The sequence below is a fragment of the Bilophila sp. T19-St14 genome, assembly GCF_059728385.1.
In genome coordinates this window covers 1,844,065-1,901,735 of the sequence record NZ_BAAGFT010000001.1, presented here as the reverse complement: position 1 = coordinate 1,901,735, position 57,671 = coordinate 1,844,065, and the positions used below count along the sequence as shown (strand labels likewise).

At 59.0% G+C, this 57,671-nt stretch carries 43 protein-coding genes; 19 read left to right on the top strand and 24 right to left on the bottom strand.

The genetic code is table 11. From position 1 onward, the window contains the following. Positions 1 to 40: 40 nt before the first annotated feature. Both ispH and AC6I1V_RS08135 read right to left on the bottom strand, forming a co-directional pair. Positions 41 to 898, bottom strand: a complete 858-nt coding sequence (gene ispH / locus AC6I1V_RS08140) for a 4-hydroxy-3-methylbut-2-enyl diphosphate reductase (protein WP_486853740.1) — start codon at positions 896 to 898, stop codon at positions 41 to 43. Between the two features lie 372 nt (positions 899 to 1,270). Next, positions 1,271 to 1,864 (bottom strand): hypothetical protein, encoded by a 594-nt coding sequence (locus tag AC6I1V_RS08135; protein WP_486853739.1) that lies wholly within the window; start codon positions 1,862 to 1,864, stop codon positions 1,271 to 1,273. A gap of 294 nt (positions 1,865 to 2,158) precedes the next feature. On the opposite strand from AC6I1V_RS08135, the gene metK reads away from it, so the two are divergent. The 5 genes from metK (at position 2,159) to AC6I1V_RS08110 (ending at position 8,462) form a co-directional block, all read left to right on the top strand. Continuing rightward, positions 2,159 to 3,334, top strand: coding sequence for a methionine adenosyltransferase (gene metK / locus AC6I1V_RS08130; RefSeq protein ID WP_302553002.1), 1,176 nt, complete (start codon positions 2,159 to 2,161; stop codon positions 3,332 to 3,334). Positions 3,335 to 3,505: 171 nt separating this feature from the next. Next, positions 3,506 to 4,030: a hypothetical protein gene (locus AC6I1V_RS08125; RefSeq protein WP_497736960.1), complete on the top strand. Its 525-nt coding sequence runs from the start codon at positions 3,506 to 3,508 to the stop codon at positions 4,028 to 4,030. Continuing rightward, on the top strand, positions 4,021 to 5,211 hold the full coding sequence (locus AC6I1V_RS08120) for a sulfatase-like hydrolase/transferase (protein ID WP_308770848.1): 1,191 nt from the start codon (positions 4,021 to 4,023) through the stop codon (positions 5,209 to 5,211). Before AC6I1V_RS08125 ends, AC6I1V_RS08120 begins: the two co-directional genes overlap by 10 nt. Before the next feature lie 112 nt (positions 5,212 to 5,323). Next, on the top strand, positions 5,324 to 6,142 hold the full coding sequence (locus AC6I1V_RS08115; RefSeq protein WP_302552999.1) for a histidinol-phosphatase: 819 nt from the start codon (positions 5,324 to 5,326) through the stop codon (positions 6,140 to 6,142). Between the two features lie 835 nt (positions 6,143 to 6,977). Beyond that, positions 6,978 to 8,462 carry an ATP-binding cassette domain-containing protein gene (locus AC6I1V_RS08110; RefSeq protein WP_486853737.1) on the top strand — a complete coding sequence of 495 codons (1,485 nt, stop codon included), beginning with the start codon at positions 6,978 to 6,980 and terminating at the stop codon, positions 8,460 to 8,462. 497 nt (positions 8,463 to 8,959) lie between these two features. Here the strand turns inward: AC6I1V_RS08110 and AC6I1V_RS08105 are convergent, their stop codons facing one another. The 6 genes from AC6I1V_RS08105 to AC6I1V_RS08080 are packed head-to-tail and all read right to left on the bottom strand — an operon-like array spanning position 8,960 to position 14,310. Next, positions 8,960 to 9,472 carry a 4Fe-4S binding protein gene (locus AC6I1V_RS08105; protein ID WP_302552996.1) on the bottom strand — a complete coding sequence of 171 codons (513 nt, stop codon included), beginning with the start codon at positions 9,470 to 9,472 and terminating at the stop codon, positions 8,960 to 8,962. Between the two features lie 12 nt (positions 9,473 to 9,484). Next, positions 9,485 to 10,561, bottom strand: a complete 1,077-nt coding sequence (locus AC6I1V_RS08100) for a hydrogenase large subunit (protein ID WP_302552995.1) — start codon at positions 10,559 to 10,561, stop codon at positions 9,485 to 9,487. A 10-nt stretch (positions 10,562 to 10,571) separates the two neighbouring features. Further along, entirely contained in the window at positions 10,572 to 10,964 is a 393-nt protein-coding gene (locus AC6I1V_RS08095) for an NADH-quinone oxidoreductase subunit C (protein ID WP_302552994.1), read from the bottom strand. Between the two features lie 41 nt (positions 10,965 to 11,005). Beyond that, on the bottom strand, positions 11,006 to 11,497 hold the full coding sequence (locus tag AC6I1V_RS08090) for an NADH-quinone oxidoreductase subunit B family protein (protein ID WP_302552993.1): 492 nt from the start codon (positions 11,495 to 11,497) through the stop codon (positions 11,006 to 11,008). Positions 11,498 to 11,527: 30 nt separating this feature from the next. Further along, a complete protein-coding gene (locus AC6I1V_RS08085; protein ID WP_486853736.1) occupies positions 11,528 to 12,376 on the bottom strand; it encodes a respiratory chain complex I subunit 1 family protein in 849 nt (282 codons plus the stop codon). Continuing rightward, the gene (locus AC6I1V_RS08080) at positions 12,376 to 14,310 is read right to left on the bottom strand and encodes an NADH-quinone oxidoreductase subunit 5 family protein (RefSeq protein WP_302552991.1); all 1,935 of its coding nucleotides are present in this window, start codon (positions 14,308 to 14,310) and stop codon (positions 12,376 to 12,378) included. Before AC6I1V_RS08080 ends, AC6I1V_RS08085 begins: the two co-directional genes overlap by 1 nt. A gap of 427 nt (positions 14,311 to 14,737) precedes the next feature. Here AC6I1V_RS08080 and lnt point away from each other — a divergent pair, with 427 nt between their 5' ends. The 4 genes from lnt to AC6I1V_RS08060 all read left to right on the top strand — a co-directional run bounded on the left by lnt (position 14,738) and on the right by AC6I1V_RS08060 (position 19,512). Next, positions 14,738 to 16,315, top strand: a complete 1,578-nt coding sequence (gene lnt / locus AC6I1V_RS08075; protein ID WP_486853735.1) for an apolipoprotein N-acyltransferase — start codon at positions 14,738 to 14,740, stop codon at positions 16,313 to 16,315. Between the two features lie 20 nt (positions 16,316 to 16,335). Then, positions 16,336 to 17,485, top strand: a protein-coding gene (gene prfB, locus AC6I1V_RS08070; RefSeq protein ID WP_486853734.1) for a peptide chain release factor 2 whose coding sequence is annotated in 2 segments (ribosomal slippage) — positions 16,336 to 16,410 and positions 16,412 to 17,485 — 1,149 coding nt in all. Because the reading frame shifts where the segments join, the coding sequence is not laid out codon by codon here. 731 nt (positions 17,486 to 18,216) lie between these two features. Beyond that, a complete protein-coding gene (locus tag AC6I1V_RS08065; protein WP_294624138.1) occupies positions 18,217 to 18,492 on the top strand; it encodes an HU family DNA-binding protein in 276 nt (91 codons plus the stop codon). 6 nt (positions 18,493 to 18,498) lie between these two features. Continuing rightward, a complete protein-coding gene (locus AC6I1V_RS08060) occupies positions 18,499 to 19,512 on the top strand; it encodes a UshA-like (seleno)protein family 2 (protein ID WP_486853733.1) in 1,014 nt (337 codons plus the stop codon). Positions 19,513 to 19,856: 344 nt separating this feature from the next. Here AC6I1V_RS08060 and AC6I1V_RS08055 read toward each other — a convergent pair whose 3' ends face one another. The 6 genes from AC6I1V_RS08055 to AC6I1V_RS08030 all read right to left on the bottom strand — a co-directional run bounded on the left by AC6I1V_RS08055 (position 19,857) and on the right by AC6I1V_RS08030 (position 28,526). Then, complete coding sequence (locus AC6I1V_RS08055; protein WP_302552986.1) at positions 19,857 to 20,738, bottom strand: succinate--CoA ligase subunit alpha; 882 nt, start codon at positions 20,736 to 20,738, stop codon at positions 19,857 to 19,859. Beyond that, positions 20,738 to 21,859: an ATP-grasp domain-containing protein gene (locus tag AC6I1V_RS08050; RefSeq protein ID WP_337430706.1), complete on the bottom strand. Its 1,122-nt coding sequence runs from the start codon at positions 21,857 to 21,859 to the stop codon at positions 20,738 to 20,740. The genes AC6I1V_RS08055 and AC6I1V_RS08050 overlap by 1 nt, the downstream gene beginning before the upstream one ends. Before the next feature lie 352 nt (positions 21,860 to 22,211). Beyond that, positions 22,212 to 23,606 carry an aldehyde dehydrogenase family protein gene (locus AC6I1V_RS08045; protein ID WP_486853732.1) on the bottom strand — a complete coding sequence of 465 codons (1,395 nt, stop codon included), beginning with the start codon at positions 23,604 to 23,606 and terminating at the stop codon, positions 22,212 to 22,214. 81 nt (positions 23,607 to 23,687) lie between these two features. Beyond that, positions 23,688 to 25,196: an SLC13 family permease gene (locus tag AC6I1V_RS08040; protein WP_302554013.1), complete on the bottom strand. Its 1,509-nt coding sequence runs from the start codon at positions 25,194 to 25,196 to the stop codon at positions 23,688 to 23,690. A gap of 306 nt (positions 25,197 to 25,502) precedes the next feature. Further along, positions 25,503 to 26,522 carry an ABC transporter substrate-binding protein gene (locus tag AC6I1V_RS08035; RefSeq protein WP_486849693.1) on the bottom strand — a complete coding sequence of 340 codons (1,020 nt, stop codon included), beginning with the start codon at positions 26,520 to 26,522 and terminating at the stop codon, positions 25,503 to 25,505. A 627-nt stretch (positions 26,523 to 27,149) separates the two neighbouring features. Further along, positions 27,150 to 28,526, bottom strand: a complete 1,377-nt coding sequence (locus tag AC6I1V_RS08030) for a sigma-54 interaction domain-containing protein (RefSeq protein ID WP_486853731.1) — start codon at positions 28,524 to 28,526, stop codon at positions 27,150 to 27,152. A gap of 449 nt (positions 28,527 to 28,975) precedes the next feature. Between AC6I1V_RS08030 and AC6I1V_RS08025 the strand changes: the two genes are divergently transcribed. The 4 genes from AC6I1V_RS08025 (at position 28,976) to AC6I1V_RS08010 (ending at position 33,348) form a co-directional block, all read left to right on the top strand. Next, positions 28,976 to 29,947, top strand: a complete 972-nt coding sequence (locus AC6I1V_RS08025) for a Dam family site-specific DNA-(adenine-N6)-methyltransferase (protein WP_486853730.1) — start codon at positions 28,976 to 28,978, stop codon at positions 29,945 to 29,947. After that, entirely contained in the window at positions 29,944 to 30,438 is a 495-nt protein-coding gene (locus AC6I1V_RS08020; protein WP_308770756.1) for a PD-(D/E)XK nuclease superfamily protein, read from the top strand. The genes AC6I1V_RS08025 and AC6I1V_RS08020 overlap by 4 nt, the downstream gene beginning before the upstream one ends. Positions 30,439 to 31,122: 684 nt before the next feature. Next, on the top strand, positions 31,123 to 32,646 hold the full coding sequence (locus AC6I1V_RS08015) for a sigma-54 interaction domain-containing protein (RefSeq protein ID WP_308770757.1): 1,524 nt from the start codon (positions 31,123 to 31,125) through the stop codon (positions 32,644 to 32,646). Between the two features lie 189 nt (positions 32,647 to 32,835). Next, a complete protein-coding gene (locus tag AC6I1V_RS08010; protein WP_486853729.1) occupies positions 32,836 to 33,348 on the top strand; it encodes a class I SAM-dependent methyltransferase in 513 nt (170 codons plus the stop codon). Between the two features lie 1,735 nt (positions 33,349 to 35,083). On the opposite strand, the gene AC6I1V_RS08005 is transcribed toward AC6I1V_RS08010, so the two are convergent. Together AC6I1V_RS08005 and AC6I1V_RS08000 are read right to left on the bottom strand one after the other, a co-directional pair. After that, the gene (locus AC6I1V_RS08005) at positions 35,084 to 35,614 is read right to left on the bottom strand and encodes a ferritin-like domain-containing protein (protein WP_479859457.1); all 531 of its coding nucleotides are present in this window, start codon (positions 35,612 to 35,614) and stop codon (positions 35,084 to 35,086) included. A 248-nt stretch (positions 35,615 to 35,862) separates the two neighbouring features. After that, positions 35,863 to 37,215, bottom strand: coding sequence for an alanine/glycine:cation symporter family protein (locus AC6I1V_RS08000; RefSeq protein ID WP_308771134.1), 1,353 nt, complete (start codon positions 37,213 to 37,215; stop codon positions 35,863 to 35,865). 720 nt (positions 37,216 to 37,935) lie between these two features. Between AC6I1V_RS08000 and AC6I1V_RS07995 the strand changes: the two genes are divergently transcribed. The 3 genes from AC6I1V_RS07995 (at position 37,936) to AC6I1V_RS07985 (ending at position 45,233) form a co-directional block, all read left to right on the top strand. Next, positions 37,936 to 38,100 carry a hypothetical protein gene (locus AC6I1V_RS07995; RefSeq protein WP_497736959.1) on the top strand — a complete coding sequence of 55 codons (165 nt, stop codon included), beginning with the start codon at positions 37,936 to 37,938 and terminating at the stop codon, positions 38,098 to 38,100. A 519-nt stretch (positions 38,101 to 38,619) separates the two neighbouring features. Continuing rightward, complete coding sequence (locus tag AC6I1V_RS07990; protein ID WP_497736958.1) at positions 38,620 to 40,791, top strand: autotransporter assembly complex protein TamA; 2,172 nt, start codon at positions 38,620 to 38,622, stop codon at positions 40,789 to 40,791. Further along, positions 40,791 to 45,233: a translocation/assembly module TamB domain-containing protein gene (locus AC6I1V_RS07985; protein WP_486854552.1), complete on the top strand. Its 4,443-nt coding sequence runs from the start codon at positions 40,791 to 40,793 to the stop codon at positions 45,231 to 45,233. The genes AC6I1V_RS07990 and AC6I1V_RS07985 overlap by 1 nt, the downstream gene beginning before the upstream one ends. Before the next feature lie 643 nt (positions 45,234 to 45,876). Here the strand turns inward: AC6I1V_RS07985 and AC6I1V_RS07980 are convergent. The 7 genes from AC6I1V_RS07980 to AC6I1V_RS07950 form a co-directional block, all read right to left on the bottom strand. Next, complete coding sequence (locus tag AC6I1V_RS07980; protein WP_302553723.1) at positions 45,877 to 47,985, bottom strand: heavy metal translocating P-type ATPase; 2,109 nt, start codon at positions 47,983 to 47,985, stop codon at positions 45,877 to 45,879. Continuing rightward, the gene (locus tag AC6I1V_RS07975) at positions 47,978 to 48,418 is read right to left on the bottom strand and encodes an ArsR/SmtB family transcription factor (protein WP_482332847.1); all 441 of its coding nucleotides are present in this window, start codon (positions 48,416 to 48,418) and stop codon (positions 47,978 to 47,980) included. Before AC6I1V_RS07975 ends, AC6I1V_RS07980 begins: the two co-directional genes overlap by 8 nt. A gap of 679 nt (positions 48,419 to 49,097) precedes the next feature. Next, positions 49,098 to 49,883 (bottom strand): DJ-1/PfpI family protein, encoded by a 786-nt coding sequence (locus AC6I1V_RS07970; protein ID WP_486854821.1) that lies wholly within the window; start codon positions 49,881 to 49,883, stop codon positions 49,098 to 49,100. An 839-nt stretch (positions 49,884 to 50,722) separates the two neighbouring features. Beyond that, positions 50,723 to 52,216, bottom strand: coding sequence for a sodium/pantothenate symporter (gene panF, locus AC6I1V_RS07965; RefSeq protein ID WP_486854822.1), 1,494 nt, complete (start codon positions 52,214 to 52,216; stop codon positions 50,723 to 50,725). Next, positions 52,216 to 52,542, bottom strand: a complete 327-nt coding sequence (locus tag AC6I1V_RS07960) for a YhdT family protein (protein WP_302552464.1) — start codon at positions 52,540 to 52,542, stop codon at positions 52,216 to 52,218. The genes panF and AC6I1V_RS07960 overlap by 1 nt, the downstream gene beginning before the upstream one ends. 183 nt (positions 52,543 to 52,725) lie before the next feature. Next, entirely contained in the window at positions 52,726 to 53,526 is an 801-nt protein-coding gene (locus AC6I1V_RS07955; protein WP_486854823.1) for a penicillin-binding transpeptidase domain-containing protein, read from the bottom strand. Positions 53,527 to 53,616: 90 nt separating this feature from the next. After that, entirely contained in the window at positions 53,617 to 53,964 is a 348-nt protein-coding gene (locus AC6I1V_RS07950; RefSeq protein ID WP_302552462.1) for a DsrE family protein, read from the bottom strand. A gap of 296 nt (positions 53,965 to 54,260) precedes the next feature. Here AC6I1V_RS07950 and AC6I1V_RS07945 point away from each other — a divergent pair, with 296 nt between their 5' ends. From AC6I1V_RS07945 to AC6I1V_RS07935, 3 genes are all read left to right on the top strand, one after another. Next, a complete protein-coding gene (locus AC6I1V_RS07945) occupies positions 54,261 to 55,565 on the top strand; it encodes a chloride channel protein (protein WP_486854824.1) in 1,305 nt (434 codons plus the stop codon). Positions 55,566 to 55,800: 235 nt separating this feature from the next. After that, positions 55,801 to 56,061 carry a hypothetical protein gene (locus AC6I1V_RS07940; protein WP_486854825.1) on the top strand — a complete coding sequence of 87 codons (261 nt, stop codon included), beginning with the start codon at positions 55,801 to 55,803 and terminating at the stop codon, positions 56,059 to 56,061. 50 nt (positions 56,062 to 56,111) lie between these two features. Further along, entirely contained in the window at positions 56,112 to 57,059 is a 948-nt protein-coding gene (locus AC6I1V_RS07935) for a M48 family metallopeptidase (protein ID WP_497736957.1), read from the top strand. A 34-nt stretch (positions 57,060 to 57,093) separates the two neighbouring features. On the opposite strand, the gene AC6I1V_RS07930 is transcribed toward AC6I1V_RS07935, so the two are convergent. Beyond that, positions 57,094 to 57,612, bottom strand: coding sequence for a hypothetical protein (locus AC6I1V_RS07930; protein ID WP_302552459.1), 519 nt, complete (start codon positions 57,610 to 57,612; stop codon positions 57,094 to 57,096). Positions 57,613 to 57,671: the final 59 nt, after the last annotated feature.

Sequence of the window (57,671 nt, the reverse complement as noted above, 5' to 3'; positions counted from 1 at the left end):
TAAATATAAAATAACAACACGGCCTGGAACACAGCAAAGTTTATAGGGAATTGAGCGATTCCTGAACGGCGTCGATGATGCTTCTGGGGGTTGAAGCCCCCGCCGTGAGGCCGATGGAAGCGTACCGCTTCAGCTCTTCGCGTGGAAGCTCTTCCGGCACTTCAATGTGCCACACAGGAATGCCGCAGCTTTCCGCCACATCGGCCAGACGGCGCGTGTTTCCGCTGGTTTTCCCCCCTACGACGATCATAGCCTCAGCCTGTTGCGAAATCATCAGCGCTTCCTGCTGCCGCTTCCGCGTCGCGTCGCAGATAGTTTCAAGCACGGTGAGGGCGTGCCTTTCCGCAAGCAATTTTTTGATGGCTTCAAATTCCTCGCGTTCCTGCGTGGTTTGGGCCGCCAGCACTACGGCGTGGGTATCTTTGAACGTCTGTTTTTCTTTCAGTTCCTTTAAGCTCCCAAACACGAGGCATGGGCCGTTGGCGTAGGAGACAAGCCCCTGCACTTCCGGGTGTTCGGCCTCGCCGAACAGGTAGAGGGAAGTCCCTCGCCGGGTGGCCTCGTCGATGGCGAGCTGCGCCTGTTTGACCTTAGGGCATGTCGCATCAAGGACATGCGCCCCGAGGCCGAGCAGGCGCGCCTCGTCTTTTCGCGGTATGCCGTGCGCCCGGATGATGACGGTGTCCCCCGGCTGTACGGCGTCAAGGGAGTGCGCGAGGATGACCCCCTGCCGCATGTACGTATCCATGACCTGCGGGTTGTGGATGATGGGGCCGAGCATGACCAGCCTGCCGGAACTGCGGGCCTTGTGTTCCTCGATGGCCTGATCGAGCTTGCGCAGGGCAAGCCCTACCCCCATGCAGAATCCCGCTGTTTTGGCGCGCAATACTATTGCCATTGTCTTCTCCTCGGTACTGCCGCTGGGTTAGCGGATTGGCTGTAATTAGGTCTAACGAGCTGGAAAGGGCATTTTTCTGAAAGCTCCGCCAAAGCTGACGGTTCTTTTTAATCTTGAAATTCCCGATAGATGGCCGACAAAATGCCTTAGGCGCGGCGTGCGCCAACGGAAAAATTGGAAAAAGCTGTATCTTCGCATGGGTAGAGATGGAACATCCACGTTCCATGACAGGGCCTTTCCGAAAAACCTTCTCTCCCTGAGCTTGTCGGCACAAAGCCCCTCCCTCATCCTTTGTTCTGATCGGCTCCCTGCCCTACAGCGTTCCCGAAGCTGGATTCCTTTGGAATGGCGGGCGTTGCAAGGCAACCCGCTCTACTGTCGTCTTTGCCCTCCCTGAAGCCGCGGCCTGAGGAACCGGATGGTGTACGGGACGATGAGGATTTTGCCGGGGCCGTCTTCCGCAGGATCGGAAATAAGGCTTTCACGGGGAAGCTGATGGAGGGCTCCGGGCTCGATACTGGAATCGAACAGCATGAGCGTATCGCCGGCCACATCATTGCAGCAAGTCCAATGCCGTATCACCGCCTCCGTGGGGTAGAGGCTCCGTACGAACTGAAGCAGTACGGCGTTGCGTTCGCCGCGCCGCAGCCAGTCGGCAATGGCGTCCCAGAGGGCGGCGGGGGAAGGCGCGCCCGGACCGGGGAAATGGGTCGGAAAGGGGCGGGCCGTCAGCAGCGAGCCCTGTTTTTCCAAGCGTGCCAGCATGGAATCCACCCAGTCCACATAATCCGTCCGCTGATCGAGGAGGGCACGGAACGATTCCTCGTCGCGTGCGGCGTCGAGCAAGGCTTCGTGCAGGATGGATCGGCAGGCGAGCAGCCGCGTGGCGTTGATGTGCCGCATGGCGTTGATGACCGCATAGGCGGCGCAAAAAACATCGAGTTGTCCCTGATAGGCCGGATTCATGGCAAATTCCTCACGGGGAGGAAGTGTGCCGGGAGCGGGGAGGGAGGTCAACCGGATTTTGGGCCATAAAGGGGCTTATGGGGCGATCCTCCGGGATGACGGCGGGTTCCGGGAAAGGAAATCATGCCGCAGGTACTGGACAACGGGAAAGCGTCATGGTAAAAAGGCAACTGTATGTGTATATCTGGATACCTTGATATAGATGCGCGGAGATTCCGCATCCGGCATATCAAGATGGAACAAGGTCAATTTACAGGCGGCGCACGTTGCACCGCCCGATGAAGGAGCTACCCCATGCAGCCCGAAAAAGGCAGATATTTCTTTACGTCCGAGTCCGTGACCGAAGGTCATCCCGATAAGGTCGCCGACCAGATTTCCGACGCCATCCTTGACACGCTGATTGAACAGGACCCCAATTCCCGTGTGGCGTGCGAAACCCTCGTGACGACCGGCATGGCCGTCATCGCCGGTGAAATCAGCACCAAGGGCTATGCCGACCTGCCGAAGGTCGTCCGCGAAACCATCAAGGAAATCGGCTACAGCAGCTCCGAAATGGGCTTTGACTGGCAGACGTGCGCCGTTATTTCCTCCATCGACCATCAGTCCGGCGACATTGCGCAGGGTGTGGATCGCGAGGACCCGGAAAATCAGGGCGCCGGCGATCAGGGCATGATGTTCGGCTTCGCGTGCAGCGAGACCCCCACCCTGATGCCCGCCCCCATCTACTGGGCGCACCAGCTTTCGCAGCAGCTCACCAAGGTTCGCAAGGACGGCCTGGTGGACTTTTTCCGTCCCGACGGCAAGACGCAGGTTTCTTTTGAATACGTCGACGGCAAGCCGATCCGCATCAACAACGTGGTGGTATCCACGCAGCATGCCGCGTCCGCTTCCCAGGCCGACATCATCGAAGCCGTGAAGCGCACCGTCATTCGTCCCGTGCTGGAACCCTCCGGCCTGTTCGATGAGAAGGATTGCGAAATCTTCATCAACACCACGGGCCGTTTCGTTGTCGGCGGCCCTATGGGTGACTGCGGCCTGACCGGGCGCAAGATCATTCAGGATACCTACGGCGGTTCCGGGCATCACGGCGGCGGCGCCTTCTCCGGCAAGGATCCCTCCAAGGTCGACCGTTCCGCCGCCTATATGGGCCGCTATGTGGCCAAGAACGTGGTCGCCGCCGGTTTGGCCCCGCGCTGCGAAGTGCAGATCGCGTATTGCATCGGCGTAGCCGAGCCCGTGTCCGTGCTGGTGTCCTCCCTCGGCACGAGCGAGATCCCGGACGAAGTGCTCACCAAGGCCGTGCGCGAAGTGTTCGACCTGCGCCCCTACCACATCACGAAGCGCCTCGATCTGCTCCGCCCCATCTACAAGAAAACGTCCTGCTACGGTCACTTTGGCCGTGAACTCCCCGAATTTGCGTGGGAACGCACCGACGCCGTCGCGGATCTCCGTACCGCCGCGAAGGTTTGAGCGTGGCCGCATACGGCCATACCCTCGTAATGCCCCTTTAAGCGCCAAGCCCGGCGTTTGAGGCTATGGGACGGAAAAGGCGCCTCTCTGCGGAGGGCGCCTTTTTTTGCTGGAAAATCGTCCGCGTTAGAGATAGTCCTGAGAGGGATTATATCTATGCGGAGGTGCCCAGTGAGGGTCAGCAAAAGTCAAAAGCGGTTCTTTTTGGAAAAAGCCTTTTGGGAGCAGCTTCGGAACTGGGGCTGGATTTATCTCTTCTTTGCCGGTTTTTCTTTGTTGACGGGATTGATTTCATTCGGGGCCACGCTGCGCTGGTTTCCCCTTTCCGACATGCTGCGTTCGCTGCTGCTCGATACCCTGTTGACGCTGCCTGTGATGTTTCTTCCCGGTGTGCTTGGCGTGGGGTTCCTCATCCTGTCGTTCGTGCCCTTTCTTGCCGTCACCCTCGCCAATGTCGTGCATATCCTGCTGTACCGCGCCCCCATATCAACCTTTGCGATCCAGTCCATTTTTGAGACGACCTCCAATGAGGCGAGGGAATTTGTCACGGACTTTTTTTCTATCCCCAATGCGCTCATTCTTGCGGCCGTTTTTGTGATACCGTTTTTCCTCCTTGTGAAGGCGGTACGGGCCAGACATTCTCTCTCTCTCTCTCTCTCTCTCTCTCTCTCTCTCCAGTACACGTATTGCTCTTAATCCTTTGCATCCCCATCGCCTATTCAGCCGTGCGCAAGGGGCCGCGCCTGCTTGCCTCCCACGGGGTATACCAGTTTTGCACGACCCTCTGCCGCTATGCCGATGAAATACGGGCTGTGGATGCCGTACGCACCGAGAGGCAAAGCCTGTCGCTGGCTCCTGTGGCTTTTCTGGACGGCGATCCCGCCATGCCGCGGACGTATGTGTTCATCGTCGGGGAGTCGGCGAACCGGAACCATTTTTCCCTGTATGGCTACAAGCGGAACACGACGCCGAGGCTGGAGGCCATGCGGGATGAGCTGGTCATTTTTGACGATGTCATCAGCCCGGACACCCATACCATCCCCAGCTTGCGGAAAGTCCTCCTTTTCCCGGAACTGCGGCAAGGCGATTCTATCCTGAGCAGCCCATCCGTTTTGACCCTTCTGAACAGCGCGGGATTTACGACATACTGGATTTCCAATCAGGCCGTGAATGTGGAGGGGGCTACGGGGGTACGGCTGTTCGCTGAAGACGCAAAGCATGTTTCGTTCCTCAATATGGCCCGTGATGAGGGCCGGAGCGTGAGCTATGACGCGGTGGTGCTGCCGGAACTGGAAAAGGTGCTCGGCAACGCGGTGGAGCGTAAGGCCGTCTTTATCCATTTGATGGGCTCCCACCTGACGTATGCGCTGCGGTATCCCCCGGAATTCGGCGTGTTTTCTTCCACGGACGACATCCCCACAAAACCGTGGAGGCCGGAAAGCGCAAAACGGTATGTCAATACGTACGATAATTCCATACTGTACACGGATCTTATCGTGTCCGGCATCATCAATGCCGTAAAACGGAAGGGCGGGAACGCCTTTGTGGTGTATTTTTCGGATCATGGGCAGGAAGTGTATGATACGCGCCCGGTACGCGGGCAAATAGCCAATGATCCCTCGAAGCATATGCTGGATATTCCTTTCCTGTGCTGGTTTTCTCCCGAATATCAGCGCAGGAACGCCGAGTTTGTGGGGCGGGTGAAAGGGGCCGTCCATAAACCTTGGGTGACGTCGGAGTTTGCCTATGCCGCGGCGGAGCTTGCCCGGCTTTCGTTCGGGGGGAGCAAACCGGAAAAAACGCCCTTCTCGGCGGGCTATGAGCCTTGGGCCCGGTACGCCCCCAATGGAAGCGAGTACGGCTCGTTGGATAAATAGCACGTTCCGTGCTTGACATCGGCTTTGTTTCCTTGAACTGTAGCCGATGCGCGCTGCGGCGCGGCGTTCCCGTTTTTTCGGCGGGGCCAAAACAAACCACGAGAGTCAGGCCATGATAGTTGCAGACGTTCATAACCATACCAACGCGTCCCACGGCAAGGCGTCCGTCGGCGAGATGTATGCCGCCGCCAAGGAGCGCGGTCTTGCCGTATACGGCTTTTCCGAGCATTCCCCCCGTCCCGAAGCGTATTCCTATCCTGTGGAATACCGGGAACATCTGCGCCGGAATTTCGTGCGCTACGCCAGTGAGGTCATGCAGCTCCGCGCCTTGTCGAGTTCGCCCAAGGTGCTGCTCGGCATGGAGCTGGACTGGTTCCCCTCCGAGCGGGCCTTCATGGAGGCCGCCGTTGCGGCGTACCCGTTCGACTACATCATCGGGGGCATCCATTTCCTTGGTTCGTGGGGGTTCGACTTCACGCAGGACGACTGGAAGATCAGCCCGCAGCAGTGCCATACGCGCTATGAAAATTATTTCCGTACGCTGGCGGACATGGCCCGCAGCGGGCTGGTGGACATCGCCGCGCACCCCGACATCATCAAGCTGTATTCCGTAGACGTGTTCCATCAATGGCTCGCCATGCCGGAGAGCCTTGCCTTGATCCGTGAGGCGTTGACGGCTATCCGCGACAACGGGCTGGCGATGGAGGTTTCCTCCGCCGGGCTGCGCAAGCCGTGCAATGAGATTTATCCTCACCCGGCGATCATGGAGCTGGCTTCGGAGCTGGGGGTGAAGATCAGCTTCGGGTCTGATGCGCATTGCCCGAACACGCCCGCCTATGCGTTCGACAAGCTGGAAGCCTATGCCCGTTCCTACGGCTACACGTCCAGCGTCATTTTTGAGAACAGGAAGCCCCGCGAGATCGGTTTTTAGAGGGCTGGGAGGAGATTGGGAGGGGAGAGGGCCCCTTTCTGAAGAAAGGCTCCCTCTCCCCTCCCAAACCCACCCCTCTCCCTCCAAAGACTTTCGGCTGGTGGGGAGGCCGCGCGGCGGGAGTCCCGTTTTGCGGAAAGGCAAAAGGGGCGCTGGCTGTTTGTCCCCTTTTTCCAACGGCTATGTCATGGAATGTGGTTGTTTCATCTTCGCAATATGATGAAAATATGGCCTTTTTCTCCAATGGTTCCGTTGGCGGGCCCTATGGCCGGCATTGTATTGGTTATTCCTTTGGAGTTCCAAGAGGTTCTGTCACGGCATATGGTTGCTTTGTTTTTGTAGTGCACTGAAAATAGATACTTTTTATCTTGTTTTTCCGCTGAGGGGCTCCATGATTGGGCATTTTATGGGTTATTCCTTTGGCCCTGTCATCGTATGTGGTTGTTTCATCTCTACAGCACGGTGAAAATACAGCCTTTTTCTCCAGTTTTCCCCTTGGAGGAATCCTTGGTTAAGGCATTTTGCCGGTTATTCCTTTGGAACTTCAAAGAAAAAGCATCAACCGCTTCCTATGGCACAGCCCTTCAAGAAAGTAGGATCAACCATTTTCTAGGCTGTGTCGTCAATTGGATATAATTTATTGAAATTATTATATTATTTTTAAAGTTGCAAAAACTTATTTAGATAATTTTAAATAGTTATATGTCAAATGACGATACGGCCTAGGGCACGGCCAAACAAACAGATCCCATGACGGGGCCTTGTTTTTTATCTCATCGGCATGAAAGGGAATCGCAGGGTTCTCTTTTTTCTTTGCAACCCTTTGGAGCGTATTGTGGAACCTTCGCGTCGCCCTCTCATTGAAGTTGAGCATGTGTTTGTGACCTATCCGGGTACGGAGCGGCATATCCTGAATGATTGTAACCTCACCCTCTACAAGGGGGAGCATGCCGTCATCCGCGGCGGCAACGGTGCGGGCAAGTCCACGCTGCTGCGGCTGTTGCGCGGCGAGCAGTGGCCGGATCAGATCGATCACCGGCGCGCCGGGCGGGTGCTCTGGCATGGGCCGGAAGGGGCGGATTCGTCCCCGCTTACGGGGCGCAAGGTGACGTCGCTGGTGTCGGCCATGCAGCAGGAGCGGGTTGTCCACCAGGAATGGCGGGTGGACGGCGAGCGGCTGGTGCTCGGCGGCTTTTCCGATGCGATCTACATCGCGCAGCAGCCTACGCCCGAAATGTGTGAAACGGCGTATCAGCTCGTGCGTCTTCTTGGCGGCGTGCACCTGTTGAAAAAGCCCGTAACAGCCATGTCCCAAGGGCAGCTTCGGCTGATGCTGGTGGCGCGCGCCCTTGTCCGCAAGCCGGGAGTGCTGCTGTTGGATGAAGTGACCGACGGTTTGGACGCACGGGCGCGCAGCACCCTTCTGGACGCGCTGGGACGCGCCTCCGAGCTGTCTACGCTGGTCATGACCACACATCGCCCCGAAACGCTCCCCGGTTGGCTGAGCCGCCAGATCGTGCTGGAAAACGGGAAGGCCGTGGACGGCCCCATGCTGGAAACGGCGGCGGAGCCGGAAAAGGAACCGGTTCCGGTTGCCGGTGCCCCTGAGCTGAAAGGGATCCGGGGATGTTCGGCCCGCATCACCATTAAGGACGCGTCGGTGTTCATTGATCGCGTGCCCGTGCTGCACGACATCAACTGGACCATCAATCCCGGTGAGAACTGGGCCGTGCTCGGCGGCAACGGCGCGGGCAAGTCCACATTGCTGCGCCTGCTGGCGGGCGACGAAATTGTGGCCTACGGGGGCGAAATCGTGCGCGAACTGCCCCGGCAGGGCGGCGTTGTGGATCGGCTCGAAGTGCTGCGCAAAGGCGTCCGTCTGGTGTCGGATCGCCAGCAGGCGACCTATACCTACGACATCACGGGCGAGGAGCTGGTTTTTTCGGGCATCGACAATTCCGTGGGCGTGTACCGTGAACCTTCCGGGGAGGAACGGGCGCAGGTTGAGGCTATCCTCGCATCCCTGCATCTGGAATTTTTGGCGAAACGGGCGATCCGTTCCTGTTCGACCGGGGAGTTCCGCCGTTTGCTCCTTGCCCGCGCCCTTGCCGGGGAGCCGGATCTCCTGCTGCTTGACGAACCCTTCTCAGGCCTCGACGCCCCATCACGTAATGAGTTTTTCACGCTGCTCAACCAGCTTGCGCGGCAGGGCGTGCAGATGATCCTCGTCACCCATCATAAGGCCGACATTTTCCCCGCCATTACCCACATGCTCCAGCTCGAAAACGGACGTATCTCCGCGATTTGGGAGCAAGGGTAAAGAGAGGGCGGCGCCTGAAGGCGGGGAACCCATTTGGCTCTGTCATAGTATATGGTTGTCTTGTTTCAGCAATATACTGAAAATATATGTTTTTTCTCCAATATTTCCGCTGGTGGGCTCTGTGATTGGGGGATTTTATTGGTTATTTCTTTGGAGTTTCAAGGAAATAAGGCATCAACCGTTTTCTATGATACAGCCACCCATTTTAGGGCGTGTCGTCGTTTGACATATAACCTTTTAAAATTATTGAAATAATACTTTTTGTAATATGAAAAAATAATTGAATGATTTCAATAGATTATATTTAATTGACGACATGGCCTAGAAAGATTCACCCGTGTAGAAGGCCGAGCACAATCGGCCTTCCTGCCCAACGAAAAGCTCCCCATGCGGCTTTGCCGTATGGGGAGCTTTTCGTTGGGCCCTGAGGGGGTCCGGGGGAAATCATTTCCCCCGGACAGGGTCAAGGGGCGGTAGCCCCTTGCCGCCGGAGGCCCTTATTTCTTCTTTTTGCCGCCGGGGGTCGCGGGCGGGGTCGCCTTCGGGGTGGGCTTGGGCTCCTCAACGGGGGCTTCGGCCGGGGTTTCCACGGCGGCTACGACCTTGGGCGGGGGCGTTTCGGAATGCACCTCGTTCGGGGCGACCTTGGGCACGGAGGCCAGGCGCGGCTTCGCTACGCGGGCAGTACCCTTGTGGTATACGACGAACTTGGTGGGGACCGGTGAACGGTGGGTCGAGAGCATGAAGAGGCTCTTGGTCGGGCAGACTTCCACGCAGATGCCGCAATAGACGCAGGAAAAGGGATCGTACCCCCAGAAAGCTTCCTTCGGGTCTGTGGAGATGCACTGCGCCGGGCACTTGTTCGAGCACATGCGGCAGAAGATGCAGGATTCCACATTGTTGATGAGACGGCCCCGGTAGTTGGAGAAGGGGTCGCGTTTCACCATCGGGTACTTCCGCGTCGCGGGGCGCTTGAGGAAGTTGCGGAATATGGTGTTGATCATGAGCATGACGAGTTCCTCCTACCGTTCGGTGCAGCTGATGCAGGGGTCGATGGAAAGCACGACGACGGGAACGTCGGCAAGCTGGATTCCCTTCACCATATGGAGCAGGGGCGGAATGTTGGCGAATGTGGGCGTGCGGATGCGTACGCGGTCGAGGTACTTGGAACCGTTGCCCTTGACGTAGTACATGCACTCGCCGCGGGGCTGTTCGACGCGGGAAACGACTTCGCCGGAGGGGTTGCCCTTGACCTTTACGTTGATTTCCGTGTCGGGCAGGTGGCTGATGGCCTGGCGGACGATTTCCATGGACTGGAGCACTTCGAGGAAGCGGACTTTGGTACGGGCCCAGCAGTCGCCGTCGAGGACGGACACGGGCGTGAACCCAAGTTCCGCGAAGGCTTCGTATTCCGTCTGGCGCACGTCCTGAGCCACGCCGCTGCCGCGCAGGGTCGGCCCGGCGGCGCCAAGCTGGATGGCTTCCTGAGCGGTCATTACGCCGATGCCCACCGTACGCTTTTTGACGGTGTAGTCTTCCATGGTCACCTTTTCGAGGCGGCGCATTTCGGCTTCAAGGGTATCCAGTTCGTCGAGGATCCAGCGCTGGTGCTCACGGGAGAGATCCTTGCGCACGCCGCCGACGATATTGGTGGAGATGATGACGCGGTTGCCCGCCGTGGCTTCGTTGATGTCCATGATGCGTTCGCGGATTTTCCAGAACTGCATGAACAGGCTTTCAAAGCCGAGGGCGTCCGCAAAAAGGCCGAGCCACAGCAAGTGGCTGTGCATCCTGTGGAGTTCCGACCAGATGATGCGCAGGTAGGCGGCGCGGCGCGGCACTTCGACGTTCATGAGGTGCTCGATGGCGCGGCAGAAGCACAGGGCGTGGATGCAGGAACAGATGCCGCAGACGCGCTCCACGATGTAGATCATCTGGTTGTAGTCGCGGAGCGTGGTGAGCGTTTCGAGGCCGCGGTGGACATAGCCGAGCTTGGGCAGGGCTTCGACCACGGTTTCGTTTTCCATGACGAGCTGGAGATGGATCGGTTCCGGCAAAACCGGATGCTGCGGTCCGAAAGGAATGATCGTACGGGACATGACGCGCTCCCTACTTTTTGGTGACGGTGGAAAGGGTGCAGGAAGGGCCGCGGAGAAGCGGCGGCGGCGTGTCCTTTTCCAGATAGAGGCTGCCTTGGAAGTCAAGGATCAGCCCGTCCCATGTGATGCCGTATTGGTCGCGGCTTTCGTTTTCCACGAGCAGGGCGCAGAAATAGATGTCCGAAATGCTCGGCACCGCCTGCCCCAGCGGGACGGTGAGGCGGTAGCTGCGCATGTTCAGGTTTTTGTCGTAGTGGTAGATGATATCGAGATTGCCGTCGCCGAGGTTGTGTACGGACAGGGTCACGAAACGGTACCCGGCGTCGAAATTGGCCTTGGCCACGGCGCGGACCGTTTCAAGCGTGATCGGCTCGGCTTCGAGGCGAGCAACTGATGGGGGCATATGTTCCTCCGGAGCGCGGCACGGGGCCGCGCGTCGTCGATTTATTCAAAAATGGTCGTCTGGGGCATGTCCCGCAGGCCGAGCTTGCCCTTGACCACTTCAAGCGCGAGCACGACGCCGTCGATGATGGCTTCGGGCTTGGCCGCGCAGCCGGGCACGTAGACATCCACGGGGATCACATGATCCACGCCGCCCACGACGTTGTAGCAGTCCTGAAACACGCCGCCCGTGCAGGCGCAGGCGCCGATGGCGATGACGGCCTTGGGCTCCGGCATCTGATCGTAGATGTTTTTGAGGACGTCCTTGTTGCGCTGGTTCACGGTTCCGGTGACGAGCAGCACGTCGGCGTGCTTGGGATCGCCGATGTTCACGATGCCGAAGCGTTCGACGTCGAAGACGGGCGTGAGGCAGGCCAGCACTTCAATGTCGCAGCCGTTGCAGGAACCGCAGTCGTAATGGACGACCCAAGGGGACTTCAGGCGTCCCTTATTGATGTATTGGTTCAGTTTTTCATGTAATGCCGAAAAATTCATGGGGTACCCCCGATAGTCTGGGCTTCGGTTCTAGCGGACGTAGAGCCAGAGGATGTTGAAGATGGCCAGGCCCAGCGTGATGCCGAAGGCATGCTTGAGCATCCAGCCCCACGTCATGCGCGCACAGACGTTGTCGACGACGATTTCAAGCGCGTAGGTCAGCACGAGCAGGACGGCCATGCCCATGATGCTCGTGTGCCAGAACAGGGAGCACAGGCCGAGCAGCAGGATGACGTCGAGCCAGTGGGAGATTTCAAGCAGCGCGAGCTGGGGGCCGGAATAGTCGGTCAGCACGCCGCGCACGATTTCCTGATGCCCGTGGTGGCAGGAGGCGATGTCGAAGGGCGACTTGGCGAGCTTGATGGTCAGCGCATAGCCGAGCGCGATGAACAGGAACGGCAGATGCGGCAGCAGCGGCACGTCAAGCGCGTAGATGTCGGAGATCATGAAGCTGCCGGTGGCGGCGGACATGCCCACGAAGGTGAGGATGACCAGCGGCTCATAGGCGAGCATCTGGAGCAGTTCGCGCTGCGCGCCCACGTTGCTGTAGGGCGAGTCGGCGGAAAGCGCGCCGGCCACCTTGAACACTGCGCCGACCGTCATGACGAAGAACAGCAGCAGCATGTCGCCCTGCATGAAGAACATGAGCAGCGCGATGGCCGAAGCCATGAGGCAGACGTAGGACGAGAAGATGAGCCACGGGTTGGTTACGCACGGGGCTTTCCCAAGGAGCTTCAGGACATCGTAGAAGGGCTGGAGCAGCGGCGGCCCCTGCCTGGACTGGAGACGGGCCGTCAGGCGTCTGTCCACCCCGGCGAGAAGTCCGCCCGCGGGAACGGCTACAGCGACTGCGATAAGGGCGAAAATGAGCTTCAGCATTAGAGCAGACCTCCCAACATGACCACCATAAGGACAATGGCGATGGTGTTGATCCTGCCGGTGAGCGTCTGTTCACCGAACCAGGCTTCCATGTAATAGTTGGACGACTTGGGTTCCACGAGGGTGTTCAGGGGGCCGTTGAAGCCCACCTTGCCGTCCTGCACATACTGGATGCCGGAAAGGTAGGGCAGGGCGCGGGGGCCGCGTTCGGCCTTTCTGGACTGGCGCAGGGCGTACCACATGCCGATCGCGAGCAGGAAGAACATGGGGTAGACGGCGAACAGCCCCCTGCCGTTGGTCAGGATGCCCCAGTCGGAGGCGAACATGCCTTCAATCCCGAACAGCGAGGCGATGCTCTGTTCGATGCCGCCGAAGATCCACGGCACGAAGAGGGAAAGGAGGATGGCGCCGTAGAGGAGCGTGCGCAGGGCGAAGCTCATGGAGCCGTCGAGGTGTTCGGGGACGGGGCGCTTTTCGCTCAGCGGGTCGCTGCCGAGCAGCAGGCCGGCCCAGCGGGCCCAGAACAGCACGGTGAGGGCGCTGCCGAAGGCGATGAGCACCACGAGCACGGGCATGAAGGCCGGGGCCGAGGCGGACGCTTCGATGGCGATCCACTTGGCGAGCAGCGCGCCGAAGGGCGGCAGCATCATGGTTACGATGCCGAACAGGGTGATGACCGCCACGCGGGGCATGATCTTGTACAGGCCGCGCATGGATTCGATGTCACGCGAGCCGATGTGCTGTTCGATGGTGCCCACGCAGAGGAAAAGGAGGCCCTTGGAAACCGCGTGGAAGATGATGAGCAGGATGGCGGCGGTGATGGCCGCCGGGGTCGCCATGCCCGCACACGCGATGATGAGGCCGAGGTTGGCGATGGTGGAGTAGGCGAGGATCTTCTTGCCGTTGCTCTGGCCGCAGGCAAGGGCGGATGCGGCCACGAAGGTGAAGGCGCCGGTCAGGGAAACGACGCCCGCGAGCATGGTCCCCGCAAAGGCCGGGGAGAGGCGCAGCACGAGGTAGACGCCGGCTTTGACCATCGTGGAGGAGTGGAGCAGGGCGGACACGGGCGTGGGGGCGACCATGGCGCCGCACAGCCAGCTCTGGAAAGGAAGCTGCGCGGACTTGGTGAACGCGGCGAAACAGAGGAAGGCGACGGGCAGCATGGCGGCCGTGGAGTGCATGACCACGGACTGGGCCAGCATGGCCTGGATGGACAGGGTGCCGATGGCCTTCTGCATGAACAGCATGGCGGCGAGGAAGCCGATGCCGCCCACCATGTTCATCCACAGGGCGCGGGTCGCGTTGCGCTTGGCTTCGCGGGTGCCGTCATGGCTGATGAGGAAGAAGGAGCACAGCGTGGTGATTTCCCAGAAGAAGAACACCCACGGGAGGCTGTCGCAGAGGACGAGGCCGTTCATCGCGCCAAGGAACAGCAGCAGGAAGAAGAAAAAGCGGGACTGCCTGGATTTGGCGAGGCGGAGATGATCCTCATGTTCCTGCATGTAGCCGAGGCCGAAGATGCACACGATCCCGCCGACGAGGGAGATGACGAGCACCATGACGAGCGCCAGCGGATCCGCAAGGAATGCCGTGGCCTGATGGCCTTCCAACATGAAGAAGTCGAGGTAGACCATGCCGGCCAGTTGGCCGAGCGCAAGGCCCATGGACAGCCTGTGGCGTATATTTACGGCCACATACAAGATGAACACGAGCAAGGCGAGATCGAGCACGGTCATCAGGGGCTGGAGGGAACTGTCCGGCGATATGGGCAGCACGAAGCTGCCGTACAGGGCTAGGCCCAGTGCGGACAGAGCTGTGATCCCGGTGCCGGCGTAGACGATGCGGCGGCGCAGGGTTCCTTCTTTGTCCAGGGCTACAGCGACAGCCGCGATCAGCGGAAAAACGATGCAGCCGAAGAGGAGCAATTGCAACATGGACGCCTCACTTGACTTGCGGGGTTGACCCGAACGCGGCCCCCCTTCGGGGGCCTTTGGTTTCCTGAGCGCTCAGGACCGTACAAAAACGGGATCGGCCGGCGGGATTCGCGTCCCGGGCACGGTCGGGCCCGAAAAGAGCGGATGCCGGGAAGGGAAAAGTCAGCCGCGCAATCGTCAAAAGCGGTTCGGACATGAAAAAATCCCCCCTCCATCCGATTTATTTTCATGGATCAAAAGCAATGGGGCGTCAAGGAAGAAATGACGCAACTGGTTGGTTAAACAGTTTATTAAGGAATGTTTTCACAGGCGGTTGGGAGCATTTTGCGGTTACACCTTTTGACGTATCGTAACACTGCCGCCTTTGGGGGAATCCCCTTTCGTCTTTTCGCTTGACTTTTGAAGGCGCTTTCGGCTTGTTTTCCCCATGAATATGCTCTGGTGGATTTTTTGCGGCGCGGCGGGGCTTTGGATCGGCATGCCCAACCCCGTGGCGTCTTTTCCGGCTGCGGCGCTCCTGTATCCGGCCTCCCTGTTCCTGCTTGGGACAGGTTCCACAAGCTGGAAACGCGCTTTCCGGCTCGGCTGGCTCTGCGGCCTGGCGGGGGCTTCGGCCTGCCTCTACTGGCTGGCCATCCCCGTCCATGATTTCGGCGGCCTGCCGTGGGCGCTCGCCGCGCCCTGCCCGCTGCTCATGGGCGCGTACATCGGCCTGTATGGGGGCCTGTTCGCCGCGCTTGCCCATGCCCTGAGGGGGGAACCGGCGTGGAGGAAGGGCGTGGCGCTTGGGCTCGGCTGGTATCTTATGGAATGTTTCCGAGGCTGGTTCTTCACCGGTTTCCCGTGGATTACGCTGGCCTCGGCCTTCACGCCGTGGACGCCCGTCATCCAGTTGGCTTCGGTGATCGGCGCGTATGGGCTCGGCGGCCTGCTGGCGGGCTTGTCCTGCCTGTGCGCGGAGGGGATCCTCCGCGCGCGGCATCCCCATGCGCTTCGGAGGCATTGGCTTCCGGCCCTTGGGGGTTCCCTCGCGGGCATGTCCCTGATCGTTGCCTTCGGCGTCGTTTCCCTCGTTTCCGCGCCTTCAGGCCGGCAAGGGCTATGGGTATCCCTGGAGCAGGGCAACCTTGATCAGAACGTGAAGTGGGAACCAACCATGCAGCGGCTCACGGTCAAGCGGTATCTTTCCCTGAGCGCGGCATCCCTGTCCGTGCCGGAACCGGAGCGCCCCGCGCTGTTGATCTGGCCTGAAACGGCCATGCCCTTCGATTACCAGAGCGCCCCGGAACTTCCGGCGGCGATCCGCGCCTTTGCAAGAGATCGCGGCGTGGCCCTGCTGTTCGGCGCGCCGGGGTTCCGCAATCGCGGGGGCGGGGTTGTCGACGCCTTCAACCGTGCTTACCTTATAGCCTCAAACGGGGTGGGCGAAGGATGGTACGACAAGGAACATCTCGTGCCCTTCGGGGAATACGTGCCGCCGTTCCTTGATTTGCCGTTCCTGCGGCCCTTGTTGCAAGGGGTGGGCGAATTTTTGCCCGGCGAGTCCACCGGGCCGCTGGCCTTGCCCGCCATGCCGCAGCTTTCGCCGGATCGGGGGCCGCTTGTTCTGGGCGTGCTCATTTGTTATGAATCCATCTTTCCCGAACTGGCCCGCAAGCAGGTTGCCCAAGGCGCTACGCTGCTGGTGAACATCAGCAACGATGCGTGGTTCGGGCGGTCTTCCGCTCCAGAGCAGCATCTTTCCCTTGGCATCCTGCGGGCTGTGGAGCAGCGCCGCTGGCTGGCCCGTTCCACAAACACCGGCATTTCCGCCTTCGTGGATCCGGCCGGAACCGTTGTAGCCCGCAGCGGCCTGTTCAAGGCCGAGAGCCTGTCCCATCCGGTCGTCCCGCTGACGGAAACATCCGTCTTTTTCACTTTGGAACCGTGGCTGCCGTGGGCCGGGCTTGCCCTTTTCCTCATATGTTTCGCGCCGGCCCTTTTGCGGTTCCGGCGTCACATCTAACCGAACGACAAGGATTTCCAATGCTTCAGCTTGCTGATTTGAAAAGCCGCATCGCGGCGTTGTCCTCGCAGTTCGAGACGCTCTGGGGGCGTCTTTGACCAGCCTTCCCTGTCCGCACGCCTCGCTGAAATAGAGAAGGAACTCTCCGCGCCCGACGCGTGGAACGCCCCGGAAAAGCTGACCCCGGTGCTGCGCGAGAAGAGCCGTCTGGAAACGGAGCTGGCCCGCCTTGATGCGCTCAGGAACTGCCATACCTCCATGCTGGATTGGCAGGAAATGGCACAAGAGCTTTCCGGCGGCGCGGAAGTCAAGGAAGGCGACGATGCCGCCGAAGCGCTGGAGTCGTTGAGCGCCGAAATTGAGCGCCTCACCGAACTTCTTGAGGAAACGGAAACCAACCTGCTCCTTTCTTCCGAAGAGGATCACGCCGACGCCATTCTTGAAATCCACCCCGGCGCGGGCGGCACCGAGGCGCAGGACTGGGCGCAGATGCTCCAGCGCATGTACCTGCGTTGGGCTGATTCGCACGGCTTTTCCGTGGAGGAACTGGACTTCCTGCCCGGCGACGAGGCCGGGATCAAGAGCGTGAGCCTGCGTATTTCCGGCGAGAACGTCTATGGTTTCCTCAAAGGCGAGCGCGGCATCCACCGCCTTATCCGCATTTCGCCCTTCGACTCTTCGGGACGCCGCCACACTTCCTTTGCCTCGGTGGATGTAATCCCCGATGCGGGCGACGACATCGAAATAGAGATCAAGGAATCGGATCTGCGCGTGGATATTTTCTGCGCCAGCGGCCCCGGCGGGCAGGGCGTGAACACGACGTATTCCGCCGTGCGCATCACGCATATCCCCACGGGCATTTCCGTCCAGTGCCAGAATGAGCGTTCGCAGCACCACAACAAGGATTCCGCCATGCGCATCCTGCGCGGGCGCCTTTACGATTTGGAGCTGAGCAAGCGCGATGCCGCGCGTCAGGCCGAGTATGCGGGCAAAAATGCCATCAGCTTCGGCAGCCAGATCCGCACGTACACGTTGCAGCCGTACCGCTTGGTGAAGGATCACCGCAGCAATTGCGAAATAGGCGACACCGACGCCGTGCTTGACGGCCGCATCGACAAGCTGCTCCGTGATTACCTGTTGTGGCAGCATACGACCAAGCAGCAGCGCTGACAGCTTCCGGCGGGCCTGAGAAAACCGCTCTGTGTGCGGCATCCGCAGGAAGTGATGTAAGGCTATGATGGGGGGAGGATGCCTTTTCTATAGGAAAGGCATCCTCCCCCATCCCTATTCTGCCGGAACGCTCCCCAAAGGCGTTTGTGTGGAGCCCGTTTATGGTTTTTCTTTGATTTCATGTTATATTAAGTGGTTACCCTTTTATTGGGGGCTTTCATATATGTGGTTGTTTTATCTCTACAATACAGTGAAAATAAAGACTTTGCGACGGGGCCTTCTTGGGAAGGATACGGTTTTCGCTGTGGGCGCATTGGGAGTGGATGCATTGGGAAAGGGCACCCTGTTGGGACGCTGCCCGAAATAACGGTACTGGCGCCAATACAAGGCTTTTTTCAGCATGGCGCCATGCCGCCTTCCACTATGCCGTAGAGAATTCCTGCCATGTGCCCCCCTTCCGGCTCCCGATTCCTCTCAGCCCGCGAACCGTTTGCCATTTTTGAATATTGATGGCTGTATAGCGGAACAGGGCGGGCATTGCCCCGTAACCGGCGAAAACCGTTCTAAAAGCCTTGCGGGAGAAGGGGCGGCGGATGCCCGGACGGGAAGGGCCGCTGTTGTGAGATTCACAACATGGTGAGAGTAAAAGTGATTTTCTGTTAGAAATCCTCTTGCCCATGCCGTTGGGCTTATGTATATTGCAGCAATACTGCACTTTTCACGGAGTTGTCATGAACAAAAGCGAGCTGGTCAAAGCCTTGGCTGATCAGGCCAACATTTCTCTGGATGAGGCGACCCTTGTGGTCAATACGTTTGTGGACAGCATGAAGGAATCCCTCCTTGAAGGCGGCCGTGTGGAGATCCGCGGGTTCGGCAGTTTCAAGGTGAAGGAATACGGCAGTTATGCTGGCCGCAACCCGCGTACCGGTGAAAAGGTTGCCGTGGAGCCCAAGCGCCTCCCCTTCTTCCGCGCCGGGAAAGAACTCAAAGAATATCTCAACGCGTAAGTTGGGATGCGGGAATTCGTCCCTGTGCATACGGACGGCGTGAAAACATCCCGCAGATGTCCGGGGGGGCCAGCCTCCCCCGGCTTTCTTGTTTTATGCCTTTTGCTGTCCTTTTTTATCGGGACGGCGGCGGCCTCCGAGCTTTTCTACGAGGGTGAGGGGCTCCGGGCGGCCCCTGAGTTTTCCGTTTCCGCCACGGCACAGCCGATCCTGCGTATCCTGTATGCCGCCGATTCCCACGGCGCGCTCCATCCCTGCCCCTCCTGAGGGCACACGCTGGTAGGCGGCGTGGCCCGGCGGGCCACCGTTCTCGAACGCTTTCGGCGCGGATCCGTGCCCACCCTGACGCTGGTGGGGGCGGACGAATTTTCCCCTGATACAGAACTCCCCGATCCCGCGAAAACGGGCGATGCCTCACCGGAAACCGTGCGCGCCGTGTACGATGCCCTGCATGTCGATTGCGGCATGTTGTCCGCCGCCTCCGCCGCATGGTTCGGTGCGGCGCGCCCCCGGAATTTCGTCGAAGTGGGCGGCAGGCCCATAACGAAGCGGTTCCATGTCGGCGGGGTGCCCGTGGCGGTGATCCTGTTCCCGCCGCTTTCCGCAGGGGGGACGGCTGAAACGGAGACGCCCACGCCGAAGCTCCTCGCGTCGGTGCTTGCCGCGGCTGATGCCGCTTCCGACGCCGCGATCCGCATCGGGATCAGCCCGTGGGGATTTGAAGGGGAGTTCGCCGTCCGCGAAGCGTTGGAACAGCGTTACCATCTTTTGCTTGGCGGCGGCCCCGGCGCGGCGTTCGCGGGGGAGGTCAACGCGCAGGCCCCCGGCCTCATCTGGTCGCGGGCCGACAAGGACGGGCGCAGCGTCATGATCATCGACATCATGGCCCTGCCTGAGCCGGGTATGCCCTTTGCGTGGGAATGGGGCCTTTCCATGCAGGCGCAGGAAGTGCGCCTCACTTCCGCCATCCCGTCCGATCCGCATATGGAAGCCTTGCTTCCCAAAGCAAGTTCACGCTGATTTTCCTGACGGTTATCCATGAAAAAGGCTCCGCCCGTGAGGACGGCGCCTTTTATTGTGAGCTTCAGCCTGTTGAGAATACGAAGTGAGCGAAACAGGAAACCACCCGTTATGCGGGTGGCCTTGATTGGTTAACCGAAAGGCTCTGTTATAGTTTGTAGTTGTTTCATCTCCACAGTGCTGTGAAAATACAGCCTTTTTTTCGGTTTTCCTCTTGGCGGAATACAGGGCTAAGGCATTTTGTCGGTTATTCCTGTGGAACTTCAAGGAAAAAAGTATCAACCATTTTCTATAACACAGCTAACCGAAAAAGGAACGCCCCTTTTACGGGGCGCTCCACAGGGTTATCCGAGGAATTCCTTGAGCAGCGCGCCCACCTCGCTCGGACGCTTGGCGACCTTGCCGCCCGCCTTGACGATGGCTTCAGTCTTGCCCTTCACGGTGCCGCGCCCGCCGGTGACGATGGCTCCGGCGTGCCCCATGCGCTTGCCTTCGGGGGCCGTACGCCCGCCCATGAAGGCCACGAGCGGCTTTGTAAAGGCCTTGGCTTGCATGGCTTCGGCCACTTCCTCTTCCATCGTGCCGCCGAGTTCGCCGATGATGACGACGGCGTGGGTGTCCGGGTCGGCTTCATACAGCGGGAGGAGTTCCGCGAAACGGGTTCCGGGGACCGGGTCGCCGCCCACGCCGATCAGGGTCGTGACGCCGAACCCGCCCTTGACGATTTCGGCGGTGACTTCGTTGGTCAGGGAGCCGCTGCGGGTCATGACCCCGACGTGGCCCTTCTTGTATACGCGGTCGATCCAGTAGGGGATGGTGCCGAGCATGGCTTCGCCCACGGAGATGATGCCCGACGTGTTGCCGCCCACGACCATCGCGCCGCAGGAAAGCGCGGCCCGGCGGATCTGGACGGCTTCGTGCAGCGGGATGCCGTCCGCGATGGTGCAGATCTTTTTGATGCCCGCGTCGAGGGCCTCAAACACGGCGTCCTTGGTGAACTTGGGGGGCACAAACAGCATGGCGACGTCGGCGGGGTGATCCTTCATGCCGCGGCGGACGGAGTGGTACACCGGGATGCCGTCCACGTCCTGCCCTTCCTTGCCGGGGGTGACGCCGAAAACGACCTGCGTGCCCATATCTTTCATGTGCTTCGTCCAGAAAGCGCCTTCCTTGCCGGTGACGCCCTGCACAACCACGCGCGAATCCTTATGGATGAAAATGCTCATTATGCCCTCCCGGCAGCGATGTCCACAGCCCGCTGCACGGCTTCTTCAGTGTTGGTCAGGGGTTCCAGCCCGGCGTCGCGCAGGATGGCAAAGGCTTCCTCTTCATTGGTGCCGCGGATGCAGGTAACGATGGGCTGCTTGGGCTGGTGGGCTTTGATGGCTTCCACGAGGCCCTGCGCCATGACGTCCGCGCGGGCGATGGTTCCGAAGGTGACCACGAGGATGACCTTGCTCGGAGTCTTGAGGCAGAGCTCCATAGTGCGGACGGCCTTGGTGTAGTTGGCCCCGCCGAATTCCACATAGGTCGCCGGGTGCCCGCCCGCGTCGTTGATAAGATCGAATACGGTGGTGGTCAGGCCCGCGCCCGCGCACATCAGGGCGATGTCGCCGTTGAACTGGAGGTAGGGGATGCCTTCCTGCGCGGCTTCAAATTCGACTTCGGAGTCAAAATAGTCGCGGGTAAGCGGGTAGTTGGGCTGGCGCCACACGGAGTTGTCGTCGATGATGAGCTTGCCGTCGCCCGCGATGGCCTTGCCGTCCTTGGTGATGAACAGCGGGTTGATTTCGGCGAGCTGTGCGTCATAGGCGCGGAAGGTCTTGTAGAGGCCGCGCACGGCCGCGCCGACCTGCTTGCCGAGATCCCCGGACAGCCCCATGCCGTAGATGAGGTTGTTGACGTGGTAGCCGCCGAGCCCTTCGGCGATGTCCACGCGCACGGTGACGATCTTTTCGGGGGCAGTGGCGGCGAGCTTTTCGATTTCCACGCCGCCTTCGGCGCAGCCGATGAGCATGATCTTGGATTCCACCGGATCCACGGTGATGGAGAGATAGATTTCGCGGTCGATGTCCACGGCCTCTTCAACGAGGAGCATGCGGACATTGTGTTCGGATTCAAACAGGGCCTTGGCGGTGGCTTTGGCGCTTTCGGCGTCCTTCACGACCTTGATGAGCCCGGCCTTGCCGCGCCCGCCGCGCAGCACCTGCGACTTGAGCACGCAGGGGAACCCGATTTCCGCAAACGCGCCGTCCAGTTCGTCCATACCGCGTACCAGTACGCCCTTCGGGGTCGGCAGGCCTTTTTCGCGGAAGGCTTCCTTCGCCTGATATTCAAACAGCTTCATGGCAGTTCCTTTTGGAAGAGACGCCTCCGGCGGCAAGGGGCCCTGCCCCCTTGACCCCCGCCGGGGGGCATGATGCCCCCCGGACCCCTGCGTTGCCGCGGCGCTCCTGTTGCCGGAGGTGCGAGCTGTTGAGGGAGTCAGGCGTTTCTCTTTGTGTTTGTTGTGTCTTTGGGAAAAAGCCGCTGCGCGCCTTTTTCTTTTTTTGCCGTTTGGAAAACCTGCGGACAGGGATTCGATAAAGGCAAAAGTCTTGGGAGGATGAGGGGATGGGGTCTGGGGAAGGGGAGAAGGAAGCCCTTCTTCAGAAGGGTTCCTTCTCCCCTTCCCCAGCCTTCATATCCCGTTCATCTTCTTATTTGCCGTACTTCTTCCAGAAATCGCCCCACATCTCTTCGTCGGTGAAGGCCCACGGGGCTACGGGCTCGTTGACCCACGTGACGTTGATGAAATGGCGCCAATGGACGTTTTCCGTGGTGCTGTTGCCGCCCCATGTGCCGCAGCCGAGGGTGGCGGTGGAGGGCATCCGGTTGAAGGGGTGCCCGCCGTTGCCCGCGCTCATGGACTGGCGCACGGTGATGCGGGAGGACTTCATATGTTCGCCGAGGTACTCGATGTACTCACGCTTGTAGGTATGGATGCCGCAGGAGTGGCCGCGCCCGACGAGGTTGGTCAGCTCGACGAGGATGCGGTAGGCGTCCTTGAAGTCCTTGGCCTTGTAGACGGTGAGGACGGGGGAGATCTTCTCGTCGTGGAACTTGTCGTCGGGGATGGGTTCCATGCCTTCGACAAGGAGGATGTCCGTGCCTTCGGGGATGCTGATGCCCGCGCCGTCCGCGATGACCTGCGCCGACTTCGCGATGATGTCGGGGTTGAGTGCGATTTTGCCCTTGGCGTTGAGCTTCCACATATGGTTCTTCAGCTTTTCGCGGTCTTCGCCGGTGACGAGGTGGCAGCCGTTTTTCTTCATTTCGGCCATGAACTGGCCGTAGACGGCTTCAACCGGGATGACCGCGTTTTCGGACGAGCAGGATGTGGCGTAGTCGAACAGCTTGCTGCCGCAGATCATCTTGGCGGCTTCGACGACGTCGGCGTCTTCGGCTACGATGGCGCAGGCGTTGCCCTGCCCGACGCCGTAGGCCGGGGTGCCGCTGGAGTAGGCGGCACGCACGACCTGACCGCTGCCGGTGGCGACGATGAGATCGGAAACCTTCATGAGCTCGGTGATGGCTTCGCGGCTCGGATCTTCAAGCACCTGAATGAGGTCTTCGGGGGCCCCGACCTTGCGCAGGCCGGCGCGCATCATGTTGATGGCCTCGGTGGTGCTTTTCAGCGCGCGGGAGCTGGGCTTGAAGATGACGGCGTTGCGGCCCTTGAGGATGCCTACGGCCTTGCCGCCGCATGTGGCGGTGGGGTTCGTCGCCGGGAGGATGGCGCAGACCACGCCCACGGGCTTGGCATATTTGGAGATGCCGGTCTCTTCATTGCGTTCGATGAGGCCCACGCTCTTGGCGCCCCTGATGTCGTGCAGCACGCCGCCGACCTTGCGCTTGTGCTTGATGATCTTGCTCTGGACGTTGCCGTAGCCGGTTTCTTCCACAGCCATCTTGGCGAGCTTGGCGATGTTTTCGTCTTCGTAGACTTCCCAGCCGATGGCGAGGCATATCTCGTCGATCTGTTCCTGCGTGTAGTCGTTGACGATTGCTTGCGCCTTGCGGGCCAGTTCCATCTGTTCGCTGACGGTCTTCATGAAATCCTCCGTTGTGTGTTGGTCGGCTTTATGGTGGAGTTGCAATGATGACGAGTAAGGTTTGCCTGTAATTGTCCTATGTTAATGCCAGATGTCCATCCCGGCAAACTTGCCGAATACCGCCACCGAGAACGTAACGCACAGGATGGCTATGATGGTCATGAAGACGCCCGACTTGGCGAAATCCGATATGCGGAAGTAGCCGGAAGAGTAGGGAATGACGTTGGTAGGGCTGGACGTGACCATGATGAAGGCCATGCTGGTGGCGATGCCTGCGGGGCCGGCGAGCACCCACGGGTTCATGCCGATGTCGAGGCCGAGGGCGATGATGAGGGGCATGACCACGGCGCCGGTGACGCTGTTGGAAGAGAAGAAGATCTTGAGCAGTTCAACCATCGTGATGACGGCAAGGACGCGCAGGACGGGGTGCAGTTCGCCGACGCCGGAAAGCGTTCCCCAAGCGATCCAACGGGCCGCCCCGGTGCTGGCAAGGAGCATGCCTGCCGAAATGCCGCCCGCGATGAGGATGAGCCCGCCCCAGTCGATGCTGCGAGAGGCTTCCTTCCAGTCGTCAAAAACGCGCAGGCCGGGGAGGAACAGGAGGACGAAGCCGAATAGGGCGACGAAAGCTTCGGGGGCCTTGAAGCCGATATACGGTTCAAGGTTTGAGCCGCCGAGCCACAGGAAGACCATCGTTACGAAGACGACGAGGGTGCGGATTTCCTTGACCTTCAGGCCGCCGAGGGCTGCGAGCTCGGCCTTGATGCTGTCGAGGGTGATGGGGATTTCCTTAAACTCAGGCTTGAAAAGCTTCATGAGGCAGAACCAGCCGAGGGGGATCATGAGCAGTGCACCGGGAACGCCGACAGCCATCCACTGCGCAAAGGAGACGTCAAGCTGTGCGATGTCGCGGACGTATTGCATGGCAAGGACGTTTGCGCCGCAGCCGGCGGGGGTCGCCGTGCCGCCGATGAGGGAGCCCCAGACGATGCCGATCATGAGGGCACGTCCGAAATTGCTCTCCAAGGGCTTGCAGCCGCTGCCCTGAAGGATGCTCATGCCGAGCGGGAGCAGCATGGCGGCGACGGCCATGTCCGTGACCCACATGGACGTAAGTGCCCCGACCGTAATGAAGGCGAGCACGATGCGGTCAGTACGCCGGCCTACCTTGGTGAGCATCCACAACATGAAGCGGCGGGCAAGCCCGGATTCCGTCATGGCTGCGGAGAGCCCCATAGCGCCCATGAGGAACATGATGGATGAGTTGCCGAGGCCAAGCTTCACAAGGCTGCTGAACTTGTCGATGTTCATGACGTGCAGGAGCACGATCAGGGAGAGCGACGTCGCGGGGAAGGGGATGGCTTCCGTCATCCACATGATGACCGCAAAACAGAGCGCCCCCATAACGCATTTGGCGCTTTGCGTGAGCGGGATGGCTTCTGTTCCTTTATAGAAAGGCTCCGGGGTAGGCAGTGCAATGACGATCAACATGACGATGATGCCCACTAGGAAGAAAAAGGTCTTCCGCGCGGTTTCCAGAGGCACTCTATCGCCGACAATGGCAGTAAGGCAGTTGTCCAAGCGACTCATGTGGTATCTCCGCTGAGTATGCCGGTTGATGGGAAATCCTAAAAAGTACCAGTTGACTTTGTTCTTTTTATAGCAATGGGCATGCCAGATTGTGATTTTAAGTACGAATTTTGTGGATCAACTGGAATATACGGTGGTTATAAACGGAATCCCCAAGGGGTGCAGTGATAAGTGCCGCGCAGAAGTGTCTTTATTTTTGGACATGCACGCTTGTATGTCTGTATATCCAGACATACTGTGTAAAGAAAAACGCCAGCCGTCTTTTCAGGACGGCTGGCGTTCGCGCACGGAATGCTTGGAACTATATTATTGTGCAAGCTTTTTCAAATAGATGTCTGTAACGTCACTGAGCCGGTTTTTGCCCCCAACGAAGGAGGCCAGCTCCTGAAGCCATGTGTGCAGCTTCTTCTGGGCGGGATCAAAGAGCATGAGCTGCCCTTCCAAGCTGTAGACGGGGTGTTTCGCCAGTTCCCACGCGGTAGCCTGCGGGGGCAGGTTCCGGCCCGTCCATGCATGATAGAACGCCCGGTAGTCTTGTATGAGCTGTTCGCGCGGTGTTTCCTGAAGGGCCGTGATGCCGCGGAAATACATCTTAAGGAAGGCGGCAACGAGATCGGGGTGCTCCTTGGCGAACGCCTTGTTGGCGAGGAGCAGCGTCGGCTGGCTGGCGTCGCACTGGCTGGACAGGGTGATCGGCGCGAGCCCGTGCTGTTCGGCTTCAAGGGTATACGGCGACCACAGGGCCACAGCGTCGCCCTCGCCGTTCAGGAACGATTTCAAGGCGTCTTGGGGCGGCATGTCCTTGATGGCAACGTCCTCTTCCGTCAGGCTGAGGGCTTTCAACCATTTGTGCACCGTGTAGTGCGCGGCGGAGCCTGTGGTGCACAGGATGGTTTTCCCGCGTACCGTGCCGCCGGTGCCCGCCATTTCCGGGTAAAGGGCGTTGTAGCCGGTATGACCGAGGATAGGGCTGTCCTTCCGTGTATAGATGCCTGTGGAGAGCGATTCGTCATTGCCGATGGCGATGATTTCGGCTTGGTTGTCCAGCGACGCGGTCAGCGCGGGAATGGCCCCGCAGGCAGCGATTTCCCAGTGCGCCGTACCCATGCCCGCCATAAGCTGTTTTCCTGAATCGTACGAAAGCATTTCCAGACGGAACCCTTCCTCCAGATCCCAGCCTTTTTGCTTGGCATACCAAGCAGCGAAGGCTTCATGTTCTCCGAGCCATGCCGTTTTCAACGGGATGGGATCAGCGGTGTGCCCGATCTGGGGCAAGCCTGCCAGAAACAACAGGGCCGCACACAGCCCACCAAGCAGCCTATGCATGTGAAACCTCCGATAACTGATTGCTTTGCAATAAAAAGAACAAGCAATTCATATGCCATGTCCCGGAAAGCCGGATATGGAAATGGCCGCCTGTCTATACAACAGGTTAGCGGCGGGAGAAAAGATGCCGGCCTTCAGTGTGGGGCATCTCTGGCGTATGGGAAAACAGACAGTCTGTCCAGACATGCATGGAAAGGCATACGCCTGGGAAGGGGACACTTCCCGCTGCCGCCCTGGGAGGGGGAGGCGGATCGGAGGAGGGGATGGGCGGGGAGGTATGCATTGATGACAGCCAACGTTTGGGCTTTACAAAAGGCTCTGTTATAGTTTGTGGTTGTTCCATCTCCACAGTACATTGAAAATACAGCCTTTTTCTCCAGTTTTCCTCTTGGCGGGAGCTACAGATAAGACCTTTTGCCGGTTATCCCTTTGGGGCTTCAAGGAAAAAAGCATCAACCATTTTCTATAACACAGCCTATTTTTTAAATTCCAAATGGGTAACGAATAAGGCGTATTAACCGCAAAGCGCATCAAAGGAAAACTGGGAAAATGTAATATTTCCCCTATGCCATGGGGATGAACAATCATATTTCATGGCAGAACCAAATATCTTGTTCACAAAATGGGCTAAAAGCCGCTTGGAGGCCTCCGAATGCCGAATTTGCGCATCTTTTCATACATGCTGGCGCGGGAGATGCCGAGGGCGCGGGCTGTCTTGGCGACGTTCCAGTGGTGATCGCCGAGGGCGATGAGGATGGTTTGCGCTTCGCTGTTCTTGACGACGGACTGGAGTTTCCCGTCCGTGCCCGCCGGTTCCGCCATGGCTTGCTGGCGGAGTTCCGGGGGCAGGTCGGTCAGGGTGATCTGGTTGCCCGAACACAGGCTCAGCGCCCGGATGAGCACGTTGCGCAGTTCCCGGATGTTGCCGGGCCACCGGTAACGCATAAGCGCATTCATGGCGCCTTCCGTACACTCGATCCCTTCGCCGCCCATGCGGTTGAGGACATCGCGCGCGATCAGCGGGATGTCTTCCACCCGTTCGCTCAGGGGCGGAAGGTTGAGGGTCATGGGATTGATGCGGTAATACAGATCCTCGCGGAACGTCCCCGCCGCGATCATTTTCTTGAGGTCGCGGTTGGTTGCGGCGACAAGCCGGAAATCCACGGCGCGGGGCTGTGATGATCCGAGCCGGCAGAGGGTTTTCTCTTCCAGCACACGGAGCAGCTTGACCTGTGCGTGCAGGGGAAGATCCCCCACTTCGTCGAGGAACAGCGTCCCCTGATCGGCCAGTTCGATTTGCCCGATCTTGCCGTCCTTGTGCGCGCCGGAGAAGGCTCCGGGCACGTAGCCGAAGACTTCGGACTCGAACAGTTCCTTCGGGATGGCCGCGCAGTTGATGCTGACGAAGGGGCCGTCGGGCCGGTTGCTTGCCATGTGGATCGCGCTGGCAGCCAATTCCTTGCCGGTTCCGGTCGCGCCGAGGATGAGGACGGGCGATTCCGTCCGCGCGTAGTGCAGCAGGTACGACTTGAATACCGTGATGGCGGGGCTGTTGCCGAGGATGGAATTGATGGTGTGGCTTGCCCGGAGGGCGCTCTTGATGCGCCGGGCGTAGGAGTTCACCTTCTTGTCGAGCAAATCCACGCGCTGGAGCAGGGCCTGTATCTGTTCGGGGGTATCGAACAGGGTCAGGGAGAACGCGCCGATGACAAGCCCGTCCTGATCGCGGAGCGGGATGCGGTTGACGAGGAGCTTCCTTTCGCTGCCCTGAATGCTCCGCCACGCGCCGAGATCCGGCTCGCCGGAAGCGATGACGGCCGGAATGCCGGAATCGGGGATGAAATCCGTGATATGGCGGCCCAGGGCTTCTTCCGGGCGGATGCGCAGGTAGTTGGCGTAGGCGTCGTTGATGAACCGGATGATGCCGTCCCTGTCGCAGATGAACAGCCCCGTGGGGAGGCTGCTCATGGCCAGTTCGAGGAGGTTGCGCTGTGAAATGTCCATTCGGAATCCTTGGCATGGCGTGGATGGGAGACGTTCGCTTCTACAATGAAAGTCGTATTTCAACTCTCTTAAATTCAAAATGAATTTTTTAGAAAGGCTGTGTCATGGAAAACGGTTGATGCTTTATTTCCTTGAAATTCCAAAGAAATAACCAAGAAAATCCCCCAATCACAGAGCCCGCCAGCGGAAAGATTGGAGAAAAAGCATATATTTTCAATATATTGCTGAAAAAACAACCATGTACTATGACAGAGCCTTTAGAAAATCATCAAAAGGGCGAATGTCTCGTGGATGGAGTGGAGTTGGCATGCTACAACTGGAACAAGGAGGGACGCAAGCGTCTTTCACGGGCATCGGTTCCCGGAGCCTCCCGACGCCGCGAGTTTCATGCGGGAGGAATCATTCACGGCCTGATCGGTTCCCGGCATATCCACCACCGATGAGAAGGCTTGCTTGTTTTTTCTGCAGCCTGTACTTCTCTGTCTTTCTTCGCACAGCCAATACGCCACCGCTGCGGCGCGCCGCCCATATGGGGGCGCATCAGCCTCCGGCGTCATTTCTTGCCCGTCACGGCGGGCGACGGACAGCTTTTTTTGGGGTTCCTTATGGATTTGACGAGGCCGTTTCTTAAATGGGCAGGGGGCAAATACCGCCTTCTGGATCGCCTTTTGCCGAGCATCCCTGCGGGGGCGCGCCTTGTGGAGCCTTTTGTGGGGTCTGGGGCCGTATTCCTGAACGCGGGGTTCACGTCCTACCTGCTGTGCGATCTCAATGCGGATCTCATAGGGCTGTACCGAACGTTGCGGCGGGACGGGGAACGGTTCATCGCGGAGGCGCGGGCCCTGTTCACGCCGGGCAACAATACGCAGGAAGCGTTCCTGCGCCTGCGGGAAGCCTTCAACGCCTCCTCGGACGCCGAAGAACGGAGCGCCCTTTTCCTGTACCTCAACCGCCATTCCTATAACGGGCTTGTCCGCTACAACAGCAAAGGCATCTATAATGTGCCGTTTGGAAAGTACAAGGCCCCATACTTCCCCGAACGGGAATTGACGGCCTTTCTGGACAAGCTCCGCAGGTGCGACGTGACGTTCGCCGTGCAGGACTTCCGGTCTACGTTCGCCGCGCTGCGTCCGGGGGACGTGGTATACTGCGACCCGCCCTATGCGCCGGTTTCCGCCACGGCGAATTTTACCAGCTACACCGGCGGCGGGTTCGGGGTTCAGGAGCAGGTGGATCTGGCCTCCGAAGCGTCCTCCGCAGCGAAACGGGGCGTGCCCGTGGTTTTGAGCAACCATGATGTGCCGCTTACCCGCGGGCTTTATGCCGATGCCCGGCTGGAATCGTTCCCGGTGCAGCGGTTCATCAGTTGCAACGGCGCACGGCGTGGGGCCGCGCGCGAACTTCTGGCGGTATTCCTATGACATCGGAGCAGGGCGGCGCCATCGCCAACAGGCAGGGCAATATCCTTGAACAGCAGGTGCGGCAGGCGTTCGCCTCGCACGGCTTCCGCGAAGTGGCTTTTGCCGAGTACGAAAAGCTCGCCTCAGGGGGGACGCTGCCCGGCGTCCCCATTCCTGATCTGCTGGTGCGGCGGGTGCCTTACCAGTCCATCTACGGGCACCGGGGGGTGACGGAGTTCCTGGCGGTCTCGGCCTCCCGCGGGCTCGCCGTCCGCATTGAATGCAAATGGCAGCAGTCACAGGGCAGCGTGGATGAAAAATTCCCTTACCTGTATCTGAACTGCATACAGGCCATGCCTGAGCACGAGATCATCCTGCTCATAGACGGCAACGGGTACAAACCCGGCGCGCTGGCGTGGCTCAAGCAGGCCGCTGCTTCGCAGGACGCCAAGCGGATCCATGTATTCAACCTTGTGGAGTTCCTCGTCTGGGCGAACCGGAGGTTGAGGTAAAGGCTGTACCACAGCAAATGGCTGATGCTTTTTTCCTTGGAGTCCCCAAGGAACAATCGGCAAAATGCCTTAGGTTGTGTCGGTGTCTTGTATTTAATTATTTGAAATTATTAAAATAATGTTTTCGCAACTTGAAAAGTAGTTGAATAATTTGGCTCTGTCATAGTACATGGTTGTTTTGTTTCAGCAATGTGCTGAAAAGATATGCTTTTTCTCCAAATTTTCCGCTGGTGGGCTCTGTGATTGGGGGATTTTATTGGTTATTTCTTTGGAATTTCAAGGAAATAAAGCATCAACCGTGTTCTATGACACAGCAAATAATTTCAATATATTATGTCTAATTGACGGCACGGCCTAGAGCGTTTTCACGTTGAAAATGCGCTTCCGACTACAGGAAGCAGGCGGCTGTAAGGTATAAGCACAATGTCTTTGCGTTGTTCAAGGCCGAAGCGAGCGGGCCTTACATTTTAGGCTCTGTTATAGCTTGTGGTTTTTCATCTCCACAGTGCGGTGAAAATACAGCCTTTTTCTCCGGTTTTCCCCTTGGCGGGAGCTACGGATAAGGCATTTTGCCGGTTATCCCTTTGGAGCTTCAAGGAAAAAAGCATCAACCATTTTCTATAACACAGCCAAATTTTACTATTGTAACCTTGTTAAAGTTCATTTGCTCTAAGGAGCCGGTTCGTGCAAGTCCGTAATGAAGTCAAGGAACTCCGTCTGCTGTTTGAGGTCTTGCAGATTTTGGACAGCGCTTCCGACTTGTCCGGCAATCTCGAAACCGTGCTTGAGGTCATGGCCGAACATACCGGCATGATGCGCGGCGTGATTACGCTTCTCGACGAGGCGCACGGCGAGATCGCCATTGAAGCCGCCTACGGCATGTCGGCGGAGGCGCAGAGCAAGGGCCGCTACAAGCTCGGAGAGGGCATCACCGGCAAGGTCATTGAAAGCGGCAGGCCGCTGGTCATCCCCAACGTGCTGGTGGAGCCGTTGTTTCTGAACCGGACAGGGAGCCGCAGCCGCAAGGAGGCCGTTTCCTTCATCTGCGTGCCCGTCAAGATGGAAGGCCGGGTCATCGGCGCACTGTCCGCCGACAGGCTGTTCGCGGCCTCCGAAGCGCTTGAGGAGGACATGCGCCTTTTGACCGTATTGGCCTCGTTGATTTCCAAGGCCGTGAAGAACCGGCAGGAACGCCACCGGATGCTGGAGGAAAACCGGCGCCTGCTGGATGTCTTGCGGGAACGCTCCCGCCCGGAGATGTTCGTGGGGCGTTCGCCGGGGCTGCGGGCCGTCCTGACGCAGCTTGCACAGGTAGCCCCGACCAGCGCCACGGTTCTGCTGCTCGGCGAGAGCGGCACGGGCAAAGAGCTTGCCGCCAACACCATCCATGCGGGCAGCCCGCGTGCCGGGCATCCCTTCATCAAGATCAATTGTGCGGCTCTTCCGGAAGGGCTTATCGAAAGCGAGCTTTTCGGGCACGAAAAGGGCGCCTTCACCGGGGCCGTCGGTATGCGGAAAGGCCGTTTCGAGGCGGCGGACGGCGGCACGCTGTTCCTTGACGAGATCGGCGAGCTTGCCGTTTCCACGCAGGTCAAGCTGTTGCGCGTGTTGCAGGAGCAGGAATTTGAGCGGCTCGGCGGCATGGAAACCCATAAGGTGGATGTGCGCGTGGTGGCGGCCACGAGCCGGAACCTTGAGCAGATGGTCAAGGATGGGGTATTCCGTAGGGACTTGTATTATCGGCTGAACGTGTTTCCCGTCTCAATGCCGCCCCTGCGGGAACGGCGGGAGGACATCCCTCTGCTCGTCGAAAATTTCCTTGAGAAATATGGCCATAAGATAGGCAAACGGGGGCTCAGGGTTACGCCTGAGGCTGAGGCGCTGCTGTTGGCCCACTCGTGGCCCGGCAACATCCGGGAGCTGGAAAACGTCATCGAGCGGGCCGTCATCCTGACCTCGGACGGCCTGATCCGCCCGGATCTCCTTCCGCCCGCCATGCAGGCCCCCTGCGCGTTTTGCTCGCTGCGGGGGACGCTGCCGGATGCGCTCGATCAATTGGAGCGGCGGCTCATTACCGAGGCCCTTCGGCAACATCATGGCAATATGGGGCATGCCGCGCGGTCGCTCGGCATCAGTGAACGGGTCATGGGGCTGAGGATGCGGAAATTCGGCCTCGGCTACAAGGCATTCCGCAAGGGGGCTCCCTGATCCGCTCAGAGCGGGCGGAAATCATGGACGAAGCCTGTATTGCTGGTGTTTCATAAATACCATGCGATGACACAGCGAGAGGTTTGCTGCATGTTTTTTCCGATTCCGGCTTTTCGGTCGTTTCGCCAGTGGATGGACACCTCTTCGGCGTTCGTCCGGGCATGGGTACGTTCGCCGCGGAGTGTTGGCATGGTATGCCCAAGCGGTATGCCCCTTGCCCGGAGCATGGCCGCCTTCGTTCCCCGCAAGGGTGATGGGCTGGTGGTTGAACTTGGGGCGGGAACGGGAACCGTAACCCGGCAGTTGCTTGATGCGGGCATTGCCCCCCGGCGTTTGGTTGTGGTGGAGCAGTCCCCGGTTATGGCAAGCCTATTGCGGGAGCGTTTCCCGCATCTGACGGTTCTTGAGGCGGACGCCCGCTGGCTTGGGGGCTGTCTCCCCAGGGATCGGCAGGTGGACTGCATCGTTTCCTCCCTGCCCCTTCTTTCCCTGAACGAGCGCGTCCGCAACCAGATCATCAGGGCCATGTTCGAGGTGCTGCACGAAGGCGGCCTGCTCATTCAATATACTTACTCGTGGCGCAAGGTGAATGCCTTTCTCAAGGACGGCTTCCGGTGCGTCGGTTCCTGTCAGGTATGGCACAACGTACCGCCTGCCCGCGTTTTTCGGTTTCGCCGGGAGGCGGGGGCGCGTGCTCGGTGAAGATGGGGAGATGTGAAGATTGGGGAGGGGAGGGAGGCCCTTTCTGTAGAAAGGGCCTCCCTCCCCTCCCCAAACCCCACCCCTCCCACCCCAAAGACTTTCGCGCTTATTGAATCCCTCTTGTCAGCGTTCCCTGTTGGTTGGATGCCGATAAGGGGCGCTTTGGGGGATGGTGCAGAAGATAGCCTTTGGGGACGGCACTGTCATGGAATATGGCCGTTTTGGCTCTATCATGGCATGTGGTGGTTTCATCTCCACAGTATGTTGAAAAATAAAGCCTTTTTCTCCAGTTTTTTCCTTGGCGGAATTCATGGCTAGGTTGTGTTGTTAATTATATAATATATTGAAATAATTTAATTATTTTAATTTGCAAAAAGATTGTTTTCAATAATTTCAAATAATTACATGCAAAATGACGCACGGCCCAGAGCGTTTTCACGTTGAAAATACTTTTCCGACTGCGGGAAGCAGGCGGTCGCTGTGAAGGTATAAGCACAATGTATTTGCGCTGTTCAATGCCAGAGTGAGCGTGGCTTAAACTTGAACATTGTAAATTTTTAGGCCCTGTTTATAGTATGTGGTTGTTTCATCTCCACAGTGTGGTGGAAAATACAGCCTTTTTTCCAGTTTTCCCCTTGGCGGAATCCACAGCTAAAGCATTTTTCCGGTTATTCCTTTGGAACTTTCAAGGAAAGAGCATCAGCCATTTTCTATGACACAGCCAAAGTTTTATAGAGGATATGATTGTCGTAAGTTTATAATATACTGAAAATAAAAATATTTCGTTTTTTATTGGTGGGCTTCATGGCTGGGACATTTTGTCTATTGCCTGATGGGGAGCCAAGAAATAAAACGCCAATTATTTGCCGTAGACGATCCATTCGTTGGCCTAGGCTACATCAGAGAAAGGGTTGATGCTTTCCTTCTTGAACTTCCAAAGGGACAACCAATAAAAGGCTTCAACTACGGAACCCGTCTACGGAAAAATTGGAGAAAAGGTATATTTTTATCATGCTGTGTGGGCAAAACAGCCGCATTTTATGACAGAGACTTACCCTGTCTCTTATTCACACTATACAGTGAAGGCTATGTCATAGAAAGGGTTGGAGATTTACTTCCTAAAATTCCAAAGGGATAGCCAATAAAATGCTTCAACTACGGAGCCCAACGACGAAAAACAGGAGAAAAGGTTATATTTTCATCATGCTGTGGAGGCGAATCAGGCGTATTTTATGGCAGAGGCTTATCCTGTCTCCTATCCACACCATACAGTGAAAAAAGAGCGTTCCAGAGAGTTTTCTGTTAGTGGGCTCTATAACTGAAACACTTTACTGATTTTTTATGGGGCTGTCCTAACTATTTTCCCTTAGCTAGGACAGCCCCTTCTTTATTTGGAGTTGCAAGAAACCAAATCTCAATCGTTTGGCCTGACAACGCCTTCCGAATATGTTTCATTTATGCCAGTTTTTCCTTTTTTACTGCAGAAACAACATAATAAATGCAATTTATGCATTCGGGAAAGCTGAGGGCAGGGATTCGATAAGGTCGAAAGTCTTGGGAGGGGAAAGGGGAGGTTTGGAGGGGGAAGGGGAACCTTTCTCCAGAAAGGTTCCCCTTCCCCCTCCAATCTTTAACAAAGAACCCGTGCCGAGGAGGAGCGATCGGCGCGGGCTCTTTGCGAGGGGTATGGAAGGAAGCGCCTTCGGAGGGGATAAAGGCGCTCCGGGGAGGGGGCTTATTCGGCGTCTACGAAACCGCGGCTCGGAATTTCGGGGGAGTCGCTGCCCGCTATCTTGGAGAGATAGGTATTTCCGAGCGTTTCGATGTGGTTGGCCATATTACAGAAATAGTTGTCGTGAACCTGTTCCTCATCCAAGATGCGCTCGAACAGGCGGGCACTCACGCTGTCGCCGTTGGCGCGACAGGTTTCCAGCAGCTTGTTGTAGGTCTCAATGGTGTCGTCTTCCACCTTTACGTTGAAGGGGAATACGTCCATGACCTTCTGCCCTTTCGTGATCTTGGAAGACAGTTCGCTGTTCGGCTCGCCGCCCAATTCCTTGATGCGTTCGGCGAACTGTTCGGCATGGCGCATTTCGTCGATGGCGATCAGTTTGATCTTATTGGCGAATTCGCCATAGTCCAGGTCATCCAGATTGTAGTGCTGGTTCATGTACTGATGTACGGCATACAGCTCCATGCTCCGGGCCTTGTTCAGCACTTCAATAACCTTGGCCACGCGTTCTTTTTTGGCGGCTTCCTGTGTCATTCCTTGTATCCTCACTGAAAGGTGTTGTGCTCCCGAACTGCTTCCAGTGTGCGGCAGGTATGGATTGTCTTCAATGATTATAATGGATTAGCATTGAAAAGTCTCATGCGCCCCCGTAAACGGGCGGAACAGCGCAAAAAGCCCGTCGGTTGTTCCGACGGGCTTTGCGCGTCGTCACGGAAACGCCGTCGAGATCCAGCGCGGCACGGGTTGTTCCGACGGGCTTTGGGCGTCGCGCTGCGGGAAGGTCAGCGCGGATTGTTCGCGTCGTAGTCTTTGAGCGCCATGCTGACGATTTTGGAAAGCCCGATGAGGGCGATGAGGTTGGGAAGCACCATAAGGCCGTTGAACATATCGGCCAGCTCCCACACGAGATCCACCTGCAACACGGAACCAAGCACGATGAAGCCCATGACGATGAGGCGGTACGGCGTCGTGCCCTTGGTGCCGAACAGGTACTTGATGTTCTGCTCGCCGAAGAAATACCAGCCGATGATGGTTGAGAAGGCGAAGAAGAACAGGCAGATCGCTACGAAGGTGATGCCAAAGGAGCCGAGGCCGCTTTCAAATGCCTTCTGGGTCAGGGCGATGCCGGTGGTGGAGCCGTCGATGGAGTTGGTCACGAAAATGACGAAGGCGGTCATGTTCAGCACGATGAAGGTATCCACGAAAACGCCGATGATGGCGACAAAGCCCTGCTGGGCGGGATACTTCACTTTGGCGACGGCGTGGGCGTGCGGGGTGGAGCCCATGCCCGCCTCGTTGGAGAACAGGCCGCGCGCCACGCCGTAGCGCATGGCTTCCTTGACGCCCGCGCCGATGATGCCGCCCGTGGCGGCGGCGGGATCGAACGCGCCCACGAAGATCATCTTGAAGGCCGGTATGATGTTGGAGGCGTTGGCGAACAGGACGATGAGCCCGCCGATCAGGTAGAGGGCCGCCATGATGGGCACGATCTTTTCGGTAAAGGCGGCGATGCGCCCCATGCCGCCGAAGAACACGAATGCGGCCAGCGCGGAGATGAGCACGCCGATGAGCAGCGGAGGCAGGGAAAAGGCGGTCTGGAAGGCGTCGGCGATGGAGTTGGACTGAACCATGTTGCCGATGAACCCAAGTGCGATGATGATGGAGATGGAGAAAAAGGCCGCCAGCTTTTTACTGCCGAGCCCCTTTGAGATGTAGTAGGCGGGGCCGCCGGTGACATGGCCTTGATCGTCCGTGGTCTTGTAGGTCTGGGCGAGCACGGCTTCGGCGAAGATGGTGGCCATGCCGAAGAAGGCTGCGATCCACATCCAGAAGATGGCCCCGGGGCCGCCCATGGCGATGGCGGTCGCGGCGCCCGCAAGGTTGCCCGTGCCCACCTGCGCGGCGATGGCGGTGGCGAGGGACTGGAAAGAGCTCATGCCGTGCTTTCCGGCCCGTTCGCCGTGCAGGGTCAGCCCGCCGAACGTCGACTTTACGGCAAGGCCGAAACGGCGGATCTGGATGAAATCCAGTTTCAGGGTAAAGTAAATGCCCACGCCGCACAACAGTGGGATCAGGCAGTACATCCCCCACAGAAACCCATTGATTTCGGACACGATTTTAGTCAACTGATCCATCACGGGGCACATTCTCCTGCGAATCGAAGGTTACGGCGTCGTAACCGCCCCGCCCTCCTCCGGCGAGTGCGGCTTCCCGGACGGAAAAGACGCTTTTGCTATTCTAAAGCGTCTAAGCCATTGTTGCGTATAAGTAAACAGACGATTTTTTTAGAACGGGGAGAAAAAACTGTGCAAAACGAAAGAGAATTTTTTAATACATTGATATATTTTATAAAAAAGAAAGGTGGTCGCTGGATGAAGGCCATGCTGGGGGAGTGGCGTCATCCTTAAACCGCCGGCAGATGACCGGCCTCTGTTTCCCCTTGTACGGGTTCGTTTCGGAAAGTCCCTGTCATAGTATACGGTTGTTTTATATCTAAAATATGCTGAAAATACAGGCTGTTTCTCCAGTTTTCGCTGATGGGCCCCATGATTGGAGGCATTCATTGGTTATTCCTTGGGAATTTCAAGAAGGCTGTACCATAGAAAATGGTTGATGCTTTTTTCCTTGAAGTTCCAAAGGAATAAATGAAGGCTCTATCATAGCATATGGTTGTTTTATTTCTGCGGGATGTTGAAAATAAAGACTTTTTCTCCAATTTTTCCTCTGGCGGACGCCATGATGGGGCAGTTTATTGGCTATTCCTTGGGAATTTCAAGAAGACTGTACCATAGAAAATGGTTGATGCTTTTTTCCTTGAAGTTCCGAAGGAATAAACGAAGGCTCTGTCATAGCATATGGTTGTTTTATTTCAGCAGGATGTTGAAAATAGAGACTTTTTCTCCAATTTTTCCGCTGGCGGACGCCGTGATGGGGGCACTTTATTGGTTATTCCTTGGGAATTTCAAGAAATAGAACATCAACCGTTTTCTATGGCACAGCCTAAACGAAAAATGCCCTAGGCCGTGTCGTTATTTTTGTATGCAACTATTTGAAATTATCGAAATAGTATTTTTATGGCTTGAAAAATAGTTAAATAACTTCAACAGATTATACCTAATTGACGACACGGCCTGCTATGGATTCCGTCAATGGGAAAACTGGATAAAAAGGCTTTATTTTCAGTGTATTGTGGAGATGAAATAACCGCATACTCTGGAAGGGGCTTCAAGAAATAAAGCATCAACCGTTTCCTTATGGCACAGCCTTCGGAAAAAGTTCGGAGCGGGAACGGAAAGGGGGCCGTTTGCGCGGACAGTACGCCCCTGCCCGTAGAGATGAAACCGTCATCCGCTCCATTCAGGAGTGCCTGCGCCGAGTATGCCTCTGCCCGTAGAGATGAGACATTCGCCTTTTCGATGATCTTCTAAAAAGTTTATTTTGAATTTCATAGAATTGAAATACGGTTTTCATTGCGGAAGTGAATGTTTCGTAGAGATTATCATCTTGACGTCCGTTGCTCCCGAATTCATTATGCCGTCATGCTTGTATCCGTACTTTATTCATGGTGCCGCAAGGCTGTCCGGGGCATTTTCCGGAGTGGGGCGATCCGCGCGTATGCGGTGGGATTCGCCTTGTGTCTGCTGTTGTCCGGCTGCCTTTTCGGTTCGGGGAACAAGCAGGATACGGCGATGTTGCAGCCTATGGCCGATGAAGCCCCCAACCCTGCCAAAAAGACGATACGCTACAGCGTGAAGCTCCAGTCCAAGCCGCAGAACGGCGATCTCGTCTCGGAACTCCGGGAAAACAGCCAGCTCGTCTGGCTCCATGACGATCTCCCCGACAGCCGCGTGGGGCTTGAGCGCCGGGCCCTCGAAGATGTGGAAACGGCCCGCAAGATTCTGCATTCGCAGGGGTACTATGACGGTACGGTGCGCTATCGGATCGATTGGGAGGCGCAGCCCCCGGAAGCCTCCATTACGCTGAGGCCCGGCGAGCGGTATGTGATGGGGCCGACAAAGCTGCGCTACGAGCGTACCGGGCCGGAGGGCGAACCTGTGGACAAGGATTTGCCCCAGTCCGTCCGCGGCGTCGATTTTATGGAAAACGCCCCTGACACGCTGGAGGCGTTCGGGCTCGCGGAGGGAAGCCCCGCCGAGGCGCAGGCCGTGCTCAACGCCGTCGCCTCCGTAGTGACGGCCATGCGCAAGGCGGGCTATCCGCTCGCGGAACAGGGCAAGGCCCGATACATCATCGATCGTTCCACACATACCCTTGAGGCGGACGTGCTCATCAAGACCGGGCCGCTCCTGCGCATGGGGCCGGTGGTGATCAAGGAAGAGAACGTCAGGCCTGCCGACAACCCCGACGCCCCCGGAGCCCCGGCGGTCAACGAGGATTACCTCAATAAGCTGAGCCCGTGGATTGAGGGGCAGTACTGGAATGACGACCTGTTGAAGGAATACAGGACGACGCTGCAGGAAACCGGCCTGTTCAGCGCCATTGATATGAAACCCGCCCGGCTTTCCCCCGAACAGGCGAAGGCGGCCGGGTGGACGGAACGGGCGCTTGCCGAGGCCGGTTTTTCAGAGCTGCCTCTGGGGGGCTCTTCCGATACGCCTCCCGCAGCTTCCCCCGCAAACCCTCCGGCGGGGGGGAGCGGGAAGAAGGCGGCGGGATCCGGCATGCCGATCTGGATGACGAGCGACGGGACTACCCCGGTAAGCCTTACCGTGCGCGATGCGCCGCCGCGTACCGTGAGCGGCGGCTTGCAGTATTCGACGGATACGGGGTTCGGCGTGCGCGGGGCGTGGGAGAACCGCAACCTGTTCGGCGGCGGGGAACAGCTCCGCGTGACCGCGCCGATTTCGGAAGACTCGCAGTCGCTGAACGCCTCGTTCCGCAAACCGGCCTTCGGCATCCGGGATCAGGCGCTGGTGGGCGAGGCGTGGGCCATCAACGAAACGACCGACGCCTACGACCAGAGCGCCTTGTCTTTCGCGGCGGGGCTTGAACGGCGTTTCCGCAAGGAGTGGCGCAACTGGTGGGCCAGTGCGCGCGTTTCGGTGGAGGCGGGCAGCCTCAAGGACAACTACCGGGGAAGGCGGACGTACAGCCTGCTCGGTTTTCCCCTGTCTGTACGCCGCGATACGACCAACAGCCTCTTGAACCCGACCACCGGGACGCGCGTGACCCTTGAGGTGACGCCGTACACGGGCACGTTCAACGGGCCCCTGACCACCGTGCGCACCCGCCTGGACGCCAGCGGCTACTGGTCTCCGGGTTGGGAGCGGCTTGTGCTCGCCGGGCGCGCCGCCACGGGCAGCCTTACGGGTGAAAATGTCCGAGATATTCCTGCGTCGCTGCGTTTTTACAGCGGTGGCGGCGGTTCGGTGCGCGGCTACAAGTACCAGTCCCTCGGCCCGCATGACAGGAGCGGCGATCCGCTCGGCGGGCTCTCCTTTACGGATGTGAGCCTTGAGGCCCGGTTCAGGATCACCGAGTCGTTCGGCATCGTGCCGTTCGTAGACGGCGGCATGGTCTATGAATCCACTATGCCCGACTGGGGCCGCGATCTTTCGTGGGGCGTGGGGCTTGGGTTCCGGTATTATACGCTGATCGGCCCCATCCGGCTTGATATTGCCACGCCGTTGCAGGATCGCGACAACAACAAGGCGTTCCAGATTTACCTCAGCATAGGGCAGGCGTTCTGATGGCCGTACCTCCTTCCCTTCGGCGCGCCGGGCGCATCTTTGGCTGGAGCCTGATCGGGCTTGTCCTCGTCCTGTTCCTTGCCCTTGCCGGGGGCATGGCGTTTCTGCGCACCCAGCCCGGCGAGCGCTGGATCACGGATACGGCTGTTTCCGCCCTGAAAAGTGCGGGCATCGAAGCCCGGATCGGCTCGCTGGAAGGCCCGCTGCCGTTTTCCCTGCACCTGCGGGATGTGCGGCTTGCCGACGGGCAGGGCGTTTGGCTGGACGTGCCCGAAGCCACGCTGCGCATCGGTGCCGGTGCGTTGCTGCGCGGGCATCTGCTGGTGGAGGAATTGAGCATCCTCGACGCCGGGATGCCGCGCGTGCCTGAGTTCCCGCCCTCCGATCCCCCGCCTCCGCCGTCCGATCCTCTGGAGCTGCTGCGGCCCTCCTTTTTGGAGCCGTTGGCCTCTGACATCGCCGGGTATTTGAAGCTGGCGACGGTCGAAAAACTGCGCATCGAGCGGTTCCGTCTTGGGCAGGCCGTGGCGGGCATCCCCATCGAGGCGACGCTGGAAGGCTCCGGCCCGCTGACGGATTTTCGGAGTGAACTGGAGTCCACGCTGTACCGCCCGCAAACGGGGAAGGCTGAGGGGGCGGCTGATCCGCTGCTGGCCCTTTCCGGCGCCCTGAACCTCGGCAACGAGGGAAACTGGCTGTCGGACGGCGTAAAGCGCCCACAGCCCGAAGAGCGGCCAGACGCGGCGGTGGGGCTGGATCTGCGGCTTGCCGTCCCCCACGCTGCCGGAAACGGCGGGGAAAGGGAGCAGGTGGCGCAGGATGCCCCGGAACAGGGCTCGCTGCGGCTGCTGCTGATGCTGGCGGGCGCGCGGTTTTCCGTGCCTGAGCTGACGGCGGAGGTGCCGGGCGGGTCGGTTGCCGGACATGGGCTCTTTTTCGATGATGCGAAGGTCGGCGGCGATCTGTCCGTTTGGTTGAGCGAGCCCGATGCGCTGATGCGGTTTGTCGCCGCGTTGACGGGTGAGGCGCAGGCCGGGTTGCCGCTGGCTTCGGCGAATCTTGAGGCCGCGCTGTCAGGGACGCTGGATGCGCCCGGACTGGCGCTGAAAGCCTCGGTGCCGGGGATCGTCTTGGATGCGGCGCAGCCGGATGCCCGTCTGGACGTGACCTCTTCGTGGACGTTTGCCGTGCGGTCCCTGCTTTCCGAACCTTCCGCAACGGCTGATGCGGTCGTGAACCTCGGCGGCCCGTTTGTCCGCAAGGCCATGCCCGCCAATGCGTCCGCACAAGACGGCAACGGGAGTGGGCGCTCCGGCGAAGTGCCGATTACGCTGCACGCCGAAGCCTCCGAAACGGCGGAAAGCCTCACGGTAAAGGCATTGCGCATAGAGTCGGAATGGCTCGCGCTGACTGGCGACGCCTCGCTGGAAACGGCGACGGGCAAGCTTGCGGCGGCGCTCCGGCTGGACATGCCTTCGCTGCGCAGGCTGGTGCAGTTCCCGCCCGTGGCGGCGCTGCTGGCGGATTCGCCGTTCCGCGAGCTGGCGGGCACGGCGGGCGTGAAAGCCGACGTGCGCCGTGAGGATGCGTCATCCCCGCTTGCTGGGACGTTGAGCCTCAAGCTCGCGGATATGCGCTGGGGGCTTGCCCCGCTTCAGGATACGGTGGGCGAGACGGCTTCGCTCGGCGTATCGTTCAGCGCACAGCCGGAATCCGGCTCCGCTTCCGTCAGCGATCTGACGCTCAAGGCCGGACAGCTCAGCGGCAAGGGAAATGCTTCCACCGACGGCAAGAAACTTGATGCTGCCTTGTCCCTCGCGCTGGCCTCCCTGAAGGGGCTGGATCCCTCCCTGTCCGGCCCGCTTGAACTCAAGTTGCACGCTTCCGGGCCGCTGCTTTCGCCCGGCGGCGAACTGACGCTTGCCAGCCCGCATCTGGGCGTGGAGACGGCTACGCTGGAGGGCCTGCGCGTGCGCCTCAATACGCCGTCCGTCGGGGCCGCGGGCGGCAAGGGGACGCTCGACGTGGCCGCCACGCTGCGGGATGCGTCCGTCAAGACGCTGCAGGCGGGCGCGCCGCTGCGTTTTTCCACGGAATGGCAGTTCGCGCCCGACCATTTCAGCCTGCACAAAACCAGGCTCGACGCCCCCGGCATGGCGCTTTCCGGCACGCTGGACGCCCTGCCCGCCAAACGGCGGCTGGACGGCGGGTTCCGGCTGGCGGTCACGGATTGGGCGGCGCTGTCTTCGCTTACCGGCGTGCCGCTGCAAGGTTCCACAGCCGTCGCCAATGTTTCCTTTTCGCAGGCCAAAACGCAGCAGCTTGCCGCGGATTGGTCGCTCGGCGCGCTCAGTGCGGGTTCGTTTTTTTCCGTGCGCTCCTTCAAGGGCAGCCTCCGGCTGGACGACCTGTTCGGCAAACAGGGGATCGGCCTGTCCGCCTCCCTTGGGAACGGCTCCGCGTCAGATTTCCGCTGGCGCAACGGCAAGATCGACGTGTCGGGAACCCTGAAAAGGCTTCAGGCTTCCGCGGCCCTCCAAGGCAAGACCTCCGCCGACATCAGGCTGGCGCTCGACCTTGCCGGGCAAAAGGCGCAGGTGGAGCGCCTCACGTTCACGGACAGGCGGAAACGGACGCTTGCGGGCGTGCGCTTGAACCGGCCCGTCAATATTGCTTTCGGCAACGGGCTGTCCGTGGACAACCTCGATCTGTCCGTGCTGCCGCAGGGCACGCTGACGGCCTTGGGGAGCCTTGACGGGCGCAGGCTCGCCCTTGAGGCGCGGCTGCGCGACGTAGCCATCAACATGGCCCGGCTGTTTACGGATGTGCCCGTGCCCGACGGCCTGCTCAACGCCGCCATCGCCCTGTCCGGCACGCCGTCGCAGCCGAGGGGCACGCTGGACGTGTCCTTGAAGGACATCGCGTTCCCGGAGAGCGACATGCCCCCCGCCGCCGTCGATATCCACGGTACGCTCCAGTCTTCCGCCCTTGTCCTCAATGTGAAGACGGACGGCATGGGCACCTCTCCGGCCACAGGGACGCTTTCCCTGCCCTTGCGTTTTTCCGCGTCCGGCCTGCCGTCCCCGGCCCTGGACAGGCCGTGTTCCGGCAACGTGAACTGGGAAGGTTCGCTGGCCTCGCTGTGGCGGTTCGTGCCGCTCGCCAACTCCAGCCTCACTGGGCAAGGCTCCTTCAGCGCGGCGCTCTCCGGCACGCTGGCTGCGCCCAAGCTTTCCGCATCGCTCAGGGTTGAAAAGGCCGCTTTCGAGGAAATCCTCCTCGGCCTTGCCCTGTCCGACATCAGCCTTGATGCGTCCCTCCAGTCGGAAGGGGTGTCCCGCTTGTCCCTTTCCGCCATGGACGGGCAGGGCGGCGCGGTCAGCCTCAACGGAACCATCGGCCCGCTGGCGTCCGGCCTGCCCCTTTCGCTGCATGGGACGATCAAGGAGCTTGCCCCATTGCACCGCAACGATCTTTCCGTCACCCTTTCGGGCACGGCGGATGTTGTCGGGCCGGCGGCGTCTCCCGATGTGCGCGCCGCCATTACGGTCAACAAGGGGCAGTTCCAGATCGTCAGCTCGTTCGGCACCAGCATCCCGACGCTGAGCGTCGTGGAGGCCGGACAGGAGGAAAATGCAGCGCCTTCCTCCGGGGCCGGGCCGAAGCTTGACGTCAGCGTCATCATCCCGAACCGTTTCTTTGTGCGCGGCAAGGGGCTTGAAAGCGAATGGAAGGGCAACCTTCAGGTTTCCGGCCCCGCGACGAATCCCGCGGTCACGGGCTCCATCAATTCCATCCGGGGGCAGTTCAGTCTGCTCGGCAAGCAGTTTACCCTGAGCCGGGGCGACGTCGAGTTCAGTGGGGCCACACCGCCCGATCCGCTGCTCAACGTACTCGTCACCTACGCGGCGGCGAACATCACCGCCGAGGCCACCGTAAGCGGCCCGGCCTCGTCTCCGACGCTGACCTTGTCCAGCCAGCCGCCTCTGCCGCAGGATGAAGTGGTGGCGCAGGTTTTGTTCGGACAGAGCGCATCCAGCCTTGGGCGTATGGAGGCGATCCAGCTCGCCGCCGAACTCGCTTCGCTGTCGGGGTTCGGTTCAGGCGGCATGGGCGTCCTCGGCGAGGTGCGCGAAACGCTCGGTTTCGACGTGCTCCGGTTCGGGAGTATGCAGAGCGGGCCGAAGCAGCAGACGAACCGCAATGTCGGCCTGTTGCAGCCTCCGGGACAGAACAATGGCGCCGCGCAGGAGGATTCCATCCCGTCCCTTGAGGTGGGCAAGTATGTCATGGACAACGTCTATGTCGGCCTGGAGCAGGGCATGAACGGGGACGCCAGCGGCGTCCGCGTTGAAATCGAGCTTACCCCCAGCCTCAACCTCGAAGGCGTCTCCACCCCCCAAGGCTCCGAAGTGGGATTGAATTGGAAGAAGGATTATTGAGGAAGGGAAGACTGTGTCATAGACAATGGTTGATGCTTTATTTCCTTGAAATTCCAAAGAAATAACCAAGAAAATCCCCCAACCACAAAGCCCACCAGCGGAAAGATTGGAGAAAAGCCTATATTTTCAATATATTGTTGAAACAAAACAACCATGTACTATGACAGAGCCAAGGGAAAAAGAAGGGCGCTTCCTCTTTGGTTGCGCCACAGAAAACGGCTGCCGCTTTATATCTTGAAATTTTAAAGATATGACTAGGTTATGCCGTTATTTTTTATATGCAACTATATGAAATTGTTAAAATAATTTTTTTCGACCTGAAAATGATTAAATAGTTTCAATAGATTATATATAATTGACGACATAGCCTGATAAAATCCCCCATCCATGGAGCCAAGCGGCGAAAAAACGGAGAAAAAGTATATATTTTTCAGCAGACTGCTGAGATAAAGCAACCATATGCCATGACAGGGCCTCCTCTTTTAGCATATTGAAAACTCTGAACAGAGATTCGATAAACACAAAAGTCTTTGAAGAGGAGAGGGTAGGGTTTGGGGAGGGGGAGGAGAAACGTGGGGGTGCTCCCCCCTTCTTCAGAAAGTTTCTCCTCCCCCTCCCCAATGCTTCTCTCCCCCTTTCCCTCTTAACGTGCCGTGCGGGTCGCGTTGAGGACGGCGAGGAGGGCGACGCCTACGTCGGCGAAAACGGCTTCCCAGAGGCCGGAGAGCCCGACGATGCCGAGGATCATGAACAGCCCCTTGATGCCGAGCGCCATGACGATGTTCTGCCAGACGACCACGCGGGTCTTGGCGGCGATGGAGAACATTTCCGGCAGGCGCGAGGGCGAGTCGTCCAGAATGACCGCGTCCGCCACTTCGATGGCCGCTTCCGAACCGAGGCCGCCCATCGCCACGCCGACGCCGGACAGGGCGAGTACGGGGGCGTCGTTGATGCCGTCGCCCACAAAAAGCACGGACTGCCGGGGGCCGAGCGATTCCAGCGCGGCGGCCTTGCCTTCGGGGAGCAGCCCGGCGCGGTATTCGTCGAGATGCAGTTCCTTGGCGACGATGGCGGCGCTTTCGGGGCGATCGCCCGTCAGCATGACCAGCCTTTCGATGCCCTGCCCGCGCAGGGACTTGATGGCCGGGGCGGATTCGGGCCGCAGCACGTCCGATACCTCAATGGCTCCGAGGTAGGCATTGTCCACGGCGACATAGACGATGCTGCCCTGACCGGCGGAAAGCGTGGGGACGCTGATGCCTGCATCCTGAAGCAGGAGCGCATTGCCGACGAGGAGCGTCCGCCCCTTGTGCCCGGCGGAGAGGCCCTTGCCGGGGATTTCCTTGGATTCCACCGCTTCCAGGGCAAAACCGTGCGAGCCGGGAGCCGTCTTCATGATGGCGCGGGCGATGGGGTGCGTCGAACGGCTTTCCACCAGCCGGGCGGCCTTGAGCACGTCTTCCTCGGAAACGCCTTCGGCGGGCAGGACGCGGGTCACTTCAAAGACGCCCTTGGTCAAGGTTCCGGTTTTGTCGAAAGCCACGGTCTTGATGTTGTGCAGGGCGTCGAGCACATGCCCGCCCTTGACGAGGATGCCCTTCTTGGACGCGGCGCCGATGCCGCCGAAGTAGCCGAGCGGAATGGAGATCACGAGCGCGCAGGGGCATGAGATGACCAGAAGGACAAGGGCGCGGTAGAGCCATTCGCTGAACGTCCCGTGCCCGGCGAGCGGCGGGATGACCGCCACCAGCGCCGCAATGAACACCACGGCGGGCGTGTAGTAGCGGGCGAAGCGGGTGATGAAGCGTTCGATGGGGGCCTTGTTCGCGGAGGCCCGTTCGACGAGTTCGAGGATGCGGGCCACGGACGAGTCGGCGAAGCGGGAGGTCACTTCCACGGTTATCGCGCCCTCAAGGTTGACCGTCCCGGCGTAGACCTGCTTGCCCGCGCCCACGGACACCGGCACGGATTCGCCGGTCAGGGGGGACGTGTCCACCTGCGAGGAGCCGGTCAGGACGGTTCCGTCCAGCGGGATTTTTTCGCCGGGCTTCACAAGGATGCGCATACCGGGCTTGATTTCCGCGGGATCGGCGTCGTTCACCATCTGCCCGCCGTCTTTTTCCTCAACCAGATGCGCCACTGTGGGCCGTGCCGCCAGCAGCGCCCGGATGGAACGCCGCGAGTTGCCCGCCGCGCGATCCTGCAAGGCTTCGCCGATGGAGTAGAACAGCATGACGCCCACGGCTTCGGGCAGTTGGCCGATGGCCGCCGCCGCGATGGTTGCGCCGCCCATCAAGGTGTATTCGTTGAAAAAGTCGAACTTGAGCAGGCTTTGCAGGCCCTTCTTGAGGACGGACAGGCCGCAGAGCAGGTAGGGGATGCCGAAGAATGCCGCCTTGGCGACGAACGGGGTCAGCAGGGCGTCGAGGCGTTCCTCGAAGATCATGCCCACGGCGAACAGGGCTGCTGCGATCCAGAGCTTGTATTCGGAAAGGAACAGGGACGGCAGCGGTTCGCCGCTTTCCGGGAGCGGTTCGCTTTCGTCTATCTCGGAGAAAAGGGTGCCCGGCTCGATGGAATCCGCAATGCGGATCATCGCCGCGAGTTCGGGTTGTTCGCCCTCAACGCGCAGCCGGGCGCTGTCGAGGTTGATGGCGGCGGACTTCACTCCGGGGAGGCCCGCAATGGCGTCTTCGATCCGGGCGGCGCACCCGGCGCAGTGGAGATTGTGTACGGCGTAGCGCTTAGTCATGGTTTTCCTCTTCTTGCGGCGCGTTTTCAAAGCGTTGGGCGAGCGAATGCACTTCAAGGGAGTGGAAGCAGTCGGATTCCCCGTGCCCAAAGCCGCAGGCTTCTTCGGCGCGCAGGATGTCCGCGATGCGGGTTTCATCCTCGATGATGGCCGGATCGTTGGCGAGGGAATCCTTCATCCATGCCAAGGCTTCCCTGATGTTGGGGCGCGGGGAGTCGTCCGCAAGCCGGTAATAGACCCAGCGGCCCTGTTTGTTGCTTTCGATGAGGCGGGCCTGCCGCAGGATCGACAGGTGCTTCGAGGTTGTGGACGGGGCCAGATCCAGAAAGGCCGTGACTTGGCACACGCAGAGCTGGCGGCCTCTCAAGGCCATGAGGATGCGTATACGGTTTTCGTCGGCAAGCGCGCGGCAGGTGGTCAGGAAGTCGAACATGGTTTTTTCCTTTTTTTCGTGGAGGGATGGGAGTGGTGAGCCGGGGGAGGGGAGAAGGGCCCCTTTGAAAAGGGGCTCCTTCTCCCCTCCCCCGAACCCCCTCCCCTCATCCCCCTAAACTTTTTGGCTGGTGGGGAGGCGGCCCGGAAGGAGTTCCGTTGCACGTCACTCTTAATTCGTTGATTGACGAAATATGATGTATGATGAAGATTGTCAATAAAGGGAAAGCGCAAAGGGGCAGGGAAAATGGGAAATTGAAAGGCATCTATATGAAAATACAAAGAAAAACGGGATGATCTTTTTTGAGGATCATCCCGTGATGCGTCCGGAAAAAGAAGGGGAGGCATTCGTGGAGCGGAGAGGCCCTTTCCCATGAAGCCCTTCCTCCGGGATGTGCTGGCCGGATTTCTGGCGAGCCTTCTCGCAGCGATAGCGGCCCATCGTATGGGCTTCTAACGCCGCGCCCCGGTAGGAGCTTCCTACCGGGGCGCAAAATCCGTTGATCCAAAGTCGCGGGGGACATGCCCCACGGGGCAGGGTGATTCAGGCCCTGCCCTTCTTTTTTGAGTTCTTTTCCTCATGGCGTCAAACGTACCAAAACCGCATGACGCCAGACCTTATCACCAAGGTATAGGTTATAGGCATTACAGTATCTTTTTCCCCGGCTTCAGGAACGTTCTCAAGAGGCATATTTCTGGCGGCATGCCTTCAATATCCTTTCAGATTCAGGAGCTGTTCTTTGCAAGTGCGTCAAATAATTTTCTCGTACCTTTTCAACAAATTCTTTTGGGGCATCGCGAGGGGAACCGGCATTAAAAGGAGGAGCTGGGTCATATTCCATCATCAGCTGTGCTATTTGCGCCGCAGTTTCATTTTTAAGCATTGAAAGAAGCGTAAGGCCAAAATCGATTCCTGATGTAACCCCTGCTCCCGTAACGCGATTGCGATCTATAACAACCCTCTCTTCTACAGGAATGGCCCCGAAGTTTTCAAGAGTATTCAACAATGACCAATGCGTAGTAGCCTTATAGCCTTTTAATAATCCTGAAGCCCCAAGAATCATTGAACCTGTGCACACACTTGTTATCCATTTGGCTTTTTGTCCCACTCGTGAAATAAATTCTTGCAAGGCAGCATTTTCCATAGATGGAAATGGGTTGCTTGTTCCGGGGACAAATAAGACTTCCGTATCATTAATTTCTGAAAATGTTGAAGTCGGAAGTATTTTCAGTTTTGTTTGTGCTGAAGATTCTGTTGTAATGGGTTCCAAATTTTCTGCTGCATAGGCAACATCAAATCCATCTTTTGCTAAAACACATGCAGGCCCAATTAAATCTAATGCAGTCATTCCATTAAAAAGAACAAATGTTATCTTAGGATTTGAGCTGCTTAAAACAGTTGGCGCCGATTTGTTGGCAGCAAATGAAATTTTTGAAAAACAATTGTATAAAAATGGAAACGCCATTGAAGTCAAACCTGCTTTTTTTTAAAAACTACGACGTCCAAACATAATTACCCTTTTAACATTCTCCCCTCTGAAAGGAGGGGTTTTACAGTAGAGAAAACACGTTTTCCGGGATACGCCGGCCGGATTTTCCGGCTGGTCTCCCTACGGCATTGGACCGGTCTAAACGTCCCGGCGCTTCTGTTTGTAACACTTTTGGCTCTGTCATGGTACATGGTTGTTTTGTTTCAGCAATATCTGAAAATATATGCTCTTTCTCCAAGTTTTCCGCTGGCGGGCTCTGTGATTGGGGGATTTTATTGGTTATTTCTTTGGAATTTCAAGGAAATAAAGCATCAAGCGTTTTCTATGGCACAGCCAAATTTTGGGGGGTGTGGCTCAAAAGCCCACATGGGGGCTGGGAGCTGTGCTCCCAGTAATCTTGCTTGACGAGGCCGTGGCCTCTTGGCATCGGGGCAAGGCTTCCTTCATAGTTCGGAGCCTTTCAATATTTTTCCGTGTTTTTCCGTTCCAGAAAGCTCTATGGGCGGTGATTCGATATTTGGAAAGGCTGTGTCCTAGAAAATGGTTGGTGCTTTTTTCTTTGAAATTTCAAAGAAATAACCAGAAAAACGCCTCAACTATGGATTCAGCCAAAGGGAAAACTGGAGAAAAAGGCTGTCTTTTCACCGTGCTGCGGAGATGAAACAACCACACACTATGACAGAGCCATTTGGAAAAGCCGTACTTGGAAAAGCCATTGGAAAGGGAGGGCTGGATTTTGGGGAAAAGAGGGGGAAAGTATGGGGCGCTGCTTCCCCTTTTCTTCAAAAACGTTCCCCCCCAAGAGCGTCATGCGTTCAGTTTGTCCCGTCCCCTTCGCCCCAGAACAGGCGGATGACGTCGTCCGAGGCCGGGCGTCCGCATTTTGCGCCGATGACGAATGCGGCGAAGGCGGCGATGGACGTGGGTACGATGGCGTGGATGCCGCCCATGCCGGGCTTGAGGATGCTGAGGGCGAAGAAGCAGGCGACGCCCGCCACGATGGAGGCGACCGCACCGGAGGCGTTGGCTTCCTTCCAGTAGAGGCCGAGGATGATCGGCCAGAGGAAGACGGCTTCAAGCCCGCCGAATGCGAAGAGGTTGATCCAGACCAGCAGATCCGGCGGTTCGATGGCGGAGGCGAAAACGATGAGCCCGATGACGGCGGTGCAGGCGAGGCTCATGGTTTGCAGGCGTGCGGGCGTCATACGCGACGCGTCGCCTTTCAGCCCGTAATGGATGTACAGATCCTTGATGATCGCGGCGGAGGCGAGCAGGAGCATGGAATCCACCGTGGACATGATCGCCGCCAGCGGCCCGGCGATGAACACGCCCGCCCAGAAAGGCGAAAGCAGCTCCATGATCAGCGTGGGCATAGCCAGATCCCCGGCGGGCAGATCGGGGATGACGGCGCGGCCGAGCGTCCCGGCAAGGTGCACGCACAGGAGGAGGAACCCGATGATGAGCGTCCCCATGATCATGGCGTCGTGCATGGAGCGCGAATCCTTGTAGCCCATACATTTCTGCGAGGTCTGGGGCAGGCCGAGGATGCCGAGGCCCACGAGTACCCAAAAGGACAGGATCATGGGCTGGGGGACTGTTCCGCCGGGGCCGGTGGGCGTGATCAGGCCGGGATCGATGGCCTTGAGGGTGGCGACGCAGCGTTCCATCCCGCCGCCCGCGTTGACCACGGCGACGAGCACCACGACGGAGGCGAAAACCATGACCATGCCCTGGATGGCGTCGGTGAGCACCACGGCCCGGAAGCCGCCCACGGCGGTGTACAGGATGACCGTGAACCCGAAGAGCGCCAGCCCGACGATGTAGGGATAGCCGGTCACGGCCTGAAAGAGCCGCGCCCCTCCGATGAATTGGGCCAGCATGGCCGCCATGAAGAAGACCAGCAGGGCCAGCGAGCAGAGGATGACCACGGCGTCGCTGCGATAGCGGGCGCGCAGGAAGTCGGTCAGGGTCACGGAGCGGGTTTTGCGGGCCATGATGGCGAAGCGCTTGCCGAGCACGCCGAGCGTGAGGAAGGTCGTGGGGACTTGGATCATGGCCAGCAGGACCCAGCTCAGGCCGAGCTTGTAGGCTACCCCCGGCCCGCCCACGAAGCTGCTCGCGCTGGTGTAGCTGGCGATGATGGACATGGCGAGCACGAAGCCGCCCATGGAGCGGCCTCCGATGAAATATTCCTCAATGAACCCGTGGGAGTCCGAGGTCTTTTGGGATTGTTTCCGGGCCCACAGCGCGGCGAGGAAGGACAGGGCCAGATAGATGACGACCGGGGCGATGGTGCTGAACTGGGCCATCAGGAGGCCTCCGGGCGGCGCTCGCCGGCGGCTTCAGGGCTTTCCCGCTTTTGGGGGCCGCTTTCCTCATCGAGAGGGATATCTTTAAAGAACCGGCGGACCATGAACCACAGGAGCGCCGACAGCAGCGGATACCCCGCGATGCAGCTCAGGAAAAACCATGCGGGCAGGCCGAAGATGTATGTATACCCTTCCGGGTCGCCGCCGCCGAGCCCATAGGCGCACGCGTACCACCAGACGAAATACAGGCCATAGGCCCCCAGCGTCAGCAGGGCTTCGCGGTTGGCCTGCGCGTAGCGCCAATCCTGCTTGAAAGGTTTGTTCATGGTGTTTTCAGAGGGTTAGAGTAACGATGGGGCTGGAAGCAGGCCGCACGGCGAAATCGGCCCGCGCTTGCGGACGCGCCCACCGCCCCGTGTGCGGCACGGGGACGGTGAGCGGGTGGCCCGCCGGGAAGACTGTAGCTTTTGAGGGGCGGCGGCGCAACCGCCTTTCGGGGGGCGGGGACGCTAGGGCAGGATGTTGAGCCGCCTGAGCGCCGCTTCCGCTATGCCTCTGGCCCGTATGCCGGAGGCGTCCGGCCCTTGGATGTTCACGGCGAATGACCAGCGGTTATGTTGGGTTTCCACGCCGCCGACGAACCAGCCGATGGCGCCCCTGCCGGTGCCGTCCGAGCCTGAGCCTGTCTTACCCATGAAGCGCACGCCGTCCCCGGAGGACAGCGTGATGTCCCGCTTGACGACGGCTATGTCCTCGGAGGCGAAGGGCAGGGAGCCGTCGAAGAGGGCGCGCAGGAGGCCGACTTGTTCGCGCGGGGAAATCTTGAGCGAGGACTGGAGCCAGAACCGGGTCAGCCCCCCGGAAATGTCGCGGTTGCCGTAGCCGATGCGATCCAGCCCCCGCCGCATCCGTTCCTCTCCGATGCCCGCTGCGACGCGCTGGAAATACCAGACCACCGAATGGCGCATGGCGGAAGCCAGCGTCTGGTCATGGTTCCACGCGGCGATGGAGGAGGGCTTGCCGTTCCATTTCATGAGGGTGCGGGCGTCGTCGCGATCCAGGACGCCGCTGTCCAGCCCGATGAGCGCATGGAAAACCTTGAAGGTGGAGCAGGGGGAAAAGCGGGTTTCGCTCCGGGCCTTGTTGAAGACCGTATAGCGGCCTGCCCCTTCGTCGTACATGACGAACGTGCCGTCAAAGCCTTGGAACATATCCGCCAGATCGGTTTGTTCGACGGTTTCCGAAGCCCGCACCACGGAGGCGAGCAGCACGAGCGCGAAGAGGGTGCCTATGAGGATATGCTTTTTCATGTTGCCTTCACAAAAAGGAAGCCCTCCGCCGAAGGCTTCGGTGGAGGGGAAAGGGCCTTGAGGACAACGGGGCCCCGGCTGTTTTGGGGATCACGGCTTGATGTAGGCGAAGTTTTCGCGCTGGAGGCGGACGAGCTCCACAACGCCGGCGGGTACGACTTCAACGCAGGGGAGCAGGTCTTCCTTGGTGATGGGGACCTTCTTCATGGCGTTGGCGCACACGCGGAAGGAAACCCCGGCTTGGGCCAGCTTTTCGATGGTTTCGGTTTGCGCGTTGTCTTTCCGGGCGAGGAAGCGGGCCGCCCCGCCGTTGGCGAGAAGGACGACGGTGCAGGGTTCGCCGTTCAGCGCGGCGAGATAGTTGCTGATATTGCCGAGGGCCATGACGAAGCGGGATTCATCAGGCAGATCCACATGCACGAGCAGGTCGTAAAACATGATAGTCTCCTTTGACAGGGTGGCCTGTGCTGTTTTCGATGACACTTTCAGGCAGAAGTACGGAATATTCACCCATAAGGCAATATGGAATAAATAGTATCAAACAAAAGCGGGTTGTCTCATCATGGAGGTTCGTTCCTCCGGCGTGCGGGGGGCGTGATGGCGCGGAAAGAGGCGTTGGGGCGATGCAAGGTTGCTCCTCCCGTGTGCGGGGGGACGTGGATCTGCATGCGCGGCGTCGATGTCATGCTTTGCCGTTCCTCCTGTGTGGGGGGCGTGAACAAGGAGCAGGTTCCATGTCCAATCCGATTTATTCCGCATCCGCAAAGTCCGTCCTGCCCATGCTGGCCATGCGCGGGTTGGCGGTTGGGCTTTGCGCCGGGTGCGTGGTCGGCCTTCTCCGTTTGTCCCACGATCGGGCCGCGGCGCGTGTGGCGCTTTGGCTGGAAGGTTGGCGTGAGGTGTGGTGGACAATACCGATCTGGTTCGGCGTGCTGGCTGCGCTGGCCGTGATCCTCCGGCGTATCGTCAGGGAGGAGCCGCTCATCAGCGGTTCGGGCATTCCGCAGACGGAGCTGGCTTTGGCCGGGCGTCTTTCCTTCACATGGTGGCGCGTGCTGTCTGCAAAATTTTTGGGGAGCTGGCTGGCGTTGTTCGGCGGGCTTGCCCTTGGCCGGGAAGGGCCGAGCATTCAAATGGGCGGGGCCGTGGGCGCGGGGTTCCATGCGCTTTGGAGGCCCTCGGCCCCGCACGCCCTGACCGGGAGCCCTTATGTCGTGGCCGGGGCCGTGGCGGGCCTTGCCGCCGCCTTTGGCGCGCCCGCCGCTGGGGTGCTGTTCGCCTTTGAGGAAATGAAGTCCCGGCGGGATGCTTCGCTGCTGGTGGCGGCGTGCGCGGCGGCCCTTGGCGCGCATCTCATGATCCGCATCGTGTTCGGCATGGGGCGCATCCTTCCTTTTGCCGGGTTCGAGGCCCCTCCGCTGTCCTCCTTCTGGATCGTGGCGCTGGAGGGCGCGGTATTCGGGGTGCTTGGGGTAGGGTACAACAAGACCCTCCTGTGGCTCCACGACAGGGAGGACGGGCAGACGTTGATCCCGGATCGCTGGAGGGCCTTGCCGCCGCTGCTGCTTGCCGGATGCCTCGCGCTGTTCGCACCCCTGCTGATCGGCGGGGGGGAGGGCCTGATCATCTTCGTGGGCGAGCACGATGTGGCCCTGAAGACGCTTCTCCTTTTGCTGGCGTTCAAGTACCTGTTCGCCCAATACAGCACCGTCGCGGCCATTCCGGGCGGCCTCCTTATGCCTATCCTGTGCCTCGGCGCGCTGTGGGGGAGGCTCTGGGCGGATCTGCCCGTCTCGGCATTGGCGGCGCATGGGCTGGCGTCCGGTTCGGCGCAGCCGTATGTGCTGTTCGGCATGGTGAGCTATTTCGCGGCAACGGTACGCGCGCCGCTGACGGGCGTTGTCCTCGTCACGGAGATGTCGGGTACGTACACCTGCCTTCCGGGCAGCCTGCTCGCGGGGCTGATCGCCTGTAAGGTCGCCAGCCTCCTGCGCTGCCCCCCTGTTTATGATTCCCTCAAGGAACGTATCCGGCTATAAGGGGCCTGCCCCGTTCTTTGCGTTATGGCTGCGCCATAGAAAATGGTTGATGCTTTTTTCCTTGAAGTTCCAAAGGAATAGCCGGCAAAATGCCTTGCCGTGGATTCCGCCAGGGGGAAAACTGAAGGAAAAGGCCGTATTTTCACCGCACTGTGGAGATGAAACAACCACATACTATGACAGGGCCCCGTTATTCCGCTTATGGCGCCCTTTCCCTGCTTTCAAGGAGTGTTCCGTGCGGTTCTCTTGCTTTGCCCATAAACCAGCCGAAGGCCCTGAGGAGGGTATCGAACACCTTTCCTGGAACGGGCAGCCCATCGCTTTCACCATCCGCCGGGGATCGGCCCGTCGCAAGCGCACGCTCATCCGGGTGACCCGCACGGGGAAGGTGGAAGTCGTCCTTCCCCCACGCCTGCCCCGGAGGGCGGCTTTCTCCGCGAACGTATCCGGCTATAAGGGGCCTGCCCCGTTCTTTCCGTTATTGGCTGCGCCATAGAAAATGGTTGATGCTTTTTTCCTTGAAGTTCCAAAGGAATAACCGGCAAAATGCCTTGCCGTGGATTCCGCCAAGGGGAAAACAGGAGAAAAAGGCCGTATTTTCACCGTCCTGTGGAGATGAAACAACCATATAACTATGACAGGGCCCCGTTATTCCTCTTATGGCGCCCTTTCCCTGCTTTCAAGGAGTGTTCCGTGCGGTTCTCTTGCTTTGCCCATAAACCACCCGAAGGCCGTGAGGAAGGTATCGAACACCTTTCCTGGAACGGGCAATCCATCGCTTTTACCATCCGCCGGGGATCGGCCCGTCGCAAGCGCACGCTTATCCGGGTGACCCGCGCGGGGAAGGTGGAAGTCGTCCTTCCCCCACGCTTGCCCCGGAGGGCGGCTTTCACCGCCATTCAGTCACGAGGGGGGTGGATTTTAGATCGTTTACGTGAAATACAGAGTTATCCGCAGCCGGTTCCGTTACATTACACAGACGGCGAGGAGCATCTTTTTTTAGGGGCCTACTGTCGGCTTCAGCTCGTTATATGCGGCGCAGGAAAAAAATTTTTGCCCTCCGATGAAAAAGTTGGGGAGTCCGTTGTTACTGGAAGATCACAACTTATTCACCTAAGAGTGGATTCGGACGATCCCGAGACGGTACACAAACAGCTTCTCTTGTGGTATAAGGCTCAAATACAAAAGCATATAGCGTATAGGTTAGCAGAGTTATGTCCCCGTATCCCTTGGCTCGCGACGGTTCCCACATGGCGCGTGCGCACGATGCGGCGTCGTTGGGGAAGCTGCACGGGAAGCGGGGTGATTACGCTCAATACGCATCTCATCAAAGCGCCCCCGCAGTGCTTCGATTACGTTTTACTCCATGAAATAGCGCACTTGCAGGAACATAATCACAGTCAGCGGTATTACGCCGTCCTTGAGCGGCTGCTGCCCAACTGGAAGGCTGTCCAGAGGGAGCTTGAAGCTTGGTCGCCGCTCGTGCTCAACTGATGCCGCCGCATCCCCGGAAAGCCGCCTTGGGCGGCTACATCTGGGAAAGAAGCTCAGGGTGATCGAGGACGACCTTTTCCGGGACAAGGCCATATTGCTGGACGGGGATGAAACGGACACGTTCTTCCACCGTACAGGCTTTTCCGGTCTGGAAAAGCAGCTCGCCGCACTCGGGGAAACGCCGCTTGAGGCGGGCCCTGATGACGGGAGAGGCCTCTGAGCCTTGTGTGGCGTAGACCACGAAGCGATAGGTCGCAAGCCATTCCTTCCCCTGTTTGCGCAGCCCGGAAAGGTGCATGTCGTCGCAATGGATTTCGGGAAGCGTCCATGTCATGAGCAGTTCAAAGCGCTTCTGGAGCAAAGGAAGATCGGGCCTCCGATCCGGCTTGAAAAAAAGCCCGGCAAGCCCGGCGAACAGGAAACACACAGAGAGCGGGAGCAGGATTTTCCAGCGTGTGCGGACGTTTCTGGCACAGCGCCGGAGCCCTTCAGGCCCGGAAGGGCCAAGCTGCGGCAGAAGGGAATTGGGTTCGGCGGGCATGTTGGAAGGCACGGTTTTCCTCGGCGGCTATTAGGATCGATCGGCTCTTTGTTGCAGAATCCCCGGCAGGC

Coding starts and splice junctions, on each gene's coding strand:
- ispH (WP_486853740.1), bottom strand. CDS start 898: ATGGCAATAGTATTGCGCGCCAAAACAGCGGGATTCTGCATGGGGGTA.
- AC6I1V_RS08135 (WP_486853739.1), bottom strand. CDS start 1,864: ATGAATCCGGCCTATCAGGGACAACTCGATGTTTTTTGCGCCGCCTAT.
- metK (WP_302553002.1), top strand. CDS start 2,159: ATGCAGCCCGAAAAAGGCAGATATTTCTTTACGTCCGAGTCCGTGACC.
- AC6I1V_RS08115 (WP_302552999.1), top strand. CDS start 5,324: ATGATAGTTGCAGACGTTCATAACCATACCAACGCGTCCCACGGCAAG.
- AC6I1V_RS08105 (WP_302552996.1), bottom strand. CDS start 9,472: ATGCTCATGATCAACACCATATTCCGCAACTTCCTCAAGCGCCCCGCG.
- AC6I1V_RS08100 (WP_302552995.1), bottom strand. CDS start 10,561: ATGTCCCGTACGATCATTCCTTTCGGACCGCAGCATCCGGTTTTGCCG.
- AC6I1V_RS08095 (WP_302552994.1), bottom strand. CDS start 10,964: ATGCCCCCATCAGTTGCTCGCCTCGAAGCCGAGCCGATCACGCTTGAA.
- AC6I1V_RS08090 (WP_302552993.1), bottom strand. CDS start 11,497: ATGAATTTTTCGGCATTACATGAAAAACTGAACCAATACATCAATAAG.
- AC6I1V_RS08085 (WP_486853736.1), bottom strand. CDS start 12,376: ATGCTGAAGCTCATTTTCGCCCTTATCGCAGTCGCTGTAGCCGTTCCC.
- AC6I1V_RS08080 (WP_302552991.1), bottom strand. CDS start 14,310: ATGTTGCAATTGCTCCTCTTCGGCTGCATCGTTTTTCCGCTGATCGCG.
- lnt (WP_486853735.1), top strand. CDS start 14,738: ATGAATATGCTCTGGTGGATTTTTTGCGGCGCGGCGGGGCTTTGGATC.
- AC6I1V_RS08065 (WP_294624138.1), top strand. CDS start 18,217: ATGAACAAAAGCGAGCTGGTCAAAGCCTTGGCTGATCAGGCCAACATT.
- AC6I1V_RS08055 (WP_302552986.1), bottom strand. CDS start 20,738: ATGAGCATTTTCATCCATAAGGATTCGCGCGTGGTTGTGCAGGGCGTC.
- AC6I1V_RS08050 (WP_337430706.1), bottom strand. CDS start 21,859: ATGAAGCTGTTTGAATATCAGGCGAAGGAAGCCTTCCGCGAAAAAGGC.
- AC6I1V_RS08045 (WP_486853732.1), bottom strand. CDS start 23,606: ATGAAGACCGTCAGCGAACAGATGGAACTGGCCCGCAAGGCGCAAGCA.
- AC6I1V_RS08040 (WP_302554013.1), bottom strand. CDS start 25,196: ATGAGTCGCTTGGACAACTGCCTTACTGCCATTGTCGGCGATAGAGTG.
- AC6I1V_RS08035 (WP_486849693.1), bottom strand. CDS start 26,522: ATGCATAGGCTGCTTGGTGGGCTGTGTGCGGCCCTGTTGTTTCTGGCA.
- AC6I1V_RS08030 (WP_486853731.1), bottom strand. CDS start 28,526: ATGGACATTTCACAGCGCAACCTCCTCGAACTGGCCATGAGCAGCCTC.
- AC6I1V_RS08020 (WP_308770756.1), top strand. CDS start 29,944: ATGACATCGGAGCAGGGCGGCGCCATCGCCAACAGGCAGGGCAATATC.
- AC6I1V_RS08010 (WP_486853729.1), top strand. CDS start 32,836: ATGGTATGCCCAAGCGGTATGCCCCTTGCCCGGAGCATGGCCGCCTTC.
- AC6I1V_RS08005 (WP_479859457.1), bottom strand. CDS start 35,614: ATGACACAGGAAGCCGCCAAAAAAGAACGCGTGGCCAAGGTTATTGAA.
- AC6I1V_RS08000 (WP_308771134.1), bottom strand. CDS start 37,215: ATGGATCAGTTGACTAAAATCGTGTCCGAAATCAATGGGTTTCTGTGG.
- AC6I1V_RS07995 (WP_497736959.1), top strand. CDS start 37,936: ATGGTTGTTTTATTTCAGCAGGATGTTGAAAATAGAGACTTTTTCTCC.
- AC6I1V_RS07990 (WP_497736958.1), top strand. CDS start 38,620: ATGCTTGTATCCGTACTTTATTCATGGTGCCGCAAGGCTGTCCGGGGC.
- AC6I1V_RS07985 (WP_486854552.1), top strand. CDS start 40,791: ATGGCCGTACCTCCTTCCCTTCGGCGCGCCGGGCGCATCTTTGGCTGG.
- AC6I1V_RS07980 (WP_302553723.1), bottom strand. CDS start 47,985: ATGACTAAGCGCTACGCCGTACACAATCTCCACTGCGCCGGGTGCGCC.
- AC6I1V_RS07975 (WP_482332847.1), bottom strand. CDS start 48,418: ATGTTCGACTTCCTGACCACCTGCCGCGCGCTTGCCGACGAAAACCGT.
- AC6I1V_RS07970 (WP_486854821.1), bottom strand. CDS start 49,883: ATGGCGTTTCCATTTTTATACAATTGTTTTTCAAAAATTTCATTTGCT.
- panF (WP_486854822.1), bottom strand. CDS start 52,216: ATGGCCCAGTTCAGCACCATCGCCCCGGTCGTCATCTATCTGGCCCTG.
- AC6I1V_RS07960 (WP_302552464.1), bottom strand. CDS start 52,542: ATGAACAAACCTTTCAAGCAGGATTGGCGCTACGCGCAGGCCAACCGC.
- AC6I1V_RS07955 (WP_486854823.1), bottom strand. CDS start 53,526: ATGAAAAAGCATATCCTCATAGGCACCCTCTTCGCGCTCGTGCTGCTC.
- AC6I1V_RS07950 (WP_302552462.1), bottom strand. CDS start 53,964: ATGTTTTACGACCTGCTCGTGCATGTGGATCTGCCTGATGAATCCCGC.
- AC6I1V_RS07945 (WP_486854824.1), top strand. CDS start 54,261: ATGTCCAATCCGATTTATTCCGCATCCGCAAAGTCCGTCCTGCCCATG.
- AC6I1V_RS07935 (WP_497736957.1), top strand. CDS start 56,112: ATGCCTTGCCGTGGATTCCGCCAAGGGGAAAACAGGAGAAAAAGGCCG.